This window comes from Streptomyces diacarni, assembly GCF_003323715.1.
GTDB classification, from domain to species: Bacteria; Actinomycetota; Actinomycetes; order Streptomycetales; family Streptomycetaceae; genus Streptomyces; species Streptomyces diacarni.
The window spans coordinates 1-57671 of record NZ_QOIN01000068.1 but is presented as its reverse complement, the minus strand read 5'-3'; the positions used below and the strand labels follow the sequence as shown (position 1 = coordinate 57671).

At 71.4% G+C, this 57671-nt stretch carries 44 protein-coding genes and 2 pseudogenes (1 of these 46 running past the window's edge); 27 read left to right on the top strand and 19 right to left on the bottom strand.

Annotated features, from left to right (window positions below):
- The 4 genes from DTL70_RS30955 to DTL70_RS30940 all read left to right on the top strand — a co-directional run.
- Positions 1-1049, top strand: partial view of a 5-(carboxyamino)imidazole ribonucleotide synthase gene (locus DTL70_RS30955; RefSeq protein WP_245980159.1) — the 3' portion only. It extends 91 nt beyond the left edge of the window; only the last 1049 of its 1140 coding nucleotides appear in the window; the start codon falls outside the window, past its left edge; its stop codon occupies positions 1047-1049.
- Between the two features lie 86 nt (positions 1050-1135).
- Positions 1136-1651 (top strand): 5-(carboxyamino)imidazole ribonucleotide mutase, encoded by a 516-nt coding sequence (purE, locus tag DTL70_RS30950; RefSeq protein WP_114025350.1) that lies wholly within the window; start codon positions 1136-1138, stop codon positions 1649-1651.
- Positions 1648-2847, top strand: coding sequence for a dipeptidase (locus DTL70_RS30945; RefSeq protein ID WP_114025329.1), 1200 nt, complete (start codon positions 1648-1650; stop codon positions 2845-2847). The genes purE and DTL70_RS30945 overlap by 4 nt, the downstream gene beginning before the upstream one ends.
- Before the next feature lie 125 nt (positions 2848-2972).
- The gene (locus tag DTL70_RS30940; RefSeq protein ID WP_245980136.1) at positions 2973-6293 is read left to right on the top strand and encodes an amidohydrolase family protein; all 3321 of its coding nucleotides are present in this window, start codon (positions 2973-2975) and stop codon (positions 6291-6293) included.
- A 90-nt stretch (positions 6294-6383) separates the two neighbouring features.
- Here the strand turns inward: DTL70_RS30940 and DTL70_RS30935 are convergent, their stop codons facing one another.
- Entirely contained in the window at positions 6384-7556 is a 1173-nt protein-coding gene (locus tag DTL70_RS30935; protein WP_281278742.1) for an acyl-CoA dehydrogenase, read from the bottom strand.
- A gap of 176 nt (positions 7557-7732) precedes the next feature.
- On the opposite strand from DTL70_RS30935, the gene DTL70_RS30930 reads away from it, so the two are divergent.
- Positions 7733-9076, top strand: a complete 1344-nt coding sequence (locus DTL70_RS30930) for a UDP-glucose dehydrogenase family protein (protein WP_114025328.1) — start codon at positions 7733-7735, stop codon at positions 9074-9076.
- A gap of 95 nt (positions 9077-9171) precedes the next feature.
- Here the strand turns inward: DTL70_RS30930 and DTL70_RS30925 are convergent, their stop codons facing one another.
- Complete coding sequence (locus tag DTL70_RS30925) at positions 9172-9717, bottom strand: CGNR zinc finger domain-containing protein (protein WP_114025327.1); 546 nt, start codon at positions 9715-9717, stop codon at positions 9172-9174.
- 103 nt (positions 9718-9820) lie between these two features.
- On the opposite strand from DTL70_RS30925, the gene DTL70_RS30920 reads away from it, so the two are divergent.
- Positions 9821-10207: a VOC family protein gene (locus DTL70_RS30920; RefSeq protein WP_114025326.1), complete on the top strand. Its 387-nt coding sequence runs from the start codon at positions 9821-9823 to the stop codon at positions 10205-10207.
- A 140-nt stretch (positions 10208-10347) separates the two neighbouring features.
- Here the strand turns inward: DTL70_RS30920 and DTL70_RS30915 are convergent, their stop codons facing one another.
- On the bottom strand, positions 10348-11652 hold the full coding sequence (locus DTL70_RS30915) for an LCP family protein (protein WP_114025325.1): 1305 nt from the start codon (positions 11650-11652) through the stop codon (positions 10348-10350).
- 129 nt (positions 11653-11781) lie between these two features.
- Here DTL70_RS30915 and DTL70_RS30910 point away from each other — a divergent pair.
- Together DTL70_RS30910 and DTL70_RS30905 are read left to right on the top strand one after the other, a co-directional pair.
- A pseudogene (locus DTL70_RS30910) lies at positions 11782-12036 on the top strand (hotdog domain-containing protein); the annotation flags it as partial.
- Positions 12037-12152: 116 nt separating this feature from the next.
- Positions 12153-12692: an acyl-CoA thioesterase gene (locus DTL70_RS30905; protein ID WP_114025347.1), complete on the top strand. Its 540-nt coding sequence runs from the start codon at positions 12153-12155 to the stop codon at positions 12690-12692.
- 86 nt (positions 12693-12778) lie between these two features.
- Here DTL70_RS30905 and DTL70_RS30900 read toward each other — a convergent pair whose 3' ends face one another.
- The 5 genes from DTL70_RS30900 to DTL70_RS34880 all read right to left on the bottom strand — a co-directional run bounded on the left by DTL70_RS30900 (position 12779) and on the right by DTL70_RS34880 (position 15680).
- Positions 12779-13219: a hypothetical protein gene (locus DTL70_RS30900; RefSeq protein WP_114025324.1), complete on the bottom strand. Its 441-nt coding sequence runs from the start codon at positions 13217-13219 to the stop codon at positions 12779-12781.
- 14 nt (positions 13220-13233) lie between these two features.
- The gene (locus DTL70_RS30895) at positions 13234-14043 is read right to left on the bottom strand and encodes an aminoglycoside phosphotransferase (RefSeq protein ID WP_114025323.1); all 810 of its coding nucleotides are present in this window, start codon (positions 14041-14043) and stop codon (positions 13234-13236) included.
- Between the two features lie 71 nt (positions 14044-14114).
- A complete protein-coding gene (locus tag DTL70_RS33790) occupies positions 14115-14258 on the bottom strand; it encodes a hypothetical protein (RefSeq protein WP_181861148.1) in 144 nt (47 codons plus the stop codon).
- Positions 14259-14271: 13 nt separating this feature from the next.
- Positions 14272-15375 (bottom strand): radical SAM protein, encoded by a 1104-nt coding sequence (locus DTL70_RS30890; RefSeq protein WP_114025322.1) that lies wholly within the window; start codon positions 15373-15375, stop codon positions 14272-14274.
- A gap of 179 nt (positions 15376-15554) precedes the next feature.
- A complete protein-coding gene (locus DTL70_RS34880; RefSeq protein WP_281278741.1) occupies positions 15555-15680 on the bottom strand; it encodes a hypothetical protein in 126 nt (41 codons plus the stop codon).
- A gap of 712 nt (positions 15681-16392) precedes the next feature.
- On the opposite strand from DTL70_RS34880, the gene DTL70_RS30880 reads away from it, so the two are divergent.
- The 3 genes and pseudogenes from DTL70_RS30880 to DTL70_RS30865 all read left to right on the top strand — a co-directional run.
- Positions 16393-17280: a helix-turn-helix domain-containing protein gene (locus DTL70_RS30880; protein ID WP_114025320.1), complete on the top strand. Its 888-nt coding sequence runs from the start codon at positions 16393-16395 to the stop codon at positions 17278-17280.
- Positions 17267-17461: a DUF397 domain-containing protein gene (locus DTL70_RS30875; RefSeq protein ID WP_114025319.1), complete on the top strand. Its 195-nt coding sequence runs from the start codon at positions 17267-17269 to the stop codon at positions 17459-17461. Before DTL70_RS30880 ends, DTL70_RS30875 begins: the two co-directional genes overlap by 14 nt.
- 478 nt (positions 17462-17939) lie before the next feature.
- Positions 17940-18239: pseudogene (locus DTL70_RS30865) on the top strand (acyl-CoA thioesterase); the annotation flags it as partial.
- A 165-nt stretch (positions 18240-18404) separates the two neighbouring features.
- Here DTL70_RS30865 and DTL70_RS30860 read toward each other — a convergent pair.
- A complete protein-coding gene (locus tag DTL70_RS30860; protein WP_245980132.1) occupies positions 18405-19829 on the bottom strand; it encodes an LCP family protein in 1425 nt (474 codons plus the stop codon).
- Positions 19830-20020: 191 nt separating this feature from the next.
- On the opposite strand from DTL70_RS30860, the gene DTL70_RS30855 reads away from it, so the two are divergent.
- Positions 20021-21076 (top strand): glycosyltransferase family 2 protein, encoded by a 1056-nt coding sequence (locus DTL70_RS30855; RefSeq protein ID WP_425470425.1) that lies wholly within the window; start codon positions 20021-20023, stop codon positions 21074-21076.
- 225 nt (positions 21077-21301) lie between these two features.
- Here DTL70_RS30855 and DTL70_RS30850 read toward each other — a convergent pair whose 3' ends face one another.
- The 4 genes from DTL70_RS30850 to DTL70_RS30835 form a co-directional block, all read right to left on the bottom strand.
- Entirely contained in the window at positions 21302-23143 is a 1842-nt protein-coding gene (locus DTL70_RS30850; RefSeq protein WP_114025316.1) for an LCP family protein, read from the bottom strand.
- Between the two features lie 70 nt (positions 23144-23213).
- Positions 23214-25061, bottom strand: coding sequence for an LCP family protein (locus tag DTL70_RS30845; protein ID WP_114025315.1), 1848 nt, complete (start codon positions 25059-25061; stop codon positions 23214-23216).
- 148 nt (positions 25062-25209) lie between these two features.
- Positions 25210-26382 (bottom strand): LCP family protein, encoded by a 1173-nt coding sequence (locus DTL70_RS30840; protein ID WP_114025314.1) that lies wholly within the window; start codon positions 26380-26382, stop codon positions 25210-25212.
- 325 nt (positions 26383-26707) lie between these two features.
- Positions 26708-27472 carry a TIGR03089 family protein gene (locus DTL70_RS30835; RefSeq protein ID WP_114025313.1) on the bottom strand — a complete coding sequence of 255 codons (765 nt, stop codon included), beginning with the start codon at positions 27470-27472 and terminating at the stop codon, positions 26708-26710.
- Between the two features lie 77 nt (positions 27473-27549).
- On the opposite strand from DTL70_RS30835, the gene DTL70_RS30830 reads away from it, so the two are divergent.
- The 3 genes from DTL70_RS30830 (at position 27550) to DTL70_RS30820 (ending at position 31496) form a co-directional block, all read left to right on the top strand.
- A complete protein-coding gene (locus tag DTL70_RS30830) occupies positions 27550-29151 on the top strand; it encodes an N-acetylmuramoyl-L-alanine amidase (RefSeq protein ID WP_114025312.1) in 1602 nt (533 codons plus the stop codon).
- A gap of 178 nt (positions 29152-29329) precedes the next feature.
- Positions 29330-30412: a mannose-1-phosphate guanylyltransferase gene (gene manB, locus DTL70_RS30825; protein ID WP_114025311.1), complete on the top strand. Its 1083-nt coding sequence runs from the start codon at positions 29330-29332 to the stop codon at positions 30410-30412.
- A gap of 160 nt (positions 30413-30572) precedes the next feature.
- Positions 30573-31496: a DNA-3-methyladenine glycosylase family protein gene (locus tag DTL70_RS30820; RefSeq protein WP_114025310.1), complete on the top strand. Its 924-nt coding sequence runs from the start codon at positions 30573-30575 to the stop codon at positions 31494-31496.
- Positions 31497-31549: 53 nt separating this feature from the next.
- On the opposite strand, the gene DTL70_RS30815 is transcribed toward DTL70_RS30820, so the two are convergent.
- From DTL70_RS30815 to DTL70_RS30805, 3 genes are all read right to left on the bottom strand, one after another.
- A complete protein-coding gene (locus DTL70_RS30815) occupies positions 31550-32866 on the bottom strand; it encodes a coenzyme F420-0:L-glutamate ligase (RefSeq protein ID WP_114025345.1) in 1317 nt (438 codons plus the stop codon).
- 176 nt (positions 32867-33042) lie between these two features.
- A complete protein-coding gene (gene cofD, locus DTL70_RS30810; RefSeq protein ID WP_114025309.1) occupies positions 33043-34020 on the bottom strand; it encodes a 2-phospho-L-lactate transferase in 978 nt (325 codons plus the stop codon).
- 150 nt (positions 34021-34170) lie between these two features.
- Positions 34171-34659 carry a cysteine dioxygenase gene (locus DTL70_RS30805; RefSeq protein WP_114025308.1) on the bottom strand — a complete coding sequence of 163 codons (489 nt, stop codon included), beginning with the start codon at positions 34657-34659 and terminating at the stop codon, positions 34171-34173.
- An 837-nt stretch (positions 34660-35496) separates the two neighbouring features.
- On the opposite strand from DTL70_RS30805, the gene DTL70_RS30800 reads away from it, so the two are divergent.
- From DTL70_RS30800 to DTL70_RS30790, 3 genes are all read left to right on the top strand, one after another.
- Positions 35497-35760: a WhiB family transcriptional regulator gene (locus DTL70_RS30800; RefSeq protein ID WP_016910644.1), complete on the top strand. Its 264-nt coding sequence runs from the start codon at positions 35497-35499 to the stop codon at positions 35758-35760.
- Positions 35761-36477: 717 nt separating this feature from the next.
- Positions 36478-40416: a glycosyltransferase family 2 protein gene (locus DTL70_RS30795; protein ID WP_114025307.1), complete on the top strand. Its 3939-nt coding sequence runs from the start codon at positions 36478-36480 to the stop codon at positions 40414-40416.
- The gene (locus DTL70_RS30790) at positions 40413-42032 is read left to right on the top strand and encodes a DUF5719 family protein (protein WP_114025306.1); all 1620 of its coding nucleotides are present in this window, start codon (positions 40413-40415) and stop codon (positions 42030-42032) included. The genes DTL70_RS30795 and DTL70_RS30790 overlap by 4 nt, the downstream gene beginning before the upstream one ends.
- 133 nt (positions 42033-42165) lie before the next feature.
- On the opposite strand, the gene DTL70_RS30785 is transcribed toward DTL70_RS30790, so the two are convergent.
- Positions 42166-42615 (bottom strand): metallopeptidase family protein, encoded by a 450-nt coding sequence (locus DTL70_RS30785; protein ID WP_114025305.1) that lies wholly within the window; start codon positions 42613-42615, stop codon positions 42166-42168.
- A gap of 502 nt (positions 42616-43117) precedes the next feature.
- Between DTL70_RS30785 and DTL70_RS30780 the strand changes: the two genes are divergently transcribed.
- The 6 genes from DTL70_RS30780 to DTL70_RS30755 all read left to right on the top strand — a co-directional run bounded on the left by DTL70_RS30780 (position 43118) and on the right by DTL70_RS30755 (position 49351).
- Complete coding sequence (locus DTL70_RS30780) at positions 43118-43516, top strand: DUF3499 domain-containing protein (RefSeq protein WP_181861147.1); 399 nt, start codon at positions 43118-43120, stop codon at positions 43514-43516.
- An 85-nt stretch (positions 43517-43601) separates the two neighbouring features.
- The gene (locus tag DTL70_RS30775; RefSeq protein WP_114025303.1) at positions 43602-44987 is read left to right on the top strand and encodes a phosphomannomutase/phosphoglucomutase; all 1386 of its coding nucleotides are present in this window, start codon (positions 43602-43604) and stop codon (positions 44985-44987) included.
- A 103-nt stretch (positions 44988-45090) separates the two neighbouring features.
- Positions 45091-45264 (top strand): Trm112 family protein, encoded by a 174-nt coding sequence (locus DTL70_RS30770; RefSeq protein ID WP_114014170.1) that lies wholly within the window; start codon positions 45091-45093, stop codon positions 45262-45264.
- 345 nt (positions 45265-45609) lie between these two features.
- Positions 45610-46941: an SIS domain-containing protein gene (locus DTL70_RS30765; RefSeq protein WP_114025302.1), complete on the top strand. Its 1332-nt coding sequence runs from the start codon at positions 45610-45612 to the stop codon at positions 46939-46941.
- Positions 46942-47016: 75 nt separating this feature from the next.
- Entirely contained in the window at positions 47017-48285 is a 1269-nt protein-coding gene (gene manA / locus DTL70_RS30760) for a mannose-6-phosphate isomerase, class I (RefSeq protein ID WP_114025301.1), read from the top strand.
- 97 nt (positions 48286-48382) lie between these two features.
- Positions 48383-49351, top strand: a complete 969-nt coding sequence (locus tag DTL70_RS30755) for a cation diffusion facilitator family transporter (RefSeq protein ID WP_114025344.1) — start codon at positions 48383-48385, stop codon at positions 49349-49351.
- Between the two features lie 134 nt (positions 49352-49485).
- Here DTL70_RS30755 and DTL70_RS30750 read toward each other — a convergent pair whose 3' ends face one another.
- Positions 49486-51867 carry a fructose-specific PTS transporter subunit EIIC gene (locus tag DTL70_RS30750; RefSeq protein WP_114025300.1) on the bottom strand — a complete coding sequence of 794 codons (2382 nt, stop codon included), beginning with the start codon at positions 51865-51867 and terminating at the stop codon, positions 49486-49488.
- Between the two features lie 739 nt (positions 51868-52606).
- Here DTL70_RS30750 and ahcY point away from each other — a divergent pair.
- Positions 52607-54067, top strand: coding sequence for an adenosylhomocysteinase (ahcY, locus tag DTL70_RS30745; RefSeq protein WP_114025299.1), 1461 nt, complete (start codon positions 52607-52609; stop codon positions 54065-54067).
- A gap of 282 nt (positions 54068-54349) precedes the next feature.
- A complete protein-coding gene (locus DTL70_RS30740) occupies positions 54350-54976 on the top strand; it encodes a hypothetical protein (protein ID WP_114025298.1) in 627 nt (208 codons plus the stop codon).
- Between the two features lie 248 nt (positions 54977-55224).
- On the opposite strand, the gene DTL70_RS30735 is transcribed toward DTL70_RS30740, so the two are convergent.
- Positions 55225-56229 carry an RDD family protein gene (locus DTL70_RS30735; protein ID WP_114025297.1) on the bottom strand — a complete coding sequence of 335 codons (1005 nt, stop codon included), beginning with the start codon at positions 56227-56229 and terminating at the stop codon, positions 55225-55227.
- Between the two features lie 95 nt (positions 56230-56324).
- Here DTL70_RS30735 and DTL70_RS30730 point away from each other — a divergent pair, with 95 nt between their 5' ends.
- On the top strand, positions 56325-57332 hold the full coding sequence (locus DTL70_RS30730) for a stage II sporulation protein M (RefSeq protein WP_114025296.1): 1008 nt from the start codon (positions 56325-56327) through the stop codon (positions 57330-57332).
- Positions 57333-57671 lie beyond the last annotated feature (339 nt).

Genomic DNA, 57671 nt, shown 5'->3' with positions numbered 1-57671 from the left:
ACTCGGCCGCACAGGTCGCCGGCGAAGTCGTCGTCGGCGACTACCGCGACCTGGGCACGCTGCGCCGCTTCGCGCAGGGGTGCGACGTGATCACCTTCGATCACGAGCACGTGCCCACCGAGCACCTGCGCGCCCTGGAGGCGGACGGCATCCCGGTGCGTCCCGGGCCCGACGCGCTCCTGCACGCGCAGGACAAGGGCGTGATGCGCGCCCGCCTGAGCGAGCTGGGCGTCCCCGCGCCGCGCAACCGCCTCGTGAGCGATCCGGACGACGTGGCCGCGTTCGCGCGCGAGGGCGCCACGGGCGGAGCCGACGGCTTCCCCGTCGTCCTCAAGACCGTGCGCGGCGGCTACGACGGCAAGGGCGTGTGGGTCGTGCGCGGCGCCGACGACCCGAACGCGAGTGAACCCTTCAAGGCGGGTGTCGGCGTCCTCGCCGAGGAGAAGGTCGACTTCGCGCGGGAGCTGGCGGCCAACGTCGTGCGGTCCCCGCACGGGCAGGCCGTCGCCTACCCCGTCGTCGAGTCGATCCAGGTGGACGGCGTGTGCGACACCGTGATCGCCCCCGCGCCCGGCCTCGACCCGGACACTTCCGTGCGCGCCCAGGAGCTGGCGCTGCGCATCGCGCACGAGCTGGGCGTCGTCGGCCATCTCGCCGTCGAGCTGTTCGAGACCGCGGACGGTGAGGTGCTCGTCAACGAACTCGCCATGCGCCCGCACAACTCCGGCCACTGGACCCAGGACGGCGCGGTCACCTCGCAGTTCGCCAACCACGTGCGCGCCGTCCTCGACCTGCCGCTGGGCGACCCGCGCTGCCGCGCCCCGTGGACGGTGATGGCCAACGTGCTCGGCGGCGACTACCCCGACATGTACCCCGCCTACCTGCACTGCATGGCCAGGGACCCCCAGCTGAAGATCCACATGTACGGCAAGGACGTGAAGCCGGGACGCAAGGTGGGTCACGTCAACGTCTACGGGGACGCCCTCGCCGACGTGCGGGAGCGGGCCGCGCACGCCGCCGGGTATCTGCGGGGCACCATCACCGAGTGAGCGCGCCCCGGCCGCCGGAGCCGGCCGTCCCACCCAGGAACCTAGGAGCCGTATTGAGTACTGCCAGCCCCCTCGTGGGGATCGTCATGGGGTCCGACTCGGACTGGCCCGTCATGGAGGAGGCGGCCAAGGCGCTCGACGAGTTCGAGGTGGCCTACGAGGTCGACGTCGTCTCCGCGCACCGCATGCCCCGCGAGATGCTCGCCTACGGTGAGGACGCCGTGGACCGCGGCCTCAAGGCGGTCATCGCGGGGGCCGGCGGCGCGGCGCACCTGCCGGGCATGCTCGCCTCCGTCACCCCGCTGCCCGTCATCGGCGTCCCCGTGCCGCTGAAGTACCTGGACGGCATGGACTCGCTGCTGTCCATCGTGCAGATGCCCGCGGGCGTGCCCGTGGCCACCGTCTCGGTGGGCGGGGCCCGCAACGCCGGGCTGCTGGCCGCCCGGATGCTGGGCGCCCACGAGGAGGAGCTGCGCGAGCGGATGCGCGACTTCCAGCAGGAGCTGAACGCGCAGGCCACCGAGAAGGGCAAGCGGCTGCGCGCCAAGGCGGCCGGCGAGACCGGGTTCGGCTTCGGCGGCCCGACGGGAGGCGCACGATGACGACGGCAGCGAGCCCCAGCCTTCAGCGCGCCCGCGCCCTGCTGGTCGAGCACCCCGTGGTGGACGGCCACAACGACCTGCCCTGGGCCCTGCGCGAACAGGTGCGCTACGACCTCGACGCGCTCGACATCGCCCACGACCAGCACGAGCGGCTGCACACCGACCTCGCGCGGCTGCGCGCCGGCGGCGTCGGCGCGCAGTTCTGGTCCGTCTACGTCCCCGGTGAGCTGACCGGCGACGACGCGGTGAGCGCCACCCTGGAGCAGATCGACGCCGTCAGGATGCTGGCCGCGCGCTACCCGGAGGATCTGCAACTGGCCTTCACCGCCGAGGACGTGGAGGCCGCGCACGCGCAGCGCCGCATCGCCTCGCTGATGGGCGCCGAGGGCGGCCACTCCATCAACAACTCGCTGGCCACGCTGCGCGCCCTCTACCAGCTCGGTGTGCGCTACCTGACGCTCACCCACAACAACTCGCTGGACTGGGCCGACTCGGCGACCGACGAGCCGCGCGCGGGCGGCCTGTCCCGGTTCGGCGAGGAGGTCGTGGCCGAGATGAACCGGCTGGGCATGCTGGTCGACCTCTCGCACGTGGCCGCGGAGACGATGCGGGACGCGCTGCGGGTCGCCGAGGCCCCGGTGATCTTCTCCCACTCCTCGGCGCGCGCCGTCTGCGACCACCCGCGCAACATCCCCGACGACGTGCTCGCCCAGCTCCCCGCCAACGGCGGCGTGGCGATGGCGACGTTCGTCCCGAAGTTCATCCTGCCCGAGGCCGTGGCCTGGACGCGGTCCGCCGACGAGAACATGCGCGCACACGGGCTGCACCACCTCGACCTGGGCGAGGAGGGCCGGCGGGTGCAGCAGGCGTTCGAGACGGCGAACCCGCGTCCCGTGCCGGACGCCCGCACGGTCGCCGACCACCTCGACCACATGCGCGAGGTCGCGGGCATCGACCACATCGGCATCGGCGGCGACTACGACGGCACCCCCTTCACGCCCGCCCAGCTGGAGGACGTCTCCGGCTACCCGCACCTGGTGGCCGAACTGCTGGACCGCAACTGGTCCGAAGCGGACCTGTCCAAGCTGACCTGGTCGAACGCGGTGCGGGTACTGCGCGAGGCCGAGGAGGCGGCGCTGACCCTCCAGACCCGGCGCGGCCCCTCGATCGCCACGATCGACGAGCTGGACGGCTGAGAGCGCGGCAACTCCCCAACGGCACCGGAGCCGACTGACGCGGGCCCCGAGCGGCGAGCGGTCTTGACCGCGCCCTCGGGGCCCGCGAGCATCAGCGGTCCCCCGCTCGTGTCCAGGGAGGACCGTTGGCCACTTCGGAATCGTCCCCGCACTCCGCTCCCGTCTCCCCCACCCCCGCCTCCCCCGCCCCTGACCACTCCACCGACACCGAGCCCCTCACACCGCCCGGCCCCCTCGCCCGGCGGCGTCTGCTCCAGGCCGCCGCCGCCGCGGGCGGCGCCCTCGCCGTCGGCGGCCCCGCACTGAGCGCCCCAGCGGTCGCCGCCCCGGCACCTGCCACCGCCGCTCCGGCATCCGCCGCCGCGGCCCCCGCCGAGACCGCGGGCCGCTCCCGCACCGTGCCGTTCTCCGCCGCCACCAACGGTGCCGCCACCCTCGTGCCGGGAGCCGACAGGCTGATCGCGGAGATGCAGAACATCCTGTGGTCCGTCCCCCGTTCGGGTGGCACCGCGCGGGCGCTCAGCGTCCCGGGGCTGGAGCCGACCCGCCCGGTCCTCGCCCCCGACGGCAAGACGCTTGCCGTGTGCGCCTACCGCGGCGGCGGCTTCCACCTGTGGACCCTCAGCCCGGACGGCTCGGGGCTCAAGCAGCGCACCGACGGGCCGTGGGACGACCGCGGCCCCGCCTGGTCACCCGACGGCACCCGTCTCGCGTTCGCCTCGGAGCGCGGCGGCGACCCGGTGGACGGCAGCCCGTACCGTATCTGGGTGCTCGACGTGCGCACCGGCGAGACGCGTCGGCTGACCGGCCGCGAGGGACAGGAAGGTCCGTTGCAGGGCGGCGCGTGGGAGGACTTCGACCCCACCTGGTCGCCGGACGGCGCACGGGTGCTGTGCGTCCGGGGCTCGGTCGAGGACGGTGAGGACGGGCCGGCCCTCCAGGCGCGCACCCTGGTCTCCGTCGCAGCCGACGGCTCCGGCGACGTGCGCACCGAGCACGAGGATTCCACCGAGGGCGTCTCCTTGATGACGCCCGCCGTCTCGCCCTCCGGCAAGCTCGCCTACCTGCGCACCACGCCTGCGCCCCGGGCGACGTGCACGCTGGTCGTGGACGGCGAGGCGGTCGACATCGACGGCGATCTGGCGCCGGTACCGCCGCGCTGGGCCGACCGCGAGACGCTGCTGCTGACCGTCTCGGGCACCTTCAGGCTGCTGCGCCCCGCCAGGCCCGAGGCCGCCGAGCGCATCCCCTTCACCGCCGAACTCCCCACCCGCCGCCCGCGCTACCGCGTCAAGGACTACGGCTTCGAGGCGGCGGGGCGCCACCGGGTGCGCGGCGTGCAGCAGCCGGTGCTCTCCCCGGACGGCGAGCACCTCGCGTTCGTCGCCCTCAACGCCCTCTGGCTCGCCCGCACGGACGGACACGGCCGCCCCCGCGCACTCGTGCGGGCTCACGCCTCGCACTACGTGTGCGCGCCCTCCTTCACCCGCGACGGCAAGGCCGTGCTCTACAGTGACGACCGCGATGGGCTGCTCGCCGTCCGCCGCCGCGAACTCGACAGCGGCAAGGAGAGGGAACTCGCCGGCGGAGGCCGGGTCTTCGGCGCCCTCTCGCCCGCGGGGGACCGGCTCGCATGTCTCGACATGGCGGGCAACCTGCTGGTCAAGGACCTGGCGAGTGGCGAGGAGCGCACGCTGGCCGCGCCCATGGGCGGCGGCGGCATCCCCGGGCCGCCCAGCTGGTCGCCCGACGGGCGCCGCATCGCCCTGTGCGACCGCAACCGGCTCAACTTCCGCTTCCGCGAGGGCTACAACCTCATCCGCGTCCTCGACGCCGACAGCGGCGAGGATGCCCTGCACCCGCTGGCCGCGCACGCCTCGCTCGCCGACCGGTACGCCGCCGGTCCCGTCTGGTCGCCCGACGGACGCTGGATGGCGGCCGTGAGCGAGTCGGCGCTGTGGGTGCTGCCCGTGCGCGAGGACGGCAGCCCCGCGGGGAAGGCCCGCCGGCTGACCGACGAGAGCGCCGACCACCCCTCCTGGTCCGGCGACTCGCGCACGCTGCTGTATCTGTCGGCGGGCACGCTGCGGCTGCGCGGCGTCGACGGCCGCCACGCCCGCACCGTACGGATGCGGCTGTCGTGGCGGCGGCCCGCGCCCAAGGAGACCGTGGTGCACGCCGGGCGGCTGTGGGACGGCACGGGACCCGGTGTGCGCGAGGACGTGGACCTGGTGCTGCGGGACGGCCGGATCAGCGAGATCGCCCCGCACCGCGCGGGCCGCCGCGCCGCACGCCGCCTCGACGCCTCCTCGCTGACCGTGCTGCCGGGTTTGTGGGACACCCACACGCACCCCTGGCAGACCACCTACGGCGGCCGGCAGACCGTCACCCAGCTCGCCTACGGCATCACCACCGCCGTCTCCTTCGGCGGCTTCGCCTACGAGCAGGCCAGGCTGCGCGAGGCCGTCGCCGCCGGCAAGCTGGCCGGGCCCAGGCTGCTGGCCACCGGGGAGCTGCTGGACGGCGCCCGTGTCGCCTACAGCATGGGCAGGGCCCACCGCACCGAGGACGGCCTGCGCCGCTCTTTGGAGCGCGCCGGGGCGCTCGACTGGGACTTCGTCAAGACGTACGTGCGTGCGCCCGCGACGACGATGCGCACGGCCGCCGCCTACGCCCACGAGAAGCTGGGCGTGCGCTCGGGCAGCCACCTGTGCACCCCGGGCGTGCAGGTCGGCCAGGATCTGACCACCCATCTGCAGGCCACCCAGCGCCTGGAGTACGGCCACGCCACCACGGCGACGGGCCACGCCTGCGAGGACGTGGTGGGCATCTACAGCACCCCCGGCGACTTCCACCTCGTCGCCACGCCGTTCACCGCGTCCCCGCTGCTGGGTGCCCAGCCCGAACTGGCGGAGGACCAACGCGTCACCCGGCTGATGCCGCCGTGGGACGTGCAGGCCGTGCGCGAACTGGCCGGCGCCCCGCCCACCGAGGAGCAGCTGGCCACGCTGGAGACGGAAACGGCCGTCTACCGCCGTGTGCTGGCCGCGGGCGGCACCGTCGCGCTCGGCACCGACCAGCCGCTCGTCCCGGTCGGGCTCCACCTGCACCTGGCCCTGCGCGCCCTGCACCGCGCCGGGCTGCGGCCGCACGAGGTGCTGCGCACGGCGACGGCACTGCCGGCTCGCGTCTTCGGCGTCGACAAGGAGCTCGGCACCGTCGAGGAGGGCAAGCTCGCCGACCTCACCCTGGTCGACGGCGACCCGCTGCGCGACTTCGACGCACTGGTGCGGACGGTGACGACCGTGCGGGGCGGCGTGCCGTACGAGCAGGAGGAGCTGATCGGCGCGTACGGCACCGCCGACGTGCGCGCCCACGAGACGGACCACTGGCGCCACGTGAGCCGCCAGTTGCGCCGGGACGGATGCTGCGACCTGGGGCACTGATCCGCACTGACCCCCGCAGCGCCTGTGGACACACGCGGGGCCGGTGTCCTGTCGGACACCGGCCCCGCACCGTCGCTCCCTACGGGTGCCCTACGGCAGGTTGCGGGCCATCACGATCCGCTGCACCTGGTTGGTGCCCTCGTAGATCTGCGTGATCTTCGCGTCGCGCATCATCCGCTCGACCGGGTAGTCGCGCGTGTAGCCGTAGCCGCCCAGCAGCTGCACCGCGTCGGTGGTGATCTCCATGGCCGCGTCGGAGGCGTAGCACTTGGCCGCGGCACCGAAGAAGGTCAGATCCTCCTTCGCGCCGTCACCGCCCTCGTGGACCCGCTCGGAGCGCGCGGCTGCCGCGTAGGTCAGCTGACGGGCGGCCTCCAGTTTCATCGCCATGTCGGCCAGCATGAACTGCACGCCCTGGAAGTCCCCGATGGGCTTGCCGAACTGCTTGCGCTCGGTGACGTAGCCCTTCGCGTAGTCGAGCGCGCCCTGTGCGAGACCGAGCGCCTGCGCGGCGATGGTGATGCGGGTGTGGTCGAGGGTCTTCATCGCGGTCGCGAAGCCCGTGCCCTCGGCGCCGATCATCCGGTCGGCGGGGATGCGCACGTTGTCGAGGTAGACCTCGCGGGTGGGCGAACCCTTGATGCCGAGCTTCTTCTCCGGGGCGCCGAAGGAGACACCCTCGTCGCCCTTCTCCACGACGAACGCGGAGATGCCCTTCGTGCGCTTGTCGGGGTCGGTGACGGCCATCACCGTGTAGTAGTCGGACACGCCGGCGCCTGTGATCCAGCGCTTGACGCCGTTCAGCACCCAGTGGTCGCCGTCGCGCACGGCCTTCGTCTTCATGCCGCCCGCGTCAGAGCCGGCGTCCGGCTCGCTCAGGCAGTACGAGAACATCGCGTCGCCCTTGGCCAGCGGCGACAGGTAGCGCTTCTTCAGCTCCTCGGAGGCGGAGAGCATCACCGGGAGCGAGCCGAGCTTGTTGACGGCCGGGATGAGCGAGGAGGAGCCGCAGACCCGGGCGATCTCCTCGATGACGATGACGGTCGCCAGCGCGTCGGCGCCCGCGCCGCCGTATGCCTCCGGCACGTGGACGGCGTGCAGGTCGTTGGCGACCAGCGCGTCCAGCGCCTCCTGCGGGAACCGGGACTCCTCGTCCACCTCGGCGGCGTGCGGCGCGATCTTCGCCTCGGCGAGCGCGCGTACCGAGTCGCGGAGCATCTCGTGCTCCTCCGAGGTGCGGTAGAGATCGAAATCAGACGCCAAGGTGTCTCACTCCTTCGAGAGCCTGCCTGTACGTGCCTGCACTGCGGGAACGCTAATTACTGTTAAGTAACCGCAATTTTAGTGGCCCCGGCCTCCCCGGGGGTACGTGAGGTTCGCGACAGCCGGGGTCCCGTTATGCTCGCGGGCAGCGTTCAGCCGTCACAAGGAGCACCTCTATGGCCTCGCCCAGGATCACCGTGATCGGTCTCGGCTATCTCGGCGCCACCCACGCCGCCGCCATGGCCGAGCTCGGCTTCGAGGTGCTCGGGCTGGACGTCGTCCCCGAGAAGATGCGCAAACTCGAACAGGGGAGCGCACCTATGTTCGAGCCGGGGCTCGAGGAGTTGCTGCGCTCCCACGTCGCCGGCGTCGAGGGCTCCAGCGGACGCCTCCGCTTCACCGACTCCTGGGAGGAGATCGCCGCCTTCGGCGACATCCACTTCCTGTGCGTCAACACCCCCCAGAAGCACGGCGAGTACGGCTGCGACATGAGCTACGTCGACCGCGCCGTCGACTCCCTCGCCCCCCACCTGGAGCGGCCCGCGCTCGTCGTCGGCAAGTCCACCGTGCCCGTCGGCAGCGCCGAGCGGCTCGCCGCCCGCATCGCCGCACTCGCCCCCGCCGGAGCGGACGCCGAACTCGCCTGGAACCCCGAGTTCCTGCGGGAGGGCTTCGCCGTCAAGGACACCCTCCACCCCGACCGCATCGTCATCGGCGTCGGCGGCCCCCGCGCCGAAGCGCTCCTGCGCGACGTCTACGCCACACCCGTCGCGGAAGGCACCCCCTTCCTCGTCACCGACTTCCCCACCGCCGAGCTCGTCAAGACGTCGGCCAACTCCTTCCTCGCCACCAAGATCTCCTTCATCAACGCCATGGCCGAGGTCTGCGAGGCCGCCGGCGGCGACGTCGTCAAACTCGCCGAGGCCATCGGCCACGACGACCGCATCGGGCGCAAGTTCCTGCGCGCCGGCATCGGCTTCGGCGGCGGCTGCCTCCCCAAGGACATCCGCGCCTTCATGGCCCGCGCGGGCGAACTCGGCGCCTCCGAAGCGCTCACCTTCCTGCGCGAGGTCGACTCCATCAACATGCGGCGCCGCGCCCAGATGGTCGAGCTCGCCCGCGAAGCGCTCGGCGGCGCCCTGCTCGGCAAGCGCATCGCCGTCCTCGGCGCCACCTTCAAGCCCGACTCCGACGACGTACGCGACTCCCCGGCGCTCAACGTCGCAGGACAGCTCCACCTCCAGGGCGCGCAGGTCACCGTCTACGACCCCAAGGGCATGCACAACGCGCGCGCCGTCTTCCCCACGCTCGGCTACGCGCCCTCGGCGCTCGACGCGGCACGGGGCGCCGACGTCGTCCTCCACCTCACGGAGTGGGCCGAGTTCAAGGAGCTCGACCCCGCGGCGCTCGGCGATGTCACCGCCGCCCGCCACATCCTGGACGGCCGCAACACCCTCGACCCCACCCTCTGGCGCAAGGCGGGCTGGACCTTCCGCGCCCTGGGCCGCCCCACGCTCTGACCGGGCCGCCACCCTTTCTCCGTCCGGCCCTCTCGTCGCTCCGTCCGGCCTCTCGTCTGCCCGGGCCCTGACGGGGCGGGCGGCCCGGGGCCGGGCTACCGGGTGCGCCGCGCCCGGTAGGTGCGCATCTTGGCGCGGCTCCCGCAGACGGCCATGGTGCACCAGCGGCTGCGGCCTGCGGGGCTGCGGTCGTAGTAGACCCACTGGCAGTCGTGGGCCTCGCACGCCTTGAGCCGGGCCCAGGTCCCGTCACCCGCCGCGGTGGCGATCCGTACGGCCAGGTGCGCGGTGAACGCCGGGAGCCCGGACAGCCCGTGCGCGGGGCCCAGGGCAGCCTCTCCGTCGCCGTCCAGGCGGAGGGTGAGGGGTGCCTCGCTCAGCTGGCGGTCCAGCGCGGTGACGGCCTCGGGGGACGCGGGAGAGCCCGTGTGGGCGAGGCAGGCGGCGCGCAGCGCCTCTCGCAGCTCGCGGAGTCCCGCGAGGTCGCGTGTGCCGAGCCGGAAGGCGGTCAACTCGTGTGCGCGGACGAACCGGGCGAGGTCGTCCGCCGTGTCCAGACGGTCCCTCCCCGACTCGACGTCCAGCGTGTTCGCCAACTCCTGCACCAGAACGAGTGATGCGGGGGCTTGTCTGTCTCCCACCCTTGCCACGTTACCGGTCGCGCCCCATCATGAGGTAACCGGCCCGTTACCGGTTGCCGCGCCATGGCGGTAACACGACGAGCGCGACGAGAGGGAGAACACGATGGCCATCCCCACGATGGGCGTTGTCGTCCTGGACTGCCCGGACACCGGGCGCCTGGCGGACTTCTACGCCCGGATGCTCGGCTGGAAGGTGGACGAGTCGAGGAGCGACAGCACCTGGACCGAGGTGGTGGACGAGAGCGGACGCAGGCGGCTGGCCTTCCAGGAGGCGCCCGACCTCGTGCCGCCCGAGTGGCCGAGCGGGGAGCACTCGCAGCAGCTCCACCTCGACCTGGACGTCTCTCCGGCACGCATCGACGAGGCCGAACGCGAGGTGCTGGCGCTCGGCGCGCGGCTGCTCCAGGACGACGGCGGAGGCGAGCGGGACTTCCGCGTCTACCTCGACCCGGTGGGACACCCGTTCTGCCTGTGCCTGGTCGACCGCTGAGCGGCGACGACGCGGAGCGCGGGGCGGCCCGCCGCCGCCCCGCACGTCTTCGGCACACCTGTGGCCGGGCCCCTGTCACGGGACCCGGCCACAGCCGGTGGTGCGCGCGACCGGCCCACCGCTCGCGCGGGGGCGTCACCTCAGCGGTCGGAGGTGACGGTCACCTTCTCGTCGTTGTTGAGCTGGTCCACGAGCTTCCGCATCTTGGCCTTGTCCCACTGGAGGTTCCCGCCCGGCGCGTTCCCCGAGATCGGCATGTTCATGGACTTGCCCTCGCCGCTGGAGACGTCCTTCATGGCCCAGAACATGGAGGCCACGTTCCACAGGCTCATGTCCTTGTCGACCTTGAGCGTGTCGAGCCCCGCACCCATCGTCGGGTAGAGCTTGAAGGGGTTGAGGACGGTGCCGGGGGTCGCCGCCTGGTTGGCGAGGGCGGCGAGGAACTTCTGCTGGTTCTTGGTGCGGTCCAGGTCGCTGCCCTTGAGCGCGTACCTGGTCCGTACGAAGGCGAGGGCTTCCCTCCCGTCGAGGGTCTGCTTGCCCTTCTTGAAGTCGGCGCCGGACTTGTCGTCGTGGATGTCCTGCGGGATGTCCATCTCGACGCCGCCCACCGCGTCGACGATCTTCGCGAAGCCCCCGAAGCCGATCTCCGCGTAGTGGTCGATCTTCAGCCCGGTGTTGTGCTCCACCGTGCGGACGAGGAGCGGCGGACCGTCCTCGGCGTACGTCGCGTTGATCTTGGTGTGGCGGCCCTGGGCCGGGTAGTGCTTGCCGGACTCGGAGCCGACGTAGGAGGGCACCTCGACGTCGGAGTCACGCGGGAGCGAGACCATGGTGCTCCCGTTGTCCCCGACGTGCAGAATCATGATCGAGTCGGTCCTGCCCCCGTCGGTGGGGCCGCCGGTGTGCAGCTTCTTGCGGTCCTCGGCGGTCATGCCCTCGCGGCTGTCCGAGCCGACGATCAGGTAGTTGGTGCCGTCCCCGCCCTCGGGCCGGTCCTCGACGATGCTGAGGTCCACCTCGCGGCGGAGCTTGGAGTCGGCCCAGAAGTAGGTGCCCACGGACCAGGCCAGGACCACCACGACCAGGGTGATCAGACCCCACTTGAACCGGCGCCGCCAGTCGGGGCGCGGGCGGCCGTCGTACCCGGCGGGCCCACGGTCGGCACCCCGGCCGCCTCCGCCGCCGTAGACCTGGCCGTCGCTGTAGCCCGAGTCGTAGCTGCCTGGAGGCGCCTGGCCGTACCCCTGGTCGTCACGGGGACCGCGTCCGGAATCGTAGTTCTGTCCGTAGTGCGAACCCTGGCCCGGGCCCCGGGTCTGCGGAGGGACACCGGGGGTCGATGTGTGGGGCATGACACGTGTGGGGTCGGGGCGGGGCGTACCGCTGCCGCGGCCCTCCCGGCCCCGGGAGCTGTCGGTCCAGCCATCGGGCCACTGATTCATGTCTCGCAGTGTGCCTGCACCCGGATGGCGGAACACAGGGCGGGTACCGCTTCGGGGACGAGCTGTAGCAGGTCTGATGCAAAATGCCGGGCTCGGGTGACCTGTGCGGTGCCCCATAGGGTGGAGGTCATGACCGATCAGGCGCATGCGGCGCACAGTGAGCCTCCGGGCAAGCCGACGGCCGCCTCCCGTACGACCCTCTCCCACATCATGACGGGCAGCGAGACCAATCTGTACGGGACCGTGCACGGCGGCGTGATCATGAAGCTGGCCGACGACGCGGCCGGAGCTGTGGCGGGGCGCCATTCCGAGGGGCCCGCGGTGACCGCCTCCATGGACGAGATGGTCTTCCTCGAACCGGTCAGGGTGGGGGACCTGGTGCACGGTTCGTCCCCTAAAGCACAAACTCGCTGACCAGCGGAAACGCGCGATGAGGGGCCAGGGGCGACCCCGACACCGTCTGTGCAGGGTGTCGGGGTCGCCCGCTTATGGTGGTGAGCATGACTGATCAGCGCCCCACGTCGGCAGGGGAAGACCTTCCCGGCAAGCCGACCTCGGCATCCCGTACGACGCTGTCACACATCATGACGGCGGGTGACACAAACCTGTACGGGACCGTGCACGGTGGCGTGATCATGAAGTTGGCCGACGACGCGGCCGGGGCCGTGGCCGGACGGCACTCCGGCGGGCCTGCCGTGACAGCGACCATGGACGAGATGGCGTTCCTCTCCCCGGTCCGCGTAGGCGATCTCGTGCACGTGCACGCACAATGCAACTGGACGGGTCGGACCTCCATGGAGATCGGCGTACGCGTTATGGCCGAGCGCTGGAACGAGTCGACGCCGGCCACCCAGGTCGGATCGGCTTACCTGGTGTTTGCCGCGGTCGACGCGGACGGGAAGCCGCGGGCCGTGCCCTCGGTCATCCCGGAGACGGACCGCGACAAGCGGCGGTTCCAAGAGGCGCAGATCAGGCGTACGCACCGCCTCGCCCGGCGACGCGCCATTCTGGAGTTGCGAGAGCGGCGTCCGAAGGAGTGAAGAACGGAGCCGCGGCAGGAGCTCGCCAGGACGCGTCGCCAAATGCGCCTACCGCCCCCGACGGTCGACCGTCGGGGGCGGTCACATTATGCGGCTAGCTCCTCGACGAGCTCTGGAAGCTGCTCACCGGGGAAGTGCAACAGTGCCTCGTCGTCGAGCCCGGTCGGGAGTAGAGGGACGTTCATGCGCCAGGAGCCGGGGCGCCATGGGCAGCGGACGCGGTCGGCGAACCGCGGCTTGTCAGCGAGGAGCGCGACCAGGCGCAGTGCGTCGGGAGTCGGCAGTTTCAGCAGGGCCCACCCGCGGTGGTAGGCGATGAAGCCGTCGCCGCCGTAGCCGAGCGGAGAGCCGCGTTGCTCACGTACTCCGGCGGTGGCCTCGCCTACGTCCTGGCAGCAGGCGGTCGTCGTGATCCCCAGGCGCCAGAGTTCCCGGATGACGGGGATCATGCCGGTGTCGATCTCGACTGGTTCCCCGGCTGGGGTCGCGAGTGTTTCGCGCGGGTGGATGGGCGGGTCGGTGCTCATGGGGTGCCCTCTCGTCAGCGTTGACGGTGAGTGGCCCAGCGGTGCGCCGCGTGGGCAAGGGAGCGTTTCCATGGGGTATCGGGGGCTTCATCGGCGATCCCGCGCCAGAGGCGCTGTTGCGCTGTGGCGAACACGTTCAGCGCGCGGGCCGGCGCGGTGGACCATGCCGGGGTCTTGGCTGCCCACTGTTCGGCATCGGTGGGTGCGTGACCGGTGGCGATGAGCCAGACGACCCAACAGGCGGCGTCGATCCACGCGGCGCCGCGGGTGGGCCATGCCCAGTCGACGACACGGGCAGCGTTGTCGATGATCAGGACGTTGTCGGGGGTCCAGTCGGTATGCAGCACGGTGTCACCCCGCAGAAGCGCGGCATCGTCGGGGTGGTCGGTGTAGGCGGCGAACCGCTGCTCGATCTGTTTGAGCTCGACGCCGGCTGGGGCTCGGACTGCGGACAAGGTGATGAGCGCTGCGACGACTAGCGGGAGGTCGACGGACCCGGGGGCGTAGTCGGCGGGACGGCCGTCGATGTGCTCGAAGCCGAGCAGGTGCCAATCGCCGTCGGTGAGAGACCACAGCAAGCGGGGGGCGAGCCCTGCCACGTACGGGTTGATGGCGGCCTCGCGCTGCTGTGTCCACGCGCGTGGGTGATCGCAGCGGAGTCCCTTGACGAAGACGTGACCGGTGCTGGTGTCCAGGGTGGCGGCGATTTCGCTGTTGCGCCCCTTGGTCGATGTGCTCGCGCCGTAGATGGTGCCGGTGTGTGCGGCAGCGGCGTTGCGGGTTGCGGTCGGAAGGTCGTCCCAGTGCATTCTCGTGGTCACCACGGCGGGAGTGTAGGGCGTGGGAGTGGGCGAGGCCGCCCGCCGGCTGCGGGCGGCCTCGGTAGGCGTGTGGTCTAGTACGGGTTGTCGTCGCCGCAACCGCGCATAACCTCGTTGCCGGCGACGGTGTCGAGGTTGTCGACGAACTCGATCTCGTCATCGGCGTCCGGCCGGGTGGTGGTCTCTACGATCTCCGGGCGCGTGATGGTCAGTGCCATGGTTTCACTCCTCTCAGGCGTGTTGGCAGTAGCGATCCAGTGGCGAGCCGGCCTTGCGGTACAGGGTCACCAGTGGCATGCACGTGGTGCATGTCTTCTGAAGGGCGCAGGAGCTGCACCCGCTGTGACGCTGTAGAGCGCGGTCGGCGATGTCCCCGAGTCGGGACAGTCCCGCGACGCCTTCCTTAAGGAGCGGAATCGGGTGGTCGCGGGAGACTTTGCAGACGCTCGCCAGGCCGAAGGGGTTCACGTTCAAGGACGTGTGGCCGGCATCGCATCCGGTGAAGGGGGTGCGGTTGTGAAGGTACTCGGGCGCCTGCTGGGCGAGGGGGTCGGCGCCGCCGGCGAAGCTCGGTGACATGTGGGTGTACTCGCGAACGCGTGGGGCGTGCTGCTCGGCGAGGGCGCGCATTGCGGGTGCCTCGTGGGCGTTCTCGCGGGTGACGACGACGCTCAGGGACAGGGGGAGGCCGGCCTCGCGGGCGGCGCCGAGCCCGCGCATGAACTTCTTGAACGCGCCGCGGCGTCGGGTGAATCCGTCGAACGTCTCTTCCGTGGCGCCGTAGACGCTCATGGTCACTCGGTAGGGGCGGCGTGTGGTGAGCAGATCGAGTACCTGGGGTCGGAACAGGGTCGAGCCGTTCGTCAGGATCTCCACCATCATGCCGAGGTCGTAGGCGAGCGCGTACGTCTCGGGGAAGTGGCGGTCGATGGTGCATTCGCCGCCGCCCAGCTCGATCCAGAGAACGCCGGCGTCGCGCAGGATGTGGAGCAGTCTCTCGCGGGCTGGCCACGCGAGTCCTTCATGCCGCTTGGCCCCGTACACGCAGTGGTCGCACGCCCAGTTACAGCCGTTGTTGACCTCATAGGAGGCGCGGCCGTGGCCGTAGGGCGGGGGGTCGCGGACGAGTAGGGCGTCGCTGGGCCGCGCGTCGGTGAGGGTGAGTCCCCATTGCCGGTGGGCGGCGTCACGGAGCCATGCGGGCAGCGCGTTGCCTGTTGTGGCGACGTGGCGCAGCTCAAGGTAGTGGCGCTCTTTGATCTTGATACCGCGAGCATCGCCGGGGCGTAAGACGAGGTGGTCGGTCAGGAACGGGGCGACGATCAGTTCGTGCATTTCCTGCCTTTCGGTCGGTGGGGTGCGACCCTGTCCCTTCGGTCGCCATGGGTGGTGCGGTGGTGTGCCCCCGGGGCGACGGCGGTGTACGTCAGGAACGGCCGTCGGCCCCGGGGGACGGCCCGCCGGCGCCGGGACGCGGTGTGAGGGGAGGTGCGTCTCTCCGGCGTGAGCGGGGGTCACAGGGGGGTGGTACCGAGTGCGGCGGCGATCACGAAGCCGGTACCGAATCCGATCGCGAGCAGCAAGAAGGGTCCGGCGATTCCGCACGTGGTCATGACGTGGTGACGGATGCTGCGGATCATCGGGGGTTCTCCTCTCTCGCGCGCCACAGGCGCGCCACCTGGTCCGCGAGATCGGGAGCGGCATAGCGGGTAGTGGCGTACTGGCTCGCGTGCGGTAGGCACATGCGCAGGCCGTGCGGAGGGCCGGAACCACGCTCGATGACGGCGACTTGCACGGTTTCGGTGTTGTCGGCATCGCAGTAGGCGCACCGGCCGGGCTGGACGCTGAGCGGGCCGCGCGTCACTGGCGTGTGTCCTCGGGGAGTGAGCACGTGGCGCCGTTGGCGGTGACCCCGGCCGCGCGGCGCTCGGCCTGTGTGGCGAGGCGAGTCTCACCCGGGGGGCAGTCCTATTCGGTGCCGCCGCGCGGGGAGCGCAGTTGCAGGTGTGGGCCTGCGTGGTCCATCACGCGGCCGACCTGGTTTTTCCGCCTATCGATGACGTATGCGCCCGGCCGATACAACATCGGGCCTGCCTTTCCGCAGTTTCGTGCGAGGTCACAACGGCGCCGCTCGCGCGGCCGCCCGTACGGGCCCAACAGGGCTGGCACGGCGACCAGTTGTCGGGCTCGAGTGACTTAGCGTCCACCCGGCTCCGCAAATCTGCAAGACTTCACTTCGAGAATTCAGAAAGTGGCCTCGAATCAGCGACAAGCATTGCGAATAGAGCGCGCTGACGCTTTCATTTGTGGTGTCGGAAGTCCTTCATAATGAGTGCAGGGGAGGGGTGCGGGATGGCGGAGAGACAGACCGGCTCGACGGTGCCGAGGCGGCAACTCGGGCGGTACTTGCGCGAGCTGCGGAACCACGCACGGCTGACGGTGCGCGCTGCCGCGCGCGAGCTGGAGTGGTCCGAAGCGAAGATGTGGCGGATCGAAACAGGCCAAACGAGTATGCGGAGCCTCGACGCTGAGGCCATGTGCAAGGTGTACGGAGCCTCGCCCGAGTTGACCGAAGCGTTGAAGGGGCTCGCTAAGGAAACGAAGGCGCGCGGTTGGTGGCACTCGTACGGCGACCTGATCCCGGAGGGATTCGACGTATACATCGGACTGGAGGAAGCCGCCACCAGCCTGGACTCGTACGAGGCCGAGCTCGTCCCCGGCCTTCTCCAGACCGAGACGTACGCCCGCGCGGTCATCCGTGAGCATCTGCCCCACAACACTGAGGAAGAGATCGAGAAGCGCGTACAGCTTCGGATCGAGCGGCAGACGCTCTTGACTCGCTCTGCTGGTCCCCCGACGCTTCGGCTGGTTCTCGGCGAGGCAATCTTGCATCGTACAGTCGGAGGCCCCTCCGCCATGGCGGAACAGCTAAGGCACCTGGGGGACGTGGCAGAGTGGCACAACGTCACGATGAGAGTCGTACCGTTCTCGGCCGGCCTGCATCGTGGCCTGTTGACGGGTCCGTTCGTCACCCTGCGGTTCCCCGTACTGGGCGACGGCACGGACACTGAGCCTCCTACCGTCTACGCCGACGGCTACACGGGGAGCCTCTACCTCGACAAACCGCAGGAGGTCGAGGCGTTCGCCGACGCCTTCGACAACGTCTGGAAGACAGCCCTCGATGAGCACGCGTCACGGCGTCTCATCTACGACATGGCGAGGAAGCATGAGCAACTCTGAGACCCGCGACTGGTTCAAGTCCTCCTACAGCAACGGCACACAGAACTGCGTCGAGGTGCGCATCGACGAGGCGGTCGACACCCGCGACAGCAAGGTCACGGCGGGCCCGGTGCTGACCTTCGGTACCGAGCAGTGGGCTACGTTCGTGGCGGGCGTCGCCGACGGCCAGCTCGGCCGATAGACCAACGACAGAACGCCCCCGCCCCGGCGTCTGGCCGGAGCGGGGGCGTTTCACTGTGCGAGCTGGTACAGAGACACGAGCAGGCCGGCGAGGGCCACCACCGCGGCGAGGCTCGGCAGGGGCCAACGGGCGCGTTCGAGCTGGCCGAGGCGCTGCTCGTGGTCGGCGAGGGCTTGCCGAGGTAGAGGCGACGCCGCAGCAGGTCGATTTTCAACCACTCGTGGTCGGCCTGCTCGATGAGTGGGACACCCTGTCCGTAGGTGAGAAGAACGCCATCTTGCGGAAGGTCTTGCGCCGCGTGTCGGTTGTGCGTGTCGACCGTGGTCGGGGTAAGCGGGGAACGTCCCGCGTGGAGATTCACCCAGTGTGGGAGCCGGACCCGTGGGCACCGCGAAAGGTGTCCCTGGTGAAGCAGCCCAAGCAGGCACCGGCTGAGCAGGCGCCGAACCTCGCCGTCGTCATGTGAATAGTTTGTGTTTTAGGGGAACTACTGCACGTGAAGGCGCAGGTCAACTGGACGGGACGGACCTCGATGGAGGTCGGGGTCCGGGTGCTGGCCGAGCGGTGGAACGAGTCGACGCCGGCCACCCAGGTCGGCTCCGCCTACCTGGTGTTCACCGCGATCGACGAGGGCGGCAAGCCGAGGTCGGTGCCGCCGGTGGTCCCCGAGACGGACCAGGACCGCCGCCGCTACCAGGAGGCCCAGATCCGCCGCACTCACCGCCTGGCCCGCCGCCGCGCCATCAAGGACCTGCGCGCGGCCCGCCCCGCGGAGTAACCGTTTCGGCAGCCCTACCCCTCGGACCAACTCAAGGGCACCAGGGGGACGTGGAACGCGCCCCGAAGGGGCGCGGGGAACGGCGCGGCAAGCCGACACCGCCGCGCGGACCGCACGCTACGCGCGGTGGCACCCCCTGCCCGGAACGACCCCCGCAGGAAAGCCCTAGTCGCAGCTGACCTCGTCCCCGCGCATCGGGGCCTCTGCGGGGCGGCTGCCGGGTTCGGGCGCGCGGACCTCGCGTACGCGCTGTTCGGGGTCGCCGACGACGACTTTCATACGGGCCCCCTGGTGGGGGGCCTTCACCAGTTTCACGCCGGGCAGGGCGGCGGCCAGGGAGCGCGCCGAGCGGTCCCAGCCGGGGTCGTAGGTGAGGGTGGTGCGGCCGTCCTGGGTGCGGGGCGCGTTGGAGGGGGTGCGGGTGGTGGAGAAGCCGGCGTCGCGCAGCTCGTCGTCGACGCGCCTGCCCAGCCCCTGTTTTCCCGTGGCGTTCGCCACCTCGACGCTGATGCTGCGGGGCGGGACGGCCACGCGGGGGGTGCCGTGCGGTTCGGGTTGGGGTTCTTCGGGGCCCGACAGCGGCTCGTCCTCGCGCAGGGCCTCGAACAGCTTCTGTGCCTCTTCCTGGTCCCATTTGACGGTGGAGCCGAGTTCGGGGACCCGGTAGTCGGCGTCGGCCAGGGGGACGGAGGCGAACTCGGAGGAGGCGGGGCTGAAGCCGCGCATCGCCTGTCCGAGCTCCATCATCTGTGCGGTTCCGAAGCCGTGGTCGGCGCGTACGGACCGCAGCAGGGTGGAGGCGACCTTCTCGAAGCGCACCGGGTTCATCAGTACGCCCGTGTCGGTGGCACGGGAGATCACCGAGGCGATGAAGCGCTGCTGGCGTTTCATCCGGCTCAGGTCGGAGCCGTCGTCGAGGTGGCGGGCCCGCACGTACTGCAGGGCCTGGCCGCCGTTGAGTTTCGTGGTGCCCTTGGGCAGGTCGAGCCCCGAGTAGCTGTCCTTGAGCGGTTTCTCGGTGCACACGGGGACGCCGCCGAGCACGTCGACGGTGCTCATGAAGCTGGTGAAGTCGACCTCGAGGTAGTGGTCGATGTGCACGTTCGTGAGGTCTTCCACCGCGCGCACGGTGAGCGGGGGGCCGCCCGCGGTGTAGGCGGAGTTGAGTTTGGCGGGCTTGGCGGCCACCTGTTCGCCTGTGGCGCGGTTCTTGTGCGCCGGCAGCTTGGTGTAGGTATCGCGGGGCAGGCTGACGACACTGGCGCGTTTGCGCTCGCCGGAGAGGTGCACCAGCAGCATGGTGTCGGTGCAGTCGCAGGCCGAGCCGCCCAGGTTGTAGCGCTTCTTCTGCTCCGCGGAGAGCCCGTCGCGCCGGTCGGTGCCGACGACGAGGAAGTTGACGCCGTTGTCGGCGCGGGGCCGGTCGGTGAGCCCGTGGAAGGGGTCGACCCGGCGCACGTCGGCGCTCAGTCCCGTCACCATCGCGTGTCCGACGCCGCCCGCGGCCAGCACCAGCACGGAGGTTACGGTGGCGATCCGCAGACCCCACCGGGGGCGGCGCTTGCTGGGGGAGGGGGCGCGTCGAGGCAAAGGTGGCCACCTTCCGCGGGGAGAAACGAACGCGGGTTGTACGTTCGGTGACGTTACGGCAACGGAGAGTTCCCACACTGTATGCCGGTACGATCTCCGGATCGTGCGTACACGCCGTCCCGGGCGGGCCTCGGTGGCAGGAGGGGCGCGGGCGTGCGGAGCGTTCCCCCGATCGCGGTAACGTGAGGGCCGTGACTCGCGAGAACCCACGTGTTTCCCCGGACGCCCTGGCGGACGCGGCCCCCCGCCCCGTCTCCGTGATCATGCCGGTGCTCAACGAGGAGCGGCATCTGCGCAGCTCCGTCCTCCATATCCTCCAGCAGCAGTACGAGGGTGAGCTGGAGGTCGTCATCGCACTGGGGCCCTCCACCGACCGTACGGACGAGATCGCGGCCGAGCTGACCGCCGAGGATCCCCGCGTGCGTACGGTGCCCAACCCCACGGGGCGCACCCCGGCCGGACTGAACGCCGCGATCCAGGCGTCCCGGCACCCGGTGGTCGTCCGGGTCGACGGGCACGGCATGCTCTCCGCCGACTACATCGCCACCGCGGTGCGGCTGCTGGAGGAGACGGGCGCGGCCAACGTCGGCGGGGTGATGCACGCCGAGGGCGAGAACGCCTGGGAGGACGCCGTCGCCGCGGCGATGACCTCGAAGATCGGCGTGGGCAACGCCGTCTTCCACACGGGCGGCGCCGCGTGCGAGGCCGAGACGGTCTACCTGGGCGTCTTCCGCCGCGAGGTGCTGGAGCGGCAGGGCGGCTACAACGAGGAGTTCATCCGCGCGCAGGACTGGGAGCTGAACTACCGCATCCGTGAGGCGGGCGGTCTGGTCTGGTTCTCACCCGAGCTGCGCGTCTCCTACCGGCCCCGGCCCAGCGTGCGCGCGCTGGCCAAGCAGTACCGCAACTACGGCCGGTGGCGGCACGTCGTCGCGCGCTACCACGCCGGATCGATCAATCTGCGCTATCTGGCGCCTCCGGTCGCCCTGTGCGCCATCGCGGCCGGCCTCGTCGTGGGGGTCTCCGTCACCCCGTGGGCGCTGGTGGTGCCGGGCGGTTACCTGGCGGCGATCGTCGCCGGTTCGCTTCCCGCGGGCAAGGGGTTGTCGTTCAAGGCCAGGGCCCAGATCCCGGTGGCGTTGGCGACCATGCACATGACCTGGGGCTGGGGTTTCCTGACGAGCCCGAAGAAGCTGGCCCGTAAGGTCATCGCCAGCCGCAGGGAGCCGGTACTGGCCACGCGGTGAGCGCGATGCACGCGGCGACACGCGCACAGAGGTAAGCGGACAGAAGTAAGGGGCGCTCTCCATGGAGGGCGCCCCTTACTTCTGTCCGTTCCACGGGAGACCGTTTCCCCGGCTCCCCGGCTCCCCGGCTCCCCGGCTGCCCGGCTCCCCGGCTGCCCGGCTGCACCCGGCTGCCCGGCTGCACCCGGCTGCCCGGCTCTCACCGGGACCGGCCGGGCCGAGGCGTCACCACGTGTAGTTCGGGTTGACCTCCATGCACGCCTTCTTGTCGTCGCCGCGCAGTGCGTCCGCGCTGTCCGGTGCCTTCTGCTCGTCCTGCTTCCCGCCGTCGGAGGACCCGGAGCCGCTGCCCGGGTAGGCGGTGCCCTCCCGCCAGTCGGCGCCGACGACGAGGGTGACCTTCTGCACCCCGGAGGAGTGCTTGACCAGCCGCTCGGGAAGGCCCAGTGCCTTGGCGACGGCCAGCGCGTCGCCCCGCTCCTCGGCGCGTGCGTAGCGGATGGTGGTGTCCGCCTGCGACTGGGGCGTCTGGTCGGCCACCGCCTGGCTGAAGCCCTTGTTCGTCAGCTCGCCCGCGATGAGGCCGGCGCGGCCCGTGACCGGCGGCTGCAGCGAGGTCCCGGTGCCGTTCATCACGCTGACCGGGATCTCGCCCTTCGGCTGCGAGGGTTTGGTCGGCTGCGCCGACTTGCCGGCTTCCGCCTTCTTCTTGTCCTTGCCGTCGAACGCCACGTCGTTGCGGATGAGGGAGAAGACCTTGTCCGCGTCGTCCTTCTCGGGCACCACGTAGCTGCCGCCGGGACCGTACTCCCACGGCATCGTCGCCATGGTGATCCGCTTGGTGGGGACGCGCTTGAGGTCGTTGCCCAGGTCGTAGAGCTTCTTGACCGAGCCGATGCCCTTGTCGACGGTGAGCGCCTTCGTCGCGGCCTCCGCCAGGCTGCGCAGCTTGCCGGGGTCGGTCAGCTTGGTGCCGGACTTGAGCTGCCTGACCATCGCGTTCATGTACATGTGCTGCGCCTTGGCGCGGCCTATGTCCGTACCGTCCCCGAAGCCGTGCCGGGTCCGCAGCCAACTGAGCGCCTGCTCGCCCTTGATGACGGAGGTGCCCTTCTTCAGCTTCAGCTTCGACTTCGGGTCGTGCACGTTGTTGTCCACGCAGACCGGGACGCCGCCGACCGCGTCCGCCATGGAGACCACGCCCGCGAAGTCGATCATCATGAAGTGGTCGATCGGGACGCCGGTCATCTCTTCCCAGGTCGCCACGGTGCAGCCGGGGCCGCCGTGCTGAAGACTCGTGTTGATCTTGTCGACCGTCTTCGGATACACCTTCCCGTCGTCCGGGTCCGTGCACTTGGGGATCGTCGTACGGGTGTCACGCGGTACGGAGACGACCGACATGTTGCTGCGGTCGGCGGAGACGTGCAGCAGCATCTGGACGTCCGCCAGCGGCGGCCGGTCCCGGTCCGCGCGGGAGCCGCCGAGCCGCACGTTCTCCGCGGAGGCGCGCGAGTCGGAGCCCAGCAGCAGGATGTTCATCGGAATCTGGCCCTCGGCGTTGGGGTCGGCCTTGTCCAGCTTGCTGTCGCCGAGGTTCAGGTCGTCCTTGTCGAGGTTCCCGTTGAGGTGCTGGTAGTACAGGTAGCCCGCTCCCGCGGTGGCGAGTATGAGCAGCGCCAGTACGATCGCCGACCAGCGCAGCACGCGCCGCCCGCGCCGCGGAGGGCCGCCGGCCGCCGCCGCGTTCACCTTGCCGCCCCCGCGGCCGCCGCCGCGCTGCGTGTGACGGCGGCGACCTCTACCCCCGTGCTCGGGGTCAGCCGCCGCGTCGGACGCGGCCACAGCGCGTCCCGCGCCGCCGCCCTGTGGGGCACCGGCGTGCGGGGCGCCGGACTGCGCCGCGCTTCCGGCCTGCGGGGCGCCGGACTGCGTCGCGCTTCCGCCCTGCGGGGCGTTGGGCTGTGGTGCGGGGCGGTCCTCGTACAGGCTTTCGTCCCACCCGCGGTCGGCAGCGGTGGGAGCGCTACTTCGCGCTCCCTCGCCGCCGTCGCTGCTGTACTGCCGCACGGGACCTCCCCGGGGTTTTCAGGTCGTGCTGCCCCCGGCCGCCTGGCGGGACGCGCCGGAGGGGTAGACATCACTTCGCGCACACGTTCTTGTCGCCGGCGTTGACCTTCTCGACGCCTGAGGGGGCCTTGTCGGGCGCGCCGACCGGCTTCCCCGCCGTCGTGAAGTCCTTGCCGAGCGTCAGCGTCATACTCGACCCGGAACCCGTGTCCCCGGTCTTCTTGAGCGCCGACGCCGGCAGCTTGAGCATGTCCGCCAACCGGACCGCCTGGCCTTCCTGCGACGCGGTGTACTCGACCCTGGTCTTGTCCAGGGTCTGCGGCGCGTTGCCGCCGGAGGCCGCGTTGCCGACCCCCTTGTTCGTCAGCCACTCCACCGTCCCGGCCGCCGCCCCCGCGGGGCCGCCGCCGTTGCGGACGGAGACGTCGACCTCGGAGACGGGCGCCTTCTCGGCCTTCGGCTTGGGCTCCGCCTTCTTCTTCTTGGCCTTCTTCGTCTTGGTCAGAGACTTGTCGGCGCGGACCATCTTGAACAGCGGCTCGGCCTTCGCCTCGTCGAGTATGACGGTCGCCGGGTCGTCGGGGTTGTCCAGGACCGGCACGGTGGCGAACGTGATGTTGTCCGTGTTGACCCGCTTGAGGTCGTTGGCCAGCGACATCAGCTTCTTGACGCTGCCGATGCCCGTGTCCACCGTCAGCGCCTTGGTCGCGGCGTCGCTGAGCTTGAACAGCTTCGAGGGGTTGGTGAGCGTGTCACCGGACTTCATCTTGCGGATCATCGCGCTGAGGAACTGCTGCTGGAGCTTGATCCGGCTCAGGTCGCTGCCGAAACCCACCGAGTGCCGGGTGCGGACGAACGCGAGCGCCTGTTCGCCCTTGACGGTGTGCCGCCCGGCCTTCAGGTTCAGGTGCGACTTCGGGTCGTTGATGTCCTTGGCGGTGCACACCTCGACGCCGCCGACCGCCGTGGACAGCTCCTTGACCGCGTTGAAGTCGGCCATCATGAAGTGGTCGATCTCCACACCGGTCAGCTTCTCCACGGTGTTCCAGGTGCAGCCCGGATCGCGCTCCTCCTGGCCCAGGCTCGTGTTGAAGCGGACGTTCTGCTCGCCCCTGATCACCTTGGTCTCGCCGTTCTCCCCCTTCGTCTCGCACTTGGGGATGTCGGTGACCATGTCGCGCGGGATCGAGAGCGCGGTGGCGTTGGAGCGGTCCTCGGAGACGTGGAAGAGGAACGTGGTGTCCGCGTGCCCGACGCTGCCCGCGTCGCCGTAACCGGTGTTTCCCTTGCCCGAGCGGGCGTCGGTACCGATGACGAGGATGTTGACAGGGCCGTCCTTGACCGCGGGGTTCTCCTCGCCGACGTCGACCTTGTTGATGTTGCCGTTGAGTCGCTGGTACATGTACACGCCGCCGACGCAGCCGGCCACCATCACGAACCCGACGACGCCGCCGCCGATCCGCAGCGCCTTCTGCTTCTTCGACAGCTTCCGCTTGGCCTTCCTGCGGCCGTGACCGCCACCGCGCCCGCCGTCGGCCGACGAGGACCGCTCGGAGGCGCGTGCCCGCCGCTGCGCGGGCAGTTTGGCCTCGGCGCGCCGCGCGGCGCGCGAGCCCGGGCGGTCACTCGCCCTGGACCCGGCCCGCCCGCCACCGGCGTGGCCGGCCGACTCCGAGCGGCTGCCGGAGCGCGACCCCGAGCGGCCCTGGGCGTCCGAAGCGCCGGAAGGTGTCGAGGTGTCCTCATCGGGGGAGGATTGTCTCTGACGCGGGGCGGAGGTGCGGCGGCCGCCGTACTGACTCGGGGAGTCGTCGGCGACGGGGTTCAGTCGCAGCTCATAGCTGCCGGTGTTCGGGTTGAACACCCACTGATCCGCGGGGTCGACATCTCCCGCGTGCCCACGGCCTTGCGCGTCCACGATTGCGTAAGTCCTCCATAAGAACCGGCTACTGAGGCCGCCCCGGGGCCGGCCGGAGCGCTCACACTATCCGGCAGGTTCGGCCGCTAGCGACGCCGGTGACAAATTCCGTGCAGCCGGAAACGGTCAATTCGGCTCATTCCCAGCTTCATTCGTTCGTGCAGATGTCCCGGGCGGCTGTTGTTCCGCGATAGGGCTGACCTGCCTTGTCCCTCCCATCCTCCGCCACGTCGTTCTTCTCTTTCCTGTCCTCGCCCTTGTTCTCGACGCGTATCGGCCGGTCCTCGCGCAGTTTGGCGAAGAGCTCGTCGGCCGCCGGGCGCACCAGCGCATCACGATTGATGTCCGGTTCGTACGGTTGTCGGGGCACTGTAAGAAAGCGGATGTGATCCTGCGGGATATCCCGCACACTCCGCGTCAGTTCGTACAGTTCAGAGAGGGAATCGAGTCCGGAATCAGCGGTCAGCGACGAGGTCGCCGCATCCAGCACCGGATAGGCCTTGGCCGGATTCAGCAGTACACCGTTACTGCGCACCTTCTTCACGAGTGATCCCAGAAAACGCTGCTGACGTTCGATGCGTTGGGTATCACTGCCGTTGCCCAGACCGTGCCGAGCTCGGACATAACCGAGCGCGTCCCGGCCGTCCAGCGTCTGCCGCCCCGCCGGAAGGTCCAGCTTCGCCTCCCGGTCGTGCACCGGCTGCGCCAGGCACACCTCCACCCCGCCGACCGCGTCCACCAGCTCGGTGAACCCCTGGAAGTCCGCGACCAGATGGTGATCGATGCGGATGTCCGTCATCTTCTCGACCGTCCGGATCGCGCAGGCCGCGCCGCCGTTCTGGAACGCCCAGTTGAACTGCGCGAACTGCGCACGCGTCGGCGAACCGTCCCGCCTCCGGCAGTCGGGGATGTCGACCATCAGGTCCCGCGGTATCGACATCGCCGTCGCGCTGTGCCGGTCGGCCGCTATGTGCAGCAGGATCGTCGTGTCCGAACGCTCACTTCCCTCGTCCCTGCCCCACGCGCCGTTGCCGTCGCCGCGGTTGTCGGAACCCAGCAGCAGGATGTTGCGCGCCTCGCCGGTCCCCTCGACCGGCGCGGGGCGCTCCAGCTCGTAGGGCGCGAGGGCCTGTGCGGTGTCCGAGTCGGTGCGGATGTTGGCGTCGAGCTTCTTGTAGAGGGTCCAGCCGGTGGCGGCGACGGCCAGGAGCAGACCCGCGGTGGCGAGCGCCGCCCACCGCAGCCGACGGCGTCTGCGGGGGCGGGCGGAAGCCGTGGCGGACGCGCCGGAATCGGTGTCGGTGGTGCCCGGATCGGTCACGGCTGGTGTCATCCCTCGCATCGCGGCAGCGCCCGTCCGCACACACGTACGGCTGCGCCGGTCATGAAGACAGACGTACGAAACCCGCGCAGGGTTGTATCTGAGGCGGCAGTGCCGGGCGGAGTGGGCGGGACGGGTGGGCGGCTGCGGCATCCCGGCAGCCGCCCACCCGTGGCCCGTGGGCCGGCAGCCGCCGGCCCACGGCCGTGAAGCGTCACCCCTGCGGAGCGTTGTTCTCGTGAAGCGTCGCCTCTGTGGAGCGTTGCCCTGGTGGAGCGTCACGCCTGTGGAGTGCCGGCCCTGTGGAGCGTCGCTCCGTGGGGCGTCAGGCGGCCGTGTGGGTCACCCGTTCGTTCTCCTTGCGCTGGTCCAGAGACGCGGCGTCCAGCCGCTCCAGCCGTGGTGCCAGGACCACCGAGCCGCCGGCCGCCAGAGGGGCCAGGAGCCCCGCGCTGTAACCGTCCCAGCCGTCGTAGGGGAGCGCGGAGAGCAGCCGCGAGCCTGCCGTCAGGCCGCGGTCCGTGGCGTCGGCGCGTGCGCGGTCGACCACCTGTGCCCCCGTCAGTTCGCTGCCGTCGGGCAGCGCCAGCGCGGGGCCGTCGGCGTCGACGGGGACATACGGGGCGAACTGGTCGCCCTGCCCCGGCACCTCGACGGCGTAGTCCAGAAAACCCTCCGGCGGTTCAGGGAAGCGCCCGCCCATCGGCCGCAGGCTCAGCGCGATCCGCTCGCCCGAGCAGGAGCGGCCCTCCTCCAGCGTGTCCGGGCCGCACACCGCCACGTCGGCGCGGGCGGCGCTTTCGGCACCCTTGCCCAGATCGGCCACGACGCCCACCGAGGAGCAGGCCAGCAGCCACACGGCCGTCTGCCAGTGGGCGGGCAGCAGGAGCGCGAGCCGGTCGCCGGGCTCGACGGAGAGTTCGTCCTGGAGGAGGTTGGCGGTCTTCGCCACCCAGTTGGCGAAGGTCTCGACGGACAGCTCGACGCGTTCGCCCGTGGCGTCGTCGTAGAAGGTCACCAGCGGACGTGACGGGTCGTCGGACAGCGCGGTCCGCAGCAGGCCGGCGGGGGTGCGGTCAGTGGCGTTCATCCGCGTCAGCGTACGCCTGCGTCCGCCTGGCGGTGCGGTAATGGACACCGATGATCGGATATGCCCATGATCATGCTATGCGTGCCAATTGTGCTCATTCGATCGGCGTCGTGGGCGCTGCCGCCCTGCTGCTGTCGCTCGCCCCCCTCGCCTCCGCCACGACACCGTCCGCACCCGAGCCGTCCACGAAGGCCACGAAGGCCCCGAAGGCCCCGAAGATCTCGAACTCCTCGCATGCCGCCCGGGACCGGGTACCGGGCCACACCCAGTCGCTGGCCTTCGCCGGACAGGCGGCGGAGAACCGTGACGGAGGTCACAACCGCTCCGCCCTCCGGATCGCCGCCCGCACGGTGCACCCGTACTCCCTCCTGGGCGTGGTGTGGGACCGTGCGGACCGTCCCCTCGGGGCCCGCGTCCAGGTGCGCACCCGGCACGCCGGATCCGGCCAGTGGTCCGGATGGCAGGACCTGGACGCCCACTCCGGCGACGCCGGCCGCGAGGTCGTCGACCGCCAGGCGCGCGGCGCGACGGCACCCCTCTGGGTCGGCTCCTCGGACGGTGTCGAGGCCCGCGTGCTGCCGGAACAGGCAGCGGAAAGGCAGCCGGAGGACGCGGAGGGAGCGACGGAGGGGGCCGCGGAGTCGCCGGAGGGAGCGACGGAAGCGCCCAACAGGGCGACGGAAACGACGGGAACGGAAGCGACGGGTGAGGAGGACGCTTCGGTGCGGCTTCCCGAAGGGCTCCGTCTCGAACTGGTCGATCCCGGCCCAGACACGGACAACCCGGCCCCCACGGACGCACCTGCCCCCACGGACGCGCCCGCTCTCACGGACGCACCCCCCGATCCGAACGCGCCCCCCGAGTCGAGCACGCCGTCCGACACCGCGTCTCCCGGCCAGGAGGTGGCCCCGCCGAGCGCGGGCGCCCGGGACAACGGAGCGGCCGGATCAGGAGCGGAGTCGGCCGGGGAAGGGGCGGGAAGCGACCCGGCCGAGTCCGCGCAGACCGCCGCCGGCGCCGTCCTGCCCGCGCTGACGAAGGAGGCGACCCGGACGGAGTATCCGGCGGCCGGTCAGTACGCGGGGCCGCGGCCGCGGATCGTGACCCGCAAGGGCTGGCACGCGGACGAGAAGCTGCGCGAGTCCGGGTTCTCCTACACCAAGAAGGTCAAGGCGGCCTTCGTGCACCACACCGCCATGACCAACGACTACAGCTGCAAGCAGGCGCCGAAGATCATCCGGGGCATGTACCGCTACCACGTCAAGAGCAGCAAGTGGCGGGACATCGGCTACAACTTCCTGGTCGACAAGTGCGGCACGATCTACGAGGGGCGAGCCGGAGGTGTGGCCAAGCCGGTGATGGGAGCCCACACTTTGGGGTTCAACACGAACAGCACGGGCATCGCCGTCCTCGGTTCGTACGACAAGAAGGAGCCCCCGCGAAAGGCCCTCGAAGCGCTGGAGAAGCTCACCGCGTGGAAGCTGGGCCTCTCCGGCGTCGACCCGGTGGGCAAGACGTGGCTGACCTCTGGTGGAGGCAAGTTCAAGAAGGGGAAGAAGGTCGAGTTCCACACGGTGTCGGGGCACAAGGACGGCTTCGTCACCGAGTGCCCCGGAGCCCGGCTGTACGGGAAGCTCGGCACGATCCGCACCGCGGCGGCCCGCCTCCAGGGCCGCTGACGGACGGGTTGGCCGCCACGGCACCGTACGGGCGGCCCGAGGGGTCTGTCGGGCGCCCGCCGGGTGTGCGAACGGAGGGGCCCGGGCCGGGGAACCGGAGCGCGGGCGTCTGCATAAACTGTCCGCCGGCCGCACGGAAGGGTGGCCGGCGGACCCCGGCAGGAAGCAGAGACGACAGGTGACAGAGGCGATCCTCCTGGTCGGGGGCAAGGGCACCCGGCTGCGTCCGCTCACGGTGAACACTCCCAAGCCCATGGTCCCGGCCGCGGGTGTGCCCTTCCTCACCCACCAGTTGGCACGCGCCCGTGCGGCGGGTGTCGACCACGTGGTGATGGCCACCTCTTACCTCGCCGAGGTCTTCGAGCCGTACTTCGGCGACGGCTCCCAGCTCGGCCTGCATCTGGAGTACGTCACGGAGGAGGAACCGCTGGGCACCGGCGGCGCCATCCGCAACGTCGCCTCCCGGCTGTACTCGTCGCCCGACGAACCGGTTCTCGTCTTCAACGGCGACATCCTCTCGGGGCTCGACATCCGCGCCCTGGTCGATCAGCACACCCGGGTGGGCGCCGACGTCTCGCTGCACCTGACGCGGGTCACCGATCCGCGCGCCTTCGGGCTCGTGCCCACCGACACCTCAGGGCGGGTGGCGGCCTTCCTGGAGAAGCCGCAGACACCCGAGGAGATCGTCACCGACCAGATCAACGCCGGTGCCTACGTCTTCACCCGGTCGGTCATCGACACCATCCCGGCCGGGCGCCCGGTCTCGGTCGAGCGGGAGACCTTTCCCGGTCTGCTGGAGGCGGGAGCGCACCTGCACGGCATGGTCGACTCCACCTACTGGCTCGACCTGGGCACCCCCGCGTCGTTCGTCCGCGGCTCCGCCGACCTGGTACTGGGCCGTGCGCCCTCTCCCGCCGTCCCTGGGCGGTGCGGCGAGCGGCTGATACTGGCCAGTGCGCAGGTCGCCGGGGACGCCAAGCTGACGGGCGGCTCGGTGGCAGGGGCGGGCGCCGAGGTCGGAGCGGGCGCCCGGATCGACGGCAGCGCGCTGCTCGACGGCGCCGTGATCGCGCCCGGCGCGCGCATCCGGGACTCCCTGATCGGTGCCGGTGCCCGGATCGGTGCCGACACCGTGCTGGACGGTGCGGTCGTCGGTGACGGCGCCGTCATCGGAGAGGGCAACGAGCTGCGCGGCGGTATCCGCGTCTGGTGCGACGCCCGCATCCCCGCAGGCGCGGTCCGTTTCTCCTCGGACCAGTAGTTCTCCGGACCAGTAGTTTTCCGGGCCAGTAGCCCTCCGGATCAGTCGCCCTCCCCGGGCCGGTAGTCCCCCCCGGACCGGTAGTCCTCACCGGATCGGTAGCCGGCTGCCGTGCCGGCCGGTGCGGGACTGTCGGTGGCGGGCTCTACGCTTGCTCTCCGTGTCACTCACCCGCTCCTGGACCCCGCCGGGCCCGTACGACCTGCACGGCAGCCTGGGCGTGCTGTGCCGTGGTCCCTACGATCCGACGTACCGCGCCGAGGGCGGCACCGGCGGCGCGGTGTGGCGCGGCACGCGCACCCCGGAAGGACCCGCGGCGCTGTGCGTGCGGCTGCGGCCCGGCGGCGCGCACGGCGAGGTGCGCGCCGAGGCGTGGGGGCCGGGCGCCGGATGGCTGCTGGAAGGGCTTCCCCGGCTGCTCGGTGCCGAGGACGATCCGGACGCCTTCGTCCCGCACCACGACATCACCCGTGAGGCGCACCGCCGTCACCCCGGGCTGCGGCTGATCCGCACCGGGCGGGTGCTGGAGTCGCTGATCCCCTCCGTCCTGGAACAGAAGTTCACCGCGGAGGAGGCGTACCGCGCCTGGCGGCTGCTGGTCCGCCGCTTCGGCGAGCGCGCCCCGGGTCCGCATCCGAACCTGTGGGTGATGCCCCATCCGCGTGACTGGCTGCGCATTCCCTCGTGGGAGTGGCACCGCGCCGGGGTCGACCAGAAGCGTTCCGCCGCCGTTGTGCGTGCTCTCCAGCGGGCGAGCCGCATGGAGGAGGCCGCGCACATGGGGCTCGCCCGGGCGCAGGCCCGGCTCCAGGCGATCCCCGGCATCGGCCCCTGGACGGCGGCGGAGGTGTTGCAGCGCTGCAACGGTGAGCCGGACGCCGTCACGGTCGGCGATCTGCACCTGCCGCGCCTGGTCGGGTACGCCCTCACGGGTGAGCGGGGCGTCGACGACGACGGCATGCTCGAGCTGCTGGCCCCCTACGAGGGGCAGCGGCACCGCGCCTCCCGCCTGGTCGTGCTGGGCGGCCCCCGCATGCCGCGCCGTCAGCCCCGCTTCCCGGTGGGGAACATCGCCCCGCTGTAGTGGGGCGTACCGCTGTCGTCGGGGGCGTACCGCTGTAGGCGGGCCCGACGGGCTCACCTCTCGACGACGAAGTCCTCCGCCGCGCGTGCCGGGCGTTGCCGGGGCGGTGCCGCGGGCCGCCCGATGGCGACGGCGCCCATGGGGTCCCAGCCGGCGGGCAGTTCCAGGACGTCGCGGACCACGTCGCGGCAGAACATGGTGGAGGAGATCCACGCCGACCCCAGCTGTTCGCCGGCCAGTGCGACGAGGAAGTTCTGGATGCCCGCGCCGGTCGCCACCACGAACATCTCCCGCTCGGAGGCGTTGCGCCGCGCGTCGGGGTAGGTGTGGGCGCCGTCCGTGACCAGGCAGGGGACGGCGAGGTACGGCGCGTTGCGCAGCACGTCGCCGCGTTTGACCCGCTTGGCGATGCTCTCCTCGCTCTTGCCGTCGGCGCGCAGGTCGGCGACCCACGCGTCCCGCATGGCGTCCAGCAGCCGCAGCCGGGAGCCCTCGCTCTCCAGCAGGACGAACCGCCAGGGAGTCGTGTGGTGCGGCGCGGGCGCGGTCACAGCCGCTGCGACGGCCCGCCGCACCGCCTGCCCGTCCACGGGGTCGGCCGTGAACTCCCGTACGGTGCGCCGCAGCGTCACCGCCTCCCGTACGGCCTCCGAGGTGCCGAGCCGGAACATGTCCGCCGCGGCGTCCCGCACCAGCGCCCGTGCCGTGACCGCGGGCTCCGTGTCACCGCCCTCACCGCCCTCGTGCGGGGCGGGCAGCACGTGCCGGGCCAGCCCGCGCACCACGGCGACGGGCAGGCCGTCCGCCTTGCCCTTGACCAGTTCGCCCGCGGCGGCCAGCTCGTCGCCGACAGCCGTGACCGTCACGCCCAACGGGTTGCCGTGGGCGTCGACGCCGCCGCGCAGGTCCTCCAGGACCCGCACGCCGGCGGCGCCGATGGCCACATCGGTCAGCCCCTCGCGCCACGGCCGTCCGAAGGTGTCGGTGACCACGACACCGACCGTGACACCCAGCGCCTCGCGCACCCCGTCGCGCACCCGGCGGGCCGCGGCGTCCGGGTCCTTCGGGAGCAACAAAACGGTGCCTTTGGGCGTGTTGGAGGCGTCGACTCCGGCGGCGGCCATCACGAACCCGTGCCGTGACTCCACGATGCGCGCGGGGCCGCGCCGGGCGACGACGCGCACGGTCTCCGCGTCGATCGCGGCGTGGCGGTCGTCGGCCTCCACGATGCGGCCCTCCGCCTTGCTCACGATCTTCGACGTGACGATGAGGACGTCACCGTCCGCGAGCGTGCGCCCGTCCGCGCTCGCCGCACGGACGACGAGCGCGGCCAGGTCGTCGCCGGGCCGCACCTCGGGGATGCCGGGCAGCGCCCAGACCTCGTAAGCGGGTGACGCGTGCGGCCCGGACGCGTCCGGCCCGGACTCGGGTGACGCCTGCGGCCCGGACGCGGGTGACGCGTCCGCGAGTGGCGCGTCCGCGGGGGAAGGGGCCGAAGCGGAGCCGTCCGGGTCGGGGAGCGGCGGCGTCGCGGCCGTCGGCGCCGTCACGCCCGCACCTCCTCGGCCAGCCGGAGCGCCTCCCGGGCCATCTCGGCGGTCGCCTGTTCGTCGCTCATCATCAGCGGTACGGCGCGGCACCGGATTCCGGCTTCCTCGACGGCCCCGACGGTGCCGGCGTCCACGGTGTCCACCAGCCAGCCGTCCAGCAGCCCCGAACCGTAGTGCGCGGCGACGGCCGCCGCGGTGGTCTCCACCCCGACGGCCGACAGCACCTTGTCCGCCATCCCGCGCACCGGCGCGTCACCGACGATGGGGGAGAGGCCGACGACCGGCACGCCCGCGTCCGCGATGGCCTCCCTGATACCGGGCACCGCCAGGATCGTGCCGACGCTGACGACCGGATTGGACGGCGGGAAGAGGACGACGTCGGACGCGGCGATGGCCTCCAGGACGCCCGGTGCGGGCTTGGCGGTCTCGGCTCCGACGGGCACCACCGCGTGCGCGTCCACGGACGCCCGCAGCCGCACCCAGTACTCCTGGAAGTGGACGGCTTTGCGGCCGCCTTCCTCCCCCTGCGCCTCCGGATCGTCGATCAGCACGTGGGTCTCGACGCGGTCGTCCGTCATCGGCAGCAGCCGCACCCCCGGCTGCCAGCGCGCGCACAGGGCCTCGGTGACGGCGCTGAGCGGGTACCCGGCGGCGATCATCTGGGTGCGCACGATGTGGGTGGCGAAGTCGCGGTCGCCCAGCCCGAACCACTCGGGGCCCACGCCGTAGGCGGCCAGTTCCTCCTTCACGGTGAACGTCTCGTCGGCCCGGCCCCAGCCCTGACCCTCGTGGATGCCGCCACCCAGGGTGTACATCACGGTGTCGAGGTCCGGGCAGACCTTCAGTCCGAACAGATGGATGTCGTCACCGGTGTTGCCCACGACGGTGATCTCCGCGTCGGGCGCCGCGGACCTGAGTCCGCGCAGGAAACGGGCACCGCCGATGCCCCCGGCCAGAACCACAATGCGCTGCATGCGACCAGTCTCGCAGCCCGGCACCCGCCGCGGACATCAGCCCGCCCGGCCACCACCTGGGAAACGGCGCGAAGGGTGACGTGACGGATGGCGCGGTGGGTGGCATGGCGGGCCGGACCGTCGAAGACCACGGCAGCCCGCACGGGGCCGTCAGGCCGGCGCGCTCCGGGTGACGGCAGGACCGACGGAGCAGTGCCGGGGCATCTCGGTCAGCCCCGGCGCGTAGACGTGCACACTCACGACCGGTTCCAGACCGTCGTTGGTCACCTCGTGCACGTATCCCGGGGCGAAGACCCGCACCGTTCCGGGGGTGAGCACCCGGGTACCGCTGCCGTGCTCGGTCAACTCACCCGCCAGGACGCCGAAGACGCCGAACGAGCGCCCGTGGTCGTGCCGCCCGCTGCCTTGGCCCGGCAGCCAACTGAGCAGCCACACCTCGTAGCCGGGCCCGGTGCGCAGACGGTGGTACCAGCGCAGGGTGGGGTCGTAGCGCACCAGGGGCGCCCAGGAGGCGCGGTCGGCGGCCAGTTCACGGATCACTCCGGCGTACCCCGCGACGGTGCCGGGATGCGCGGGCGCGTGAGGAAGGAGGTGCGGGAGGGCGAGCGGATCGCCCGCGATTTCGATGTCGCTGTTCACGTGCGGCGGTGCCTTCGCAGAGAGCTGGACAGGAAGCTGGGGTGACGCGCCGGAGGGCTGGGTGCTACGGCAGTGGCAGCCGACGCGGAAAGAAAAGTGCGGGAGGGGAGACGCGGGAGGAAACCCTGGCGTGCCGCCCGGCTGGAGCCCTGCTCGTCGGCCGGACAGTGGCCGCGCGGCTCGTCAGCCGGTCGGTGGGTGGGAAGAGACCCGGCCCGAGGTCAGGGCGGAGGGATCAGCGACAGCGCGCCGGACAGTCGCGGGAACAGCGACAGCGGCGGGGCTCCGGGACGTGAGAAGCGACGGGGGAGACGTATGCACCCCCGGCAGGCCGCGGGGCGAGGGCGCCACGGGCCGTGCGGATCTCAGAGGTCGCTGACATGCGTCCAAGGAGAGCGTTCCGAGACACCAGTGTCAACCTGACGCCGCGTTTGTGAGTGAAGTTTCACCGGTTCCGGTCGCTGCGGACGGCGAAAGGTTTGTGCTGCCCTGCACGGGAGATACGGCGCACCAACCGCACTCGGATCGCCGTTGTCCTTCCGTGACCGGAACGTGATCAGGGCCATCCGGGGGTTGGTGCGGAACGTGAAAGCAGGTCATCACGTTCTCCATACAGAAGCCGGACAAATAGGACGGCCTCCGGATGTGAGTGTCATAGTTCATGCTGATTTGAACACTTACGGCGAACGCTTGGTTCCGCCGGGTGAATAACGGGCTCAATAGCAGATCTCGGCTTGACTGCCCCGGATCGGCACACTTGTAATTTCACTCGTGTCGTTCAAGAGGGTTCGATAACGACAGCATCACGGGGTCGCAGAGACGGATCGAGGGGCGCACATGACCGAGCTGTTCCAACAACTGCTGGTCGAAGAGGCGGACGAGGAGCTGGGCTGGCAGGAGCGCGCGCTGTGTGCCCAGACCGACCCGGAGTCGTTCTTCCCCGAGAAGGGCGGTTCAACCCGCGAGGCGAAAAAGGTCTGCCTCGCGTGTGAAGTCCGCTCGGAATGCCTCGAATACGCCCTCGCCAATGACGAACGTTTCGGTATTTGGGGCGGCCTGTCCGAACGGGAACGGCGTCGGCTGAAGAAAGCCGCCATCTGACGGGGCACCGCCCCCGCTGCTCCGCCGCTTGGTCGGCCTGCCGCGCCGACGGCCTGCCGCGCCGACGGCCTGCCGCGCCGACGGCCTGCCGCGTCGGCGGCCCGCCGTACCGACGGTCTGCCGCTAAGCGGAGACCCAATCCAATCGGAGCGCGCGACTCGCACTCCTCGCACCGCCTGCGTCCGGCCTTGCGACCGCGTCCGGCCGTTCTCGCACGCCGTGCCCGGCGTCCGGCCGAGACCGGTGGTGTTCGACCGGGACTTTCAGTGTTCGACCGACGTATCGCGTTGTTCGACCGGCGTACCGGTCGGCTTGTCGACCGGCGCCCGGCTGGGCGTCCGGGCCCGCCCACCCCTCCCGTTTGATCGCCCTCTCGTCCGGCGCCTCGGAGCCTGCCGGAGACCTACTGGCCTGCCTTCTGTCCGACAGCGGCCTTTCGGGCGGCCTCCCGGCCGCCCGTTCGCGCCGCGTTCGGCTGTCCGTATCGGGTGAGCGGAAGCCGCCGTGAGCGCTCTCGGGTCGTGTGAAGCCCCCTCGGGCCAGTTGCACCAAGGCGCCGGACGCACCTGTGGGAGCCGTTAGTGTGGGGCCGTCCGCGACGCACCGCCCTGGCACAGGGGGTGCGTTCACCGCTCCGATTCGCGTCTTCCGGGGGCTTGCAGCCACAGCGCGGCACCGCCGCGAGGCCCCGGCACCCCGGGGAGGGCCCCTACCTCGATGTCCGTGCACAGCCATATGGCGGCCCATTACGAGGCGGCCGCAGCAGGGTTGGCCACCGTGGAGCCGCCCGAGTTCCCCCGGCACGTCGTCACCGCCGTGCTCGTCGCGCACGACGGCAGGCGCTGGCTCCCCGACGCGCTGCGCGGACTGCTGGAGCAGAGCCGCCCGGTGCAGAACATCATTGCTGCCGACACCGGCAGCGCGGACAATTCCGCCGAACTGCTCACCGAGTCACTCGGTGTCGAACGCGTGCTGCACATGGCGCGCCGTACCGGGTTCGGCACCGCGGTCGAGGAGGCCTCCCGTACCGCCCGCAGGCTCACCCCCGAGGACCTGCCGTACCTGAAGCGGCCCAGCGGCTGGGACCCGGTCAACAGGACCTGGCGCGACGACGCCTACGACATGCCGGAGCTGCCCTACGGGGAGCCCGTCGAGTGGCTGTGGCTGCTGCACGACGACTGCGCGCCCGAGGCGGACGCTCTGGCCGAACTGCTGCGCGTCGTCGACGCGGACCCGTCCGCCGGCATCGCGGGACCCAAGCTGCGCAGTTGGTACGACCACAAGCAGCTGCTGGAGGCGGGCGTCTCGCTCGCCAACAGCGGCCGGCGCTGGACGGGCATCGACCGGCGCGAGCAGGACCAGGGCCAGTACGACCAGGTGCGGCCCGTGCTGGCCGTCTCCACGGCGGGCATGCTCATCCGCCGCGACGTCTTCGACCAGTTGGGCGGCTTCGACCGCGCGCTGCCCCTGATGCGGGACGACGTCGACCTGTGCTGGCGTGCGCAGGCCGCGGGGCACCGGGTTCTGGTCGCGCCGGACGCCGTGGTGCGGCACGCCGAGGCGGCCTCGCGGGAGCGCCGTCCGGTCGACTGTGTGGGACGGGCGAGCCGCAGTGGTGCGAGCCCGCATCGCGTCGACAAGGCGGGTGCCGTCTACACGCTGCTCGCCAACACGTCGGGAGCGATGCTCCCGTGGGTGCTGCTGCGGCTGGTTTTCGGCACTCTCGTGCGCACGCTCGCCTATCTGGTCGGCAAGGTGCCAGGGCAGGCGCTGGACGAGATCACGGGACTGTCCGGCACGCTGCTGCGGGCCGGCCGGGTGCTCGGTGCGCGGCGCAGACGGGGCAGGCCCGTGGTGCCGCACAAGGAGTTGCGCCCCTTGTTCCCTCCGCCGGGTGCCACATTGCGCGCCACTCTGGAGCAGGTCACCAGCAACTTCTCAGGCCGCTCCGAGGCGGAGCTGTCCGCCGGAGGGCGGCACGGTGCCGTCGAGTCCGGTCCCTCGGATGACGACGCCGACTTCCTGGAGGTCGAGCAGTTCGCGCGCGTCAAACAGGTCGCGCGCAAGCCGGGGCCGGTCCTCTTCGCCGTCCTGCTGATCGTCTCCCTGGTCGCCTGCCGGTCGCTGCTGGGCGGCGGGGCGCTGGCGGGCGGGGCACTGCTGCCCGTGCCCGACACCGTCTCGGACCTGTGGGCGCGCTATCTGGACGGCTGGCATCCCGTCGGCACGGGCGGTACCGAGTCGGCCCCGCCCTACCTGGCCGTCCTCGCCACGTTCGCCACGCTGCTGTTCGGCAGTACGAGCCTGGCGTTGACCCTGCTGCTCGTGTGCTCCGTGCCGCTGGCCGGACTCACCGCCTACTTCGCTTCCCGTCCGCTGGTCGACTCCCGGCTGGTGCGGGCCTGGGGGAGCGTCGCCTACGCGTTCCTTCCCGCCGCCACCGGCGCCCTCGCGCAGGGGCGCATCGGTACCGCCGTCCTGGCGATCCTGCTGCCCCTGCTGGCGCGGGCCGCCGTCTCGGCCTGCGGGCTGTACGGCAAGGGCGGCTGGCGGTCCGCGTGGGCGTACGCGCTGCTGCTGACCCTCACGACGGCGTTCACTCCCCTGGTGTGGCCGCTGGCTCTGGTGCTGGCCCTCGTCGTGCTCGTGGTGCGTGTACGGCAGGGCGGCTCGCCCGGCATGCGCGCGGCGCGTCTCGGTGTCGCCCTCGTGACGCCGGTGCTACTGCTCGCCCCCTGGTCGCTGTCGCTGCTGACCGACCCCGGCATGTTCCTGAGCGAGGTCGGTCTGGAGTACGGCACCGGTGCCGCCTCCGCCATCGACCTGCTGACGGTCTCGCCGGGCGGCCCCGGCACCACGGACGGGCTCTTCCTCGTCGGCCTGGTGCTCGCCGGGCTGGCCGCACTGCTGCGCGGCGAGCGGCAACTGGCCGTGCGCGCGGCGTGGGCCGTGGCGCTGACAGGGCTGGTATTCGCCGCGCTGTCCAACGGTTCGGCCTGGGCGGGTCCCGCCACCCTCGTGTACGGGATCGGGCTGCTGAGCGCTGCCGCGGTCGGTGCCGAGGGCGCGAAGGAGCGGGTGGCGGCGCAGAGCTTCGGCTGGCGTCAGCCCGTCGCCGCGCTGGTCGCGGCCGCAGCCGTCTTCGCCCCCCTGTGCGCGGCCGTGGGGTGGATGGCCGGCGGCGCCGACGGTCCCCTCTCGCGGCGCGACCCGGTGCAGGTGCCCGCCTTCGTCGCGGAGGAGAGCACGACCAGCGACCAGGCCCGCACCCTCGTCCTCGACCAGCCGGAGGGCGCCGCCGAGGTCGGCTACACCCTGGTGCGGGGCTCCGGCGCCCGCCTCGGGGACGCCGACCTGGCCGCCGTCGGCGGCGACGACGCGCGGCTGGACGACGTGGTCTCCCACCTCGTCGCGGGGTCCGGTGCCGACCAGACGAGCCAACTGGGCGGCTATGCCGTGCGCTACGTCCTGCTGCGCGACGGCACCGCACGCCAGGTCAGCCGCACGCTGGACGCGACCCCGGGTCTCACCCGCCTCAGCCAGGAGGACGGCAGCGCACTGTGGCGCGTCGACCGGCAGGTCTCGCGGGTCTCGATCGTCCCGGGCGACGAGAAGAGCGGCGCAGGCGGCGCGGTGACCGCACCGGTCGCCGTGGCGTCAGGACCCGTCGAGTCGCACGCGACCCTGCCGACCGGGCCCTCCGGGCGCGTGCTGCGGCTCGCCGACGAGGCGGACAGCGGATGGCAGGCGAGCCTGGACGGCAGTCCGCTCAAGGGCACCACGGTCGACGGCTGGGCACAGGGCTTCGAACTGCCCACCGAAGGCGGCAAGCTGACCCTCACGTACGAGACTCCCTTCACCCACACGGTGTGGGTGTGGACCCAGGGGTTCCTCCTCCTGGTCGTCCTCGTCCTCGCCCTGCCGGGCCGCAGGCGCGAGGTGGACGACGACCTGCCGGACGCCCCGCCCGCGCCCGACCCCGCGGTCGGAGACGGTCGCAGAGCCCGCCGGCTGCGAGCGGCCGCCGAAGCGGCCGCAGCCGCACCGGGCGCCTCGGAGGACCCGTCGGTCTCCGAGACCGACGGCGGCGCCGAGCCGCACGGCCTGCCCGAGCAGCCCGCCCACGAGCCGTACGGCCAGGAGCAGCCTTACGTGCCGCAGCAGCCCGGGCACCACCCCGGGCCCCCGTACGACCCCGCGGCCGGGACGGGGTACGCCGAGCAGGCCCCTTACGAGCAGCAGTCCTACGAGCAGCAGTCCTTCGAGCAGCCTGCCTACGGGTACGACGCCTACGGGCAGCCGGTCTACGGCCAGGTCCCGCACCAACAGCAGTACGCCCAGCCGCCCTACGACCAGCAGTCCTACGCTCAGCAGTCCTACGATCAGCCGCCGTACGGCCGGCAGTCCCACGGTTCGCAGCCGTACGGGGAGCAGTCCTACGACCAGCAGGGCGGCTACGACAGCTGGCAGGCACAGCAGTACGCGGCACAGGGCGGCGCCGAAGCCTACGGCTACCAGCCGGGCCAGGGGACGGGATACGAAGGGGCGCAGGGCCACGAGGGCGCGCCCGGTTACGACGGTACCCCCGGCTACGGCGGGCCGGCGGCGCACGACGGCTACGACAACAGGTACGGCAACGGGAGCGAGCAGCAGTGAACCGCACAGTCCTCAGCTTCGGCGGCACCGTCGTCGCGCTGGCTGCCGTGACCGGTCTGGCCACCCTCTGGGCACCCGAGGAGGCGGCGGAGAACGGGGACAGCGCCAAGCCGGCCGCGTACAAGCCCGTGGAGCGCTCCACGCTGGTGTGCCCCCGGCCGACCACGTCCGACGTCGCGGAGACCTCCTACACGGCGTTCACGCCCAAGGGCGGCCCGGGCAAGAAGGGCAGCGCGGCCCTCTACCCCGCCGAACTCGCCGACACCGAGGCCCCCGCTGACCCGGGATCGAGCAGCAAGGGCGACGAGGACAGCAAGGACAGCAAGGACGACAAGGACAGCAAGGGAGACAAGAAAGAAGACAAGGGCGGCAAGGACGACGGGAAGGGCGACGGCAAGAAGGAGGGGAAGCCCTTCCTCCCTCTCAGCAGCCCCGGCACGCCGGTCACCGAGGAGATCAGCGATGCCAAGGCGCCCGCGCTCACCGGCACGGCGGACGGTCCGTTCGCGCCAGGTTGGACGGTGCAGCAGACGACGAGCATCAGCGCGGGCGCGGGACGCGGGCTCTTGGGAACCTCGTGCTCGGCCCCGGACACCACGTTCTGGTTCCCCGGCGCCAGCACCGCCGAGGACCGGCAGGACTACGTGCACCTGACCAACCCGGACAGCACCAGTGCGGTCGTCGATCTGGACCTGTACGGCAAGGAGGGCAAAATCAAGACCGGCGGCGGCGCGGGGGAGGGCATCACCGTCCCGCCGCGCTCCACGGTGCCCGTCCTGCTGTCCACGCTGACCCCCGAGCCGGTCACCAATGTGACGCTGCACGTCACCGCACGGTCCGGCCGGGTGGGCGCACAGGTGCAGGCGTCCGACCGGAAGTTGGGCGGTGACTGGCTCCCTCCCGCCGCCACCCCGAGCCCCGGCGCCGTCCTCCCCGGCATCCCCAAGGACGCCACCTCCGTGCGGCTCGCCGTCTTCGCCCCGGGTGGCCACGACGCCGACCTGACGGTGAAGCTGGCCGGCCGTTCCGGTCTGATCAGCCCGGCGGGGCACGAGCGGCTGCACGTGAAGGCGGGCATGGTGACCACGGTCGACCTCAAGGACCTCACACAGGGCGAGGCGGGCTCCCTGGTGCTCTCCCCGGCGGAGGGCGAGGCCGAGGCGCCCGGGATCGTCGCAGCGGCCCGCGTGCTGCGCGGCAAGGGAGACAAGCAGGAGTCGGCGTTCGTTCCGGCGACGCAGCCCGTGCACAAGCGCGCGACGGCCGCGGACAACAGCGAGAAGGGCTCCACGCTGTCGCTGACCGCCCCGAAGGGCGAGGCGAAGGTCCGGGTGACCGCGTCGGCCGGCAGCGGCGGTGGCAGCCCGAAGAGCACCACCGTGACCGTGAAGGCGCACACCACCACAGCCGTCACCCCGCCGCGCCCGTCCGGGGGCAAGGGCACCTACGCGGTGACGGTGGAGCGCCTGACGGGAGGGCCGCTGTACGCCTCCCGAATGCTGGAGCGCGAGCAGGCGGGACTGCCCGCCTTCACGCTCCAGGCGTTGCCGGACGACGGGAGCACGGTCGCGGTCCCCGGGTCGGCACAGGACCTGTCGGTGCTGAACGACGACTGAGGTTCCGGGCGGGTCCGGAGATCGGCTGCCCGTCCGGTCGGCTGCCCGTACAGGCGGCTGTCCGTCCGGTCGGCTGTCCGTCCGGGCCCGCGGTGCGTCCCTCCGGCGCGCTGACGGGCTCCCGCGGGCCGGCTCAGTCCTGGCCGTAACGGGGGTCGACCGACTCGGGGGCGAGGCCCAGCAGTTCGGCCACCTGCTCCACCACGACCTCGTGCACGAGGAGGGCGCGCTCGTCCCTGGTGCGGCTGCGGATCTCCACCGGACGCCGGAAGACGATCACGCGGTCCGGCTGGCTGCCGCCTCCCTCGGCGACCCGTCCGAGCGGTACGGCGTCGTCTTCCTCGCGCACCTCTCCGTTGTCCGAGCGGGGCACCTCCTGGACGGCGAACTCGACACCGGCCAGCTGGGGCCAGTGCCGCTCCAGACGGGCCACCGAATCGCGCACCAGGTCGTCGAACGCCTCGGCGCGGCTGACGGCGAGCGGTACTTGCGGCGGCGCGATGGGGCCGCGCATGCCACGGCCGTGGCGGTCTCGGCTGTGCGGCCGGGCAGTGGTCCTGCGCGGCGGTACGGGGCTGTCCATCACCCCTGAGCGTAGCCCGCCGCGCACGTCGCGCGGGGGGCCACCGGCGCGCCGGGAGCCCCGTCGTCGGGCGGCTGCCAGGTCCGCGCCCACGCGGCCACCTCATACGGGTCACCGCTCGGCGCTCGGCGCGCGGTCGACGGTCGCCCTGCGGTGCCCTGGCGGGCCGCTTGCGGGTCCCTTGCGATCATCCGGCTGCGGCTCGCCGGTGATCCGGTCGACGCCTTGTCCGCGTGGGTGGAACGGTGCCTCCCTTCCTCCCTTCTGCCCTGATGAGTTCCTCTTTCGGCCGAACGCCGAGTGTGAAATGACCGTAACCAGGTGAATTGCGCCCCTTTCCGGATCCTGGTACGCCCCGGCGGCAGGGGGCGAGGGGGCTTCGGGCCCTTCCTGCGGGCTCTTTCAGCAGATCAGGCGTTTCCGGCGAACACGGACGACACGGCAGGGTGACGTCGGGGAGAGTCGTCGCGGCCCGCTCAAGAGTGCGGTACGGTCCAACGTCGTGAGCCCTGTACGTCGATGTTCGCGCACCGCTTGCGGTCGTCCCGCCGTCGCGACGCTCACGTACGTCTACGCGGACTCCACCGCCGTCCTGGGGCCGCTGGCCACCTACGCCGAGCCCCACTGCTACGACCTGTGCGCCGAGCACTCCGAACGGCTCACCGCGCCCCGCGGCTGGGAGGTCGTACGGCTCGCTGTCGACACCGCTGCGGCCCGGCCCAGCAGTGACGACCTCGAAGCTCTTGCCAACGCCGTGCGTGAGGCCGCCCGTACGCCGCGCCCCGACCCCCGTGACCCGTCACCGAGGGAAGGGCTGCGGGGCGCCGACGGGCGGGACGCCGACCCGATGGAGGTCGCCCGGCGCGGCCATCTGAGGGTCCTTCGGTCCCCGGAACCGTAGGTCACCCGTGCTGCCGCGCTGCGGCTGTCACACCCACGGGTAGATTTGTGCCCGTTGCCGACCGACAACCCAGGAAGGGCTGGCCGTGGCTGATCTGTCTCAGATCGTGAAGGCGTACGACGTGCGCGGTGTGGTGCCGGACCAGTGGGACGAGGAGACCGCCGAACTGTTCGGCGCCGCCTTCGTCCGCGTCACCGAGGCCCCCGCCATCGTCGTCGGGCACGATATGCGGCCCTCCTCCCCGGGCCTCGCGCGTGCGTTCGCACAAGGCGCGGCCTCCCAGGGCGCCGACGTCACCGAGATCGGCCTGTGCTCCACCGACCAGCTGTACTTCGCCAGCGGCCAACTGGACAAGGCCGGCGCCATGTTCACCGCCAGCCACAACCCGGCCCAGTACAACGGCATCAAGATGTGCCGCCGCGGCGCCGCGCCGGTCGGCGAGGACACGGGGCTGGCACAGATCCGCTCCCTGGTCGAGCGGTGGCTGGACGCGGGCGGCGCACCGACGGGCGACACCCCCCAAGGCGCCATCGGCCAGCGGGACATGCTGGAGGACTACGCGGCCTACCTGCGCTCCCTGGTCGACCTGTCGGGCATCCGTCCCCTGAAGGTCGTCGTCGACGCCGGCAACGGCATGGGCGGCCACACCGTGCCCACCGTGCTGGCCGAGCTGCCGGTCGAACTGGACGCGATGTACTTCCAGCTGGACGGCACCTTCCCCAACCACGAGGCCAACCCGCTCGATCCGAAGAACATCGTCGATCTGCGGCACCGGGTGCTCCAGACCGGGGCCGACATCGGCCTGGCCTTCGACGGCGACGCCGACCGCTGCTTCGTCGTGGACGAGCGGGGCGAGCCCGTCCCGCCGTCCGCGATCACCGCGCTGGTGGCCTCCCGCGAGCTGGCCAAGGCTCCGGGCGCCACAGTGATCCACAACCTGATCACCTCCCGGGCGGTCCCCGAGGTCGTCAGGGAGAGCGGCGGCGCACCCGTGCGCACCCGCGTCGGCCACTCGTTCATCAAGGCGGAGATGGCTCGCACCGGTGCCATCTTCGGTGGCGAGCACTCGGCCCACTACTACTTCCGCGACTTCTGGAACGCCGACACCGGCATGCTCGCCGCCCTGCACGTCCTGGCCGCACTCGGCGGGCAGGAGGGAACGCTCTCCCAACTCGTCGCCCGCTACGACCGCTACCCCTCCTCCGGAGAGATCAACAGCACCGTCGAGGACCAGTTCAACCGCACCAACGCGGTAAAGGCCGTCTTCGCGGGCAGCGAGGGCGTCACCATCGACGAGCTGGACGGGCTGTCCGTCACAGGCGTCAACTGGTGGTTCAACCTCCGCCCGTCCAACACGGAACCGCTGCTCCGTCTGAACGTGGAAGCCTGCGACACGGAGACGGTCGAACGCATCAGGGACGAGGTGCTGGCCATCGTGCGGGCGGAGACCGAACGGGACGCCCAGGCCTGACGGCGCCCCTGGCCCCGTCCCCCGCCCGCGGCGGTACCCTGACGGCACAGCCAGCACAACACAGTCGGCACACCGCCGCCGCGCCCCGCACCTGGAGGAACACATGCCGCTCGAAGCCGGACTCCTGGAGATCCTCGCCTGTCCGGCGTGTCACGCGCCGCTGCGTGAGGAGGGCGACGAGCTGCAGTGCACCCAGGGTGCGGAGTGCGGCCTGGTGTATCCGGTGCGTGACGGGATTCCGGTCCTCCTGGTGGACGAGGCCCGCCGCCCCGCCTGACCCGCAGGCGCCGCTGTCGGACGGTGCCCGCCGGGAGCCCCGTCAAACGACTCTCCCGGACGCTCTGCCGGAGCCTTGTCAGGGTGTCTCTTCGGGACGGCCTCTCCGGCGCCCTTCCGGACGTCCCTCGGGGCGCAGAACCGTTGCGGGAACATCGCGCCCGGGGCCACCGGAGGACGGCACCGGCCGCCATGAGGAACCCGCCGGCCGGGCCGAAGGCCCCACCGGCCGTGCCGGTGAGATCACCGGCCGCACCAACGGACCCCTCGGCCGTGCCACCGGGCCCTGGGCCGCGCCCAAGGAACCACCGGAAAGCAACCGGAAGCCGATCGGAGGCTACGGAAGATGCTCGACGAGACGCTCCTCGACGCACCCGAGGCGCTGGCCCGCGCCGACGTCCGCGGTCTGCTGCGCGGGGTGGCGGAAGCCGGGGCACGCGTCCGTACGGGGGTGCGGCACGCCACCGAGGCGGGCCTGGAGAAGCTCCGCCCGGAGGGCCGTCCCCGCGCGCTCCTGGTCGCCGGCCCCGGGCCTGCTACCGCGTGCGTCGCCGACCTGCTCGGTGCCCTCACAGGAGGCTCCGTACCCGTCACGCGGTTGCGCCCCTCCGGCGCGCACACGTCCGCCGGAGCACTGCGCTGGTCGCTGCCCGGGTGGGCGGGCCCTGTGGACCTTCTGCTGCTCGTCACGCCTGACGGGACGGAACCCGGTCTGACAGCGCTGCTCGAACAGGCCTACCGACGGGGCTGTGCCGTCGTCGCCGTCACGCCGGAGGGCGCCCCGCTGACCGACGCACTGGGCGAGACCCGCGGGTTCGCCGTGCCGCCGGCGCCCGGACCGTACGAGATCTACGCCTCCCCCGACATGCCAGGACGCCCCGTTACCGAGGACACGGACGACCGGTCCCGTGACGCCTCCACCGCAGGCGCGGCGGAACAGGCAGACGGCGAGAGGACCGCAGCGGGAGCCAGCGGCGAGAGTGCCACCGTGGGGGCAGGCGGAAGCGCCGCCCGGCGCGGACACGGCACCCCTGCGGGCGAGGCGGGACGGCCCGTCGGCGCACCCGGAACCTTCTGGGCACTCCTCGCACCGCTGCTGCTGCTCACCGACCGGCTCGGGCTGACCGAGAGCGGCTCCTCCGCACTCGGTGCGCTGGCCGACCGGCTCGACGAGGTCGCCGAGCGCTGCGGTCCCGCCATCGCCCCCTACAGCAACCCGGGCAAGACGCTGGCCGTCGAACTGGCCGGTGCGCTCCCGCTGATGTGGAGCGAGGGCGGTATCGCGGGCGCCGCGGCCCGCCACTGGACGCAGGCCTTCACGGCGCTGCCGGGCAGGCCTGCGCTCCCCGCCGAACTGCCCGAGGCCATGACCGTGCACGGGGCACTGCTGGCAGGCCCGTACGCCTCGGGCCCGGGAGAGGACGACTTCTTCCGCGACCGTGTGGAGGAGCCCGAAACCCTGCGCCCACGCGTCGTACTGCTGCGGGAGGCGCCCCCGGGCGTCGACTCCGCCACCGTCGCGGCCCGCGACCTGGCCTACGCGCACGACACACCGCTCAGCGAACTGGAGCCTGCCGAGGGCAGCAGCCCCCTCCAGGCGGCGGCCGAACTGATCGCCACCGCCGATTTCTGCGCCGTTTACCTCGCGCTCGCCGACACCGACTCCCCTTGGGCGTGAACCGGCCCGGCACCACGCCGTGCCGGTGCGGCGGTACGCCCTTCCAGCCACTGCACGAGTAGGAACGCACACCTCATGGATCGTCTGGAGAACACCGTCAGGCCGTACGCCTGGGGCTCCACCACCGCCCTGCCCGCACTGTTCGGCGAGGCCCCCACCGGGGAGCCCCAGGCCGAGCTGTGGATGGGCGCCCACCCGGGCGCGCCCTCCCGCGTCGCGCGGGGAGCGGGACCGCAGCCGCTGTCCGAGGTGATCGCGGCACAACCGGAGCGCGAACTGGGTGCGCGGACAGTGGAGACGTACGGTCGCCGGCTGCCGTTCCTGCTCAAGCTCCTCGCGGCGGACGCCCCTCTCTCCCTCCAGGTGCACCCCGACAGCGCCCAGGCGGCGGCGGGCCACGCCGACGAGGAGGAGCGCGGAGTGCCTCTGGACGCGCCGCACCGCAACTACAAGGACGCCCACCACAAACCCGAGCTGATCTGCGCACTCACCCCTTTCGAAGGACTGTGCGGCTTCCGACACCCGCATCAGGCGGCGGGACTGCTGGAGAGCCTCGGCGTCGACGGCCTCAAGCCGTACGCCGACATCCTGCGCGCCCACCCGGAGACCGACGCGCTGCGCGAGGTCCTCACCGCCCTGCTGACGGCCGACAAGGACGAGATGGCCGCCACGGTCGCCGCGGCCGCCGAGGCGGCGGCAGGAAGCGCCGAGCACGCCGTCTACGCGGACATCGCCCGGCACTACCCAGGCGATCCGGGCGTCCTCGCCGCCATGCTCCTCAACCACGTGGTCCTGCGCCCGGGGGAGGCACTTTTCCTCGGAGCGGGTGTCCCGCACGCCTACCTCAGCGGACTCGGCGTCGAGATCATGGCCAACTCCGACAACGTGCTGCGCTGCGGCCTGACGCCCAAGCACGTGGACGTGGACGAGCTGCTGCGCATCGTCCGCTTCGAACCGACGGACCCCGGCGTGCTGCGTCCCGAGGCGGACGAGAACACGGGCGAAGAGGTCTACGAAACCCCCGCGGGCGAATTCAGGCTCTCCCGCTTCGTCCTCGTACCAGGAGCCGTCCCGCACGCACTGCACGCGCCCGCCGCCCAGATCCTGCTGTGCACGGAGGGGACGGCGGTGCTGCATGGCACCGAAGGCGCGGGCTCGGACGAGAGTACGGACTCCGGTGAGGGTGCGGGCTCCGGCGGCGGCGCGCCGGCGGGCGGCGCCGACGGGTCCCACGGCGAAGCCGAACTGACCCTCACTCCGGGACGTTCCGCCTACGTGCCCGCCGGGGAGGAGGTACGGATCTCGGGTGACGGTACGCTCTTCCGCGCCACGGTGGCCGTCTGACAGACGCGCCTCGGTGGCCGCCTACATGAGCGGCCGCACCGCAGGAGGAGCTGTCCGTGCGGACGGCCGCATCCGCAGCAGGAAGGACCCGGAAGACGTGAGTGCATCAGGCGGAACGAAAGCGATCGTCGCCGCGCTGGGCGCCAACCTGGCCATCGCCGTCGCCAAGTTCGTGGCGGCGGCCTTCAGCGGCTCTGCCTCGATGCTCGCGGAGGGCGTCCACTCGGTCGCCGACTCGGGCAACCAGGCGCTCCTCCTGCTCGGCGGCAAGAAGGCCAAGAAGGAGGCCAGCGAGGAGCACCCCTTCGGCTACGGCCGCGAGCGGTACATCTACGGCTTCCTGGTCTCCATCGTCCTGTTCACCGTCGGTGGCGTTTTCGCGCTCTACGAGGGCTACGAAAAGGTCGCGCACCCACACGATGTCGAGCACTGGTACTGGCCGGTGGGCGTCCTGCTCTTCGCCATCATCGCGGAATCGTTCTCCTTCCGCACCGCCATCAAGGAGTCCAACCAGCTCCGAGGGAAGCTCAGCTGGAGCCAGTTCGTACGGCGCGCCAAGGCACCCGAACTGCCCGTCGTCCTGCTGGAGGACTTCGGCGCCCTCATCGGCCTCGTCCTCGCCCTCGGCGGCGTCGGCCTCGCGCTGCTGACCGGCAACGGCGTGTGGGACGGCGTCGGCACCATGTGCATCGGTGCGCTCCTCGTCGTCATCGCGCTGGTACTGGCCGTGGAGACCAAATCGCTGCTGCTGGGCGAGTCCGCTGACCCCGCCGAACGCGAGAAGATCCGCGCGGCCGTCGTCGACGGAGACACCGTCACCCGCGTCATCCACATGCGCACCCTGCACCTCGGCCCCGAAGAGCTTCTGGTCGCCGCCAAGGTCGCCGTGCAGCACGACGACACGGCCGTCGAGGTCGCTCACGCCATCGACGCGGCCGAACAGCGCATCCGCGAGGCCGTACCCATCGCCCGTGTCATCTACCTGGAGCCGGACATCTACCGCGCCACGGGTACGGAGCTGACCACGGCGACCGAACCGTCCGACGCCGGGAGCCCGGGCGCCTGAGACTCCTCCAGGAGCCCGCCCAGGGCCGGACGCGACCCGAGGGCCCGCTCCGCACACGCGGAGCGGGCCTCGTCGCCTCTCAAGGGGGTTCACGGGCTCACGGCGTCATGAGCCCATGAGCTCTTCGGCCGGGATCACCCGATCTCGGCGAGTGTCCGCAACACGGCCTCCTTGTCGGGCGCCGCCGACAACCGCTCCCGGAAGGCCGGATCCATCAACGCGCGGGACAGCAACGCGAGAATCCGCAGGTGCTCGTCGCCCGCCGCCTCCTCCGGCACGGCGATCATGAAAACGAGCCGTGCCTTCGACCCGTCGAATGAGCCCCATTCGACTCCCTCCGTCGACCGCGCGAACCCGACGACCGGCGCGGACACCGCCTCCGTCTTGGCATGCGGAATGGCGATCTCCTCACCCAGCCCCGTCGTGCCCTGCTCCTCCCGGGCGAGAACCGCCCGCACCAGCGCCTCACCGTCGACGACCTTGCCGCTGCGTCCCAACAGCGCCGCCATCTCCCGGATACCGTCCTCCTTCTCCCCGGCGGCCAACTGCTCCGCGACGGTCGACGCGGTCAGATAACCGGAGAGCACCTGCGGCTGCGAACCGCGCCCGTCGGGGCCCGGCAGCCCCGAAGTCCCTTGCTGCCGCGCACCGGAGACCTGGGTCCCGACGCTGCCTACTGGCGCGGGCGCGCTCTCCCCGGAGGGCGCGTTTTCCTCGGTGGGCACGCTCTCGTCGGTGGACGCGCTCTCTTCCCGGGAGTCCGCGTCGGGCGCTTCCGCTTCGGCCGGCTCCGTACGGTCGGTGGACTCCGACCCATCGGTGAGCTCCGACCCCCCGGTGGGCTCCGGACCGTCGGCGGACCCGGCGCGCTCTGCCGGGGTGGAGCGCTCGACCTCGGCGCTCCGCCCCTCGCGGCGGGCGCCGAGCGCCGCCAGACCGACCGTCGTGGCCGTCGTCACGGCCGCACCGACGACGATGGCCAGGAAGAACATCGTGATGCCGTCGACCGCGCCGAGCACGGCCACGATGGGCCCGCCGTGCGGCACGCTGTCACCGACCGACGCCAGACCGGCGACACCGCCCGCCACGGCGCCACCGAGCATGTTGGCCGGGATGACCCGGGCGGGCCGCGCGGCCGCGAACGGAATGGCTCCCTCCGTGATGCCGAAGAAGCCCATGAACAGGGCGGCCAGACCGGTCTCCCGCTCCTGATCCGAGTACAGCTTGCGCCGCACCAGGGTTGCCAGACCCTGGCCCAGCGGCGGCACCGGGATGGCCACCGCACACATGCCCATCACTTCGGGGCTCTTGGAGACCAGGCCGGTGCCGAAGAGGAACGCCGTCTTGTTGACGGGACCGCCCATGTCGAACGCGATCATCAGTCCGAGCACCACGCCCAGCAGCGCGGCGCTGGTGCCGGTCATGCTGCCGAGGAAGTCGGTGAGGTTCTCGAAGACCCACGAGATCGGCTTACCGATGACGTAGATGAAGAACAGTCCGAGCGCCGACGTCGACACGATCGGGATCACGATGATCGGCATGATCGGCCGGACGAAGCGCGAGACCGGCACGAGTTTGATCCAGCGCACCAGGTAGCCGGCGAGGAACCCGGTCACGATCGCTCCGATGAAGCCCGCGCCCGACTCGGAGTCGTACAGCTCACCCGTGTTGGCGATCCAGCCTCCGATCATCCCGGGTACCAGCGCAGGACGGTCCGCGATCGCGTAGGCGATGTAGCCGGAGAGGATCGGCACCATCAGCGTGAACCCGATGGTGCCGATGTCGTTGAGGTGCTTCCAGAAGCTGCCGTCCGGAATCACCAGCCCGCCATCGGCCTGCGGGTGGCCGCCGAGAGCGAGCGACACGGCGATCAGCAGCCCGCCGACGACGACGAACGGGATCATGTACGACACGCCGTTCATCAGCGCTTTGTAGCCGACGCTGCGCTCCCGGCTCTTCGCTCCGGCGGGCCCCGGCGCCGCCCCTGCGGACCCGGAGCCGTGGGGACCCCCACGACCGCCACCGGCACCCGAGCCCGGACCCGAACCCGTGCCACCGCGCCCGTGCCCGCTGCCGTCGCGGCCGGCTGGGCCGCCGCCCTCGCCCTCTTGGGCGCCGCCCTCCCCGGCGGTGGCGGCGACGGGTATCCCTTCTTGGTGCACAGGGGCGTGGCGTACGCGGTCGATGAGGCCGTCCGGGTCGCTGACGCCGTCCGCCACCCCGGCGAGCAGCACCCGCTTGCCGGCGAACCGACTGAGGTCCACGTCCTTGTCGGCGGCGACGATGATGCCGTCGGCGGAGTTGACATCGTTGTCGGACAGTACGTTCTCAGCCCCGATGGAGCCCTGTGTCTCCACCTTCATGGTGATCCCACGGGCTTCGGCCGCTTTGGTCAGTTTTTCCGCCGCCATGTACGTGTGCGCGATACCGGTGGGACACGCGGTCACGGCCAGCAGTTTCCGCCCCGGCTCGGACGGCGGCGACGCTCCGTCGCGTGGATCGACAGGACTGGTCACGTGGAACTCCTAGATCAGCCGGTATGTGGAGGGTGGTTCTTACGCCGTAGCAGTCGCAGTTACGGCCGCGACCGGAACGCTCCCAGCTCGCGCGGCCTCGGCCCAGCCGCTCATCTCCGCAGCCCGGTCGCACGCTCTGCCCCGAGCCGAGCCCCACGCCCGGCCGCGTCCCGCCGCACTCACGAGGCGTCACGCAGGACCACGAGGCGCCCCGGGGCCACGGGCCGACAGCCGCGCCGCGGTCGCGCGCGCGGCGGTCCGGACGAGCCGCGGACGCGTACGCGCGTACGCCGGACGTGCCGTAGCGCAGACGCTCTCACGTTGCCGGCGCCCGAATGATGCTCGAACAGCGCCCGAACAGCGCCCGGACGGTGCTCGACGGCCGACGCGGTCGCACCCGCGGTCGCACAGGTCGCAGAGTGCACAGAACCAGCCGGACCGACAAGAACGCAAGCGGCCGAAAACCGACCCCGAGCCGTACTTGCTGTCGACGGCGCCGATCCGGTCCCCTGGACAGGCGGTGTAAATTCGTAGGGTCAGACGTCGCTGCTGATGGCGGTCGGGAGAGCCCGCACGCGGGCCACCGAGGGAGAGAGGGCCTCCGACGGACTGAGCTGCGAGCAGGGGACGAGTGTGTCCGGTGACGACAGCGCGCACCGCGCCGTCGGCGCCACCGCCGTCCCGCGCCGCAGCACGGACCAGTCAGCCCCATATCTCGACATCGAGGAGCAGCTCGCACATGACGACGACCTCCACGACCGGCCAGGACTTCAAGGTCGCGGACCTCTCGCTGGCCTCTTTCGGCCGCAAGGAGATCACGCTGGCCGAGCATGAGATGCCCGGCCTGATGGCGATCCGCAGGGAGTACGCGGCGGACAAGCCGCTCGCCGGCGCCCGCGTCACCGGCTCCCTGCACATGACCGTACAGACGGCCGTGCTCATCGAAACCCTCGTCGCCCTCGGCGCGGAGGTCCGCTGGGCCTCCTGCAACATCTTCTCCACCCAGGACCACGCGGCCGCCGCGATCGCCGTCGGCCCCGAGGGCACCGCGGACAACCCGCAGGGCATCCCGGTCTTCGCCTGGAAGGGCGAGACCCTGGAGGAGTACTGGTGGTGCACCGAGCAGGCCCTCACCTGGCCGAACACGCCCACCGGCGGCCCGAACATGATCCTCGACGACGGTGGTGACGCCACCCTCCTCGTGCACAAGGGCGTCGAGTACGAGAAGGCCGGCGCGGCCCCCTCCGTCGACACCGCGGAGAACGACGAGCACCGCGTCATCCTGCAGCTTCTCAACCGGACCCTGTCCGAGAACGCGCAGAAGTGGACGCAGCTCGCCTCCGAGATCCGCGGCGTCACCGAGGAGACCACCACCGGTGTCCACCGCCTCTACGAGATGCAGCAGGCCGGCTCGCTGCTCTTCCCGGCGATCAACGTCAACGACTCCGTCACGAAGTCGAAGTTCGACAACAAGTACGGCTGCCGCCACTCCCTCGTCGACGGCATCAACCGCGCCACCGACGTCCTCATCGGCGGCAAGGTCGCTCTCGTGTGCGGTTACGGCGACGTCGGCAAGGGCTGCGCCGAGTCCCTGCGAGGCCAGGGTGCCCGGGTCCTGATCACCGAGGTCGACCCGATCTGCGCCCTGCAGGCGGCGATGGACGGCTACCAGGTGGTGACCCTGGACGACGCGGTCGAGACCGCCGACATCTTCGTCACCACCACGGGCAACAAGGACATCATCATGGCCTCGGACATGGCCAAGATGAAGCACCAGGCCATCGTCGGCAACATCGGCCACTTCGACAACGAGATCGACATGGCCGGTCTCGCCGCCATCGACGGCATCGTCAAGGACGAGGTCAAGCCGCAGGTCCACACCTGGACCTGGCCGGACGGCAAGATCCTCATCGTCCTGTCCGAGGGCCGGCTGCTGAATCTGGGCAACGCCACGGGACACCCGTCCTTCGTGATGTCCAACAGCTTCGCGAACCAGACGATCGCCCAGATCGAGCTGTTCACCAAGCCCGAGTCGTACCCGACCGACGTCTACGTCCTGCCCAAGCACCTCGACGAGAAGGTCGCGCGTCTCCACCTCGACGCGCTCGGCGTCAAGCTGACCACGCTCCGCCCGGAGCAGGCCGCCTACATCGGCGTCCCGGTCGAGGGCCCGTACAAGCCGGACCACTACCGCTACTGACCCGACCCACCGGCCTGGCACGGTGTGCCGGGCCAGGCCGGTGCCGGCATCCGGCGCCCCGCCGCACCTCGGTGCGGCGGGGCGCAGCGGGTTTCCAGGCCCGTGTTCGGGAAGGGCGCCCCTGAGTGCTCCGGAGTCGGAGAGGTGTCAGGGGTGGCCGCGGGAAAGGCCGAGGCGAAGCCGCCTACCCTGGGCGAGCGAGGAGGCACCCGGGTGTCGGCCCTCCTCCACGTCACCGGGCGAAGAACCGCCCCGTCACCGCACCGACCCTGGAAACCGCCCATGCCCCGCGGCTGCTATTCGCTCCACGATCCGCACGACCACTCCTTTCTCGGCGAAGAACACTTCCACTGCGCCACCGGCCCCTCCGGCTGGCGCTACGTCTCGCAACGCACCAGCCCCACCGGCGAGCACGCGGGCTCTGTCGACCTCACCCTCGACGAACTCGGCCGTCCCCTCCGCCTCGAACTGCACGCGGCCGGCTGGCAGGTCCGCGGAGCGGCACTGGACGGCGTCACCTGGGTGCGCTCCGACCCGGCCGGTGAGCGAGCCCAAGAGGGCAACGCCGCCGCGCACTCCTTCACCGGGGCTTCCCCCGCATTCCTCATCGCGACGTCCCGACTGCTGCGGCCGGCCCCCGGCGACCGGGCCACCCGCGTACGTCTCGTCGCGTTCACACCCCCCGTCCTCGCACCTCGCACTCTCGACCAGTCCTGGGCACTGGAGAACAGCGAAGCACACGCCACTGACAACGCCCCCCTCATCGTGGAGAACTACCAGGTCAACGACCTGGAGACAGGGGAGCAGCACGCCGTGCACCTCGCCGGTGACGTGGTGCTCGCGGCGCCCGGCATCGAGCTGGAGGACCTCGAATCGCCGCCGTCCACCTTCCCGGCGCCACCGTCTTAGACGTACGCGGTGCCATCGCCGTGGACGTATGCGGTGCCATCGCCGTGGACGGCACGTGGCGGTGACACCGTGGCGGACGCGTGTGGGGCCGCCCCAGGCGCGGGGCCGCCTCAGCGGAAGATCCTCGCGGCACCGCGAACCGGTGAACCGCGAGCACGAAGTTGAAGGGATCGAAGGCGCGGACGCGTCCGCGGACGTGCACCGCGGGCTCCGGCTGAGGTGGCAGGCGCCTCTCGCCGGGGTCCCGGCTACGTGGGCGGGACGAACCCGGTGCCCCGACGCGTCGTCGGCCCTTCACCGTGGTCGGTCGAGGGCGCATCCGTGCTGCCGCGTCGGTGGTCCGAGCCGTCCGCGCGCGACGCACTGTCCGAACCGTCCACAGGGTTCGAGGCGTGCACGTGGCCGGGGCTGTCCACCTGAGAAGACCGCGGAGCGACCGGGCCGTCCGAGGAAGCGGGGAGCCGCGAGGCCGCCGCACCCCCAGCGGCCGCACGCGTGCCGGACGGCGGGGGGAAGGACCGTTCTTCCTCTCGTCGACGGCGCTCGGCCACCACGCCGGCCAGATAGACAGCGGCCGACATCCCCTGCGGAGCCGGCGCACCGGTCCAAGCAGTGACGTCGTCCGCCAGCCGCTCGGACAGCGAACGGCTCACGGCGGGATCCAGCTGGGCGGCCCGCATCAGGTACTGCCGTACAGAGAGCCACAGCGGATCCGGTACCCGCGACAGGTCGAGCGCAGCGAACTCCCCGGCGAGCCACGCCGGTGGAGGCGGCACGGACACACCCTTTGGTACAGGCACCCGTTCGCGCACCACCAGCGTTCCCCCGAAGACGTCGCCGAGACGCCGTCCCCGTACGGACACAAGGGAGGCCGTACAGGCGACGAGACCGAACAGCAACTGGATCTCCACCACACCGATCGCCCCACGCACCAGCGCGTGCCGGAAGCGGATCGGCCCACCGTCTTCCCGTACGACCCGGAGGCCGGCGGCGAGCTTCCCCACGGACCGGCCATGCGTCAGCGTCTCGACGGCGATCGGCACCCCGACCAGGATCAGCAGAAAAAGCGCCACCTGTACGGCCGCGAAAGCCGCCGCGTCGAGTGACGCCGTGGCCACGGACAAAGCCAGCGTCAGCGCCAGATAGATGACCCATGCCAGCAGCAGGTCCAGACAGACGGCCAGTGCTCTGCTCGGCAGCCGGGCAGAGCGCAACCCCAGCACGACCGCGTCCCCCGTGATCAACTCACTCACCGCGCACCACCCTCGCTCCCTCCGCGCCGCGTGTGACCCGTGCCGCCCAGTCTCCCAGTACGACGATCCACCTGGCGTTCTGCCAAGCTCTCCTCATGGACCTGGATGTGTTCGTCTCGGCCCACCATGCCGACTGGGAACGCCTGGACGAGCTGCTGCGCCGTCACCGCCGCCTGACCGGCCCGGAGACGGATGAACTCGTCACGCTCTACCAGCGTGCCGCCACGCACCTCTCGCAGATCCGGTCGAGTGCGCCGGACCCCGCCGTCACCGACCGGCTCACCCAGCTCGTGGCCCGAGCCAGGAGCGCGGTCACAGGAGCACGCACGGCCGGCTGGCGCGACGCCGCACACTTCTTCGCCGCGGGTTTTCCCGCAGCGGTCTACAGGTCCCGCAACTGGTGGGTGCCGACCGCCCTGCTGTCCACCGTTCTCGCCGCCCTCATCGCCTGGTGGATCGGCACCCACCCGGAAGTGCGCGCCACCATCGGCGCCCCGGACCAGCTGCGCGAGATGACGCGTCCGGGTGGCCAGTACGAGACGTACTACTCTAGCCACCCGGCGACATCCTTCGCCGCGCAGGTCTGGACGAACAACGCCCAGGCCGCCGCCATCTGTCTCGTCTTCGGCGCGCTCCTCGGGCTGCCGGTGCTCTGGGTCCTCTTCCAGAACGTCGTCAACCTCGGCGTCGGACTGGGTCTCATGGGTTCCGCCGACCGTCTCGACACGTTCCTCGGACTTCTCCTCCCGCATGGCCTGCTGGAGCTGACGGCGGTCTTCGTGGCCGCAGGCACGGGGCTCCGTCTCGGATGGACGGTGATCGATCCGGGTCCACGAAGCCGCGGGACCGCACTGGCGCAGGAGGGCCGTTCGGCCCTCGGCATGGCTATCGGCCTCGCCGCCGTACTCCTCGTCTCGGGGCTGATCGAAGCCTTCGTCACTCCGTCGGGGCTTCCCACGTGGGCGCGCGTCCTGATCGGCGTGCTCGCCGAACTCGCCTTCCTCGGCTACGTGTACGTGGTGGGCCGTCGAGCGGCGAGGAGCGGCGAGACGGGCGACATCGCGGCATCGGACCGCCCGGCGGAGCTGCCGACTGCCGCGTGATGTGCGTGGGACACCGGGGACCTGCTACTGTCCTGTCCGCCCCGGAAAAGCCGTTGCAGCGGCCCACTGTGGGCACTAGATTCGAACGGTTGCCCAGAGTTGGACAGACTCGGCAGCAACAGTTAGATTCTTCCTCGCCTCGAACCGAGAAATCCGGTCCCGGAATTCTTGTGGGAGAAGCACTCCGAAACCCCGGTCAGAATCCATCTGATAGAGTCGGAGACACCGAAAGGGCAAACGTCCGGAGAAACCCGTGAGACGGTTTTGAAGGAAGCGTCCGTTCCTTGAGAACTCAACAGCGTGCCAAAAGTCAACGCCAGATATGTTGATACCCCGACC

Excerpts from the sequence above, each read along its gene's own strand:
- DTL70_RS30890 (WP_114025322.1), bottom strand. The coding sequence starts at position 15,375 with ATGCACGAACTGATCGTCGCCCCGTTCCTGACCGACCACCTCGTCTTA.
- DTL70_RS30740 (WP_114025298.1), top strand. The coding sequence starts at position 54,350 with ATGCCCCGCGGCTGCTATTCGCTCCACGATCCGCACGACCACTCCTTT.
- cofD (WP_114025309.1), bottom strand. The coding sequence starts at position 34,020 with ATGCAGCGCATTGTGGTTCTGGCCGGGGGCATCGGCGGTGCCCGTTTC.
- DTL70_RS30905 (WP_114025347.1), top strand. The coding sequence starts at position 12,153 with ATGACTGATCAGCGCCCCACGTCGGCAGGGGAAGACCTTCCCGGCAAG.
- DTL70_RS30945 (WP_114025329.1), top strand. The coding sequence starts at position 1,648 with ATGACGACGGCAGCGAGCCCCAGCCTTCAGCGCGCCCGCGCCCTGCTG.
- DTL70_RS30785 (WP_114025305.1), bottom strand. The coding sequence starts at position 42,615 with ATGGACAGCCCCGTACCGCCGCGCAGGACCACTGCCCGGCCGCACAGC.
- DTL70_RS30930 (WP_114025328.1), top strand. The coding sequence starts at position 7,733 with ATGGCCTCGCCCAGGATCACCGTGATCGGTCTCGGCTATCTCGGCGCC.
- DTL70_RS30795 (WP_114025307.1), top strand. The coding sequence starts at position 36,478 with ATGTCCGTGCACAGCCATATGGCGGCCCATTACGAGGCGGCCGCAGCA.
- DTL70_RS30875 (WP_114025319.1), top strand. The coding sequence starts at position 17,267 with ATGAGCAACTCTGAGACCCGCGACTGGTTCAAGTCCTCCTACAGCAAC.
- DTL70_RS30920 (WP_114025326.1), top strand. The coding sequence starts at position 9,821 with ATGGCCATCCCCACGATGGGCGTTGTCGTCCTGGACTGCCCGGACACC.
- ahcY (WP_114025299.1), top strand. The coding sequence starts at position 52,607 with ATGACGACGACCTCCACGACCGGCCAGGACTTCAAGGTCGCGGACCTC.
- DTL70_RS30765 (WP_114025302.1), top strand. The coding sequence starts at position 45,610 with ATGCTCGACGAGACGCTCCTCGACGCACCCGAGGCGCTGGCCCGCGCC.
- DTL70_RS33790 (WP_181861148.1), bottom strand. The coding sequence starts at position 14,258 with ATGGCACTGACCATCACGCGCCCGGAGATCGTAGAGACCACCACCCGG.
- DTL70_RS30800 (WP_016910644.1), top strand. The coding sequence starts at position 35,497 with ATGACCGAGCTGTTCCAACAACTGCTGGTCGAAGAGGCGGACGAGGAG.
- DTL70_RS30915 (WP_114025325.1), bottom strand. The coding sequence starts at position 11,652 with ATGAATCAGTGGCCCGATGGCTGGACCGACAGCTCCCGGGGCCGGGAG.
- manA (WP_114025301.1), top strand. The coding sequence starts at position 47,017 with ATGGATCGTCTGGAGAACACCGTCAGGCCGTACGCCTGGGGCTCCACC.
- DTL70_RS30770 (WP_114014170.1), top strand. The coding sequence starts at position 45,091 with ATGCCGCTCGAAGCCGGACTCCTGGAGATCCTCGCCTGTCCGGCGTGT.
- DTL70_RS30835 (WP_114025313.1), bottom strand. The coding sequence starts at position 27,472 with ATGAACGCCACTGACCGCACCCCCGCCGGCCTGCTGCGGACCGCGCTG.
- DTL70_RS30880 (WP_114025320.1), top strand. The coding sequence starts at position 16,393 with ATGGCGGAGAGACAGACCGGCTCGACGGTGCCGAGGCGGCAACTCGGG.
- DTL70_RS30900 (WP_114025324.1), bottom strand. The coding sequence starts at position 13,219 with ATGAGCACCGACCCGCCCATCCACCCGCGCGAAACACTCGCGACCCCA.
- DTL70_RS34880 (WP_281278741.1), bottom strand. The coding sequence starts at position 15,680 with ATGATCCGCAGCATCCGTCACCACGTCATGACCACGTGCGGAATCGCC.
- purE (WP_114025350.1), top strand. The coding sequence starts at position 1,136 with ATGGGGTCCGACTCGGACTGGCCCGTCATGGAGGAGGCGGCCAAGGCG.
- DTL70_RS30830 (WP_114025312.1), top strand. The coding sequence starts at position 27,550 with ATGCGTGCCAATTGTGCTCATTCGATCGGCGTCGTGGGCGCTGCCGCC.
- DTL70_RS30730 (WP_114025296.1), top strand. The coding sequence starts at position 56,325 with ATGGACCTGGATGTGTTCGTCTCGGCCCACCATGCCGACTGGGAACGC.